We start from the raw sequence: 55,118 nt of genomic DNA on the forward strand, positions 1-55,118 counted from the left end.
GCGAGCCGCCGGCTCCATTGCCGGAGCGGCGGTGGCCATCGCGGTTTGCGCGCCGGCCGGCGCCGCGACGGCGAGCGCGGCCAGGCCGGCGATGCCGGCGAGCGCCTCGCGGCGATTCGGTCTGGCCTCTGCGCCGGGCGCGGGGAGTTCGGTTTTCATGGCAAAGCGACATAGCGCGGGCCGCCAGCGCTGGCGAGAGCACCCTGTGGGCGATAACCTTCGCAGAACCGTCGCATTTTTTTGCTGCATCCTCCGTCCGAAATGCGTATAGCACCGCGGCCCAATGATAGCGGCGCTGCGTTTGCTCGCACGCGGCGCATCGGGTCGGCGGGCGTGGCGGAACTGGTAGACGCAGCGGATTTAGGTTCCGCCGGCGCAAGTCGTGGGGGTTCGAGTCCCTCCGCCCGCACCAGGATTCGGATTTCGCGAGCGCGGCGGCGGTCACCCGGCGTCGCGCTTTGGACATTGAAGTAACGAGCTGTTGGCGGATCAGAACGATGAACGTGACCGAAACCCTGTCCCAGGGCCTCAAGCGCGAGTTCCAGGTGGTGCTGAACGCCGCCGACCTCAAGACGAGGCTCGATGACGAGCTGCAGAACCTGCAGGGCAAGGCCAAGATCAACGGCTTCCGCCCCGGCAAGGTCCCGGTCGGCCATCTGCGCCGGCTCTATGGCCGCTCGGTCATGGCCGATGTCGTCCAGAACGCCGTCAACGAGGCCAACCAGAAGATCGTCGCCGATAACGGCCTGAAGCTCGCCTTCGAGCCGCAGATCAAGTTCCCCGAGAACAAGGACGAGATCGAGGCCGCGATGGAAGCCAAGGGCGACCTCGCCTTCACGGTCGCCCTCGAGGTGCTGCCGAAGATCGAGCTCGCCGACCTCTCGGACGTGGCGCTGGTCAAGCCGGTCGCCGAGACCCCCGAGGCCGATGTCGACGCCGCTCTCGAGCGCATGGCCGGCCAGAACCGCCCCTTCGCCAGCAAGGGCGACGACGCCGTCGCCGCCAAGGGCGACCGCCTGCTGATCTCCTTCACCGGCACGCTCGAGGGCAAGCCCTTCGACGGCGGCACCGGCTCAGGCATCCCGCTCGATCTCGGTGCCGGCCAGTTCATCCCCGGCTTCGAGGACCAGCTCGAGGGCGCCAAGAAGGGCGAGCAGCGCACCGTCTCGGTGACCTTCCCCGAGAACTACACCGCCACCCATCTCGCCGGTAAGCCGGCCGAGTTCGCCGTCACCGTCGACGACGTGCAGGCGCCGGGCGAGCTCAAGATCGACGACGAGCTCGCCAAGGGCTTCGGCATGGAGTCGCTCGACGCGCTGAAGGCGGCGATCCGCGAGCAGCTCGGCCGCGAGCTCGGCACCCAGTCGCGCCGCAAGCTGAAGAAGAGCCTGCTCGACGCGCTCGACACCAAATACGCCTTCGAGCTGCCCCCGACCCTGGTCGACCAGGAGTTCGGCAGCGTCTGGAGCCAGGTCGAGGCCGACATGAAGGACGCGAAGAAGAGCTTCGCCGACGAGGACACCACCGAGGACGAGGCCCGCGCCGAGTACCGCAAGATCGCCGAGCGCCGCGTCCGGCTCGGCCTGGTGCTGGCCGAGATCGGCGAGCAGGCCAAGATCCAGATCGCCGATGACGAAGTGACGCAGGCGCTGATCGAGCGCGCCCGCCAGTTCCCCGGCCAGGAGAAGGAAGTCTGGGAGTTCTACCGCAAGAACCCGCAGGCGCTCGCCGAGATCCGCGCCCCGATCTTCGAGGAGAAGGTCGTCGACCATCTGCTCGGCCAGGTGAAAATCGAGGACAAGACGGTCTCCCGCGAGGAGCTCTATGCCGACGACGAGGCGGAAGGCGAGGCGAAGGCCAAGCCGGCCAAGGCCAAGAAGGCCAAGAAGGCCGCCGCCAGCGACGAGGCCTCGGCCTGAGCCGGGCTGGAAACCACGTTTTGATTTCGACGCCGCGCGGCTTCGGCCGGGCGGCGTTTCCCTTTGCAGGCGGGACCGGCATGCTTATGTGGGGCTCTTCGCCGATAGCGGCTGATTCCCGCCCCCTGCACCTCGAGGACTAGCCATGATGCGCGACCCAATCGAGACCTACAACAATCTCGTCCCGATGGTGGTCGAGCAGTCGAGCCGCGGCGAGCGCGCCTTCGACATCTATTCGCGCCTGCTGCGTGAGCGGATCATCTTCCTCACCGGCCCGGTCGAGGACTATTCCGCCTCGCTGATCGTGGCGCAGCTGCTCTTCCTCGAGGCCGAGAACCCCAAGAAGGAAATCTCCTTCTATATCAACTCGCCCGGCGGCGTGGTCACCTCCGGCCTGTCGATCTACGACACCATGCAGTTCATCCGCTGCCCGGTGACGACGCTCTGCGTCGGCCAGGCCGCCTCGATGGGCTCGCTCCTGCTCACCGCCGGCGCCAAGGACATGCGCTTTGCGCTGCCGAACGCCCGGATCATGGTGCACCAGCCCTCGGGCGGCTTCCAGGGCCAGGTCACCGACATCCTCATCCATGCCCGCGAGGTCGAGAGCCTGAAGCGGCGCCTGAACGAGATCTATGTCCGGCACACCGGCCGCTCCTATGAGGATATCGAGGGGGCGCTGGAGCGCGACAATTTCATGACCTCCGAGCAGGCGCGCGATTTCGGCCTGATCGACAAGGTCATCGACAGGCGGCCGGAAGAGGTCGCCTGAACGATCCCGTCCTTCCGGCGCGCCAAGGGTTGGCGTGCCGTGCAGGAGGGGCCATATTGCCTATCACTAGGCCTCATGTTTGCATGAGGGAATCGGAAGGGCGCATAGGGCGCTTGAGCGGTCCGGTTTTGGGTCAGTTTCGTCGCCGCCTGCGCCAGAGCGACGCGTTAACCTAATAATCGTGATCTGAGCGGCTACTATGACGGAGAGACGACATCGGCTTGCCGTTATTCGGTGGCTGGCTTCGTCTCCCGAGATGGAGATCGACAATGAGTAAGGTCAGCAGCGGCGATTCGAAGAGCACGCTCTACTGCTCCTTCTGCGGCAAGAGCCAGCACGAGGTCCGCAAGCTGATTGCGGGTCCGACCGTGTTCATCTGCGACGAATGCGTCGAGCTCTGCATGGACATCATCCGTGAGGAATCGAAGTCCGCGCTCGTCAAGTCGAAGGACGGCGTGCCGACTCCGCGCGAGATTCGCAAGGTGCTGGACGACTACGTCATCGGCCAGGACCACGCCAAGAAGGTGCTCTCGGTCGCTGTCCACAACCATTACAAGCGGCTTTCGCACGCCTCGAAGCACAATGACGTCGAGCTCGCCAAGTCGAACATCCTGCTGATCGGGCCGACCGGCTCGGGCAAGACGCTGCTCGCGCAGACGCTCGCCCGCATCCTCGACGTGCCCTTCACCATGGCCGATGCGACGACGCTGACCGAGGCCGGCTATGTCGGCGAGGATGTCGAGAACATCATCCTGAAGCTGCTCCAGGCCTCCGACTACAATGTCGAGCGGGCCCAGCGCGGCATCGTCTACATCGACGAGATCGACAAGATCAGCCGCAAGTCGGACAACCCCTCGATCACCCGCGACGTCTCGGGCGAGGGTGTCCAGCAGGCGCTGCTCAAGATCATGGAAGGCACCGTCGCCTCCGTGCCGCCGCAGGGCGGGCGCAAGCATCCGCAGCAGGAGTTCCTGCAGGTCGACACCACCAACATCCTGTTCATCTGCGGCGGCGCCTTCGCCGGGCTGGACAAGATCATCTCCAGCCGCGGCAAGGGCACCTCGATCGGCTTCGGCGCGACCGTGAAGGCGCCCGACGACCGCCGCACCGGCGCGATCTTCCGCGAGGTCGAGCCCGAGGATCTGCTCAAGTTCGGGCTGATCCCGGAGTTCGTCGGCCGTCTGCCCGTGCTGGCGACGCTGGAGGACCTCGACGAGGCGGCGCTCAAGACCATCCTGACCGAACCGAAGAACGCGCTGGTCAAGCAGTATCAGCGCCTGTTCGAGATGGAGGACACCGAGCTGACCTTCACCGAGGAGGCGGTCAGCCTGATCGCGCGCAAGGCGATCGAGCGCAAGACCGGCGCGCGCGGCCTGCGCTCGATCATGGAAGGCATCCTGCTCGAGACCATGTACGAGCTGCCCGGGCTGGAAGGCGTCGAGCAGATCGTCATCGGGCCGGAGGCCGTCGAGACCAAGTCGCGTCCTCTGTTCATCTACTCGGACAGGGAAGAAGAGGCCAAGTCGGCCTCGGCCTGAAATGACACCCGGCTGCGCCGGTTTGAGACGCGCGCCGCATGGCGCGCGTTTTGCTTTGTCGAGGCGGCGGGCGCGCTGCTCGTGAATTGCTTCAGCCACCTGCCGGGATCACGCTCTCGTGTCCGGGCATGCGGCGGAAGCTGCGGTGGACTTCGCCGGAGCGTCGCTTGAAAGCCGGCGGGGAAGCATCCACCTTAGCATCACCTGCGAGACTCGCGTGCCTGTTGAGGGCGCGATTCGCAGGGGCGGTTGGCGCGAATGGTCGCGCCGGCGCGGCACGTCCGGTTCGGTCGCCCATCCAGGGGATCGGTCGGGCGAAAACTTGAAGGACAAGACATGACTGGCTCGACGCCCCGCGTTCCGCTCGTCCCCGGCACGACCGGCACCTATCCGGTTCTGCCGCTGCGCGACATCGTCGTTTTCCCGCACATGATCGTGCCGCTCTTCGTCGGCCGCGAGAAATCCATTCGCGCGCTCGAGGAGGTGGTCAAGAACGACGGACTGATCCTGCTCGCCACTCAGAAGAATGCCGGCGACGACGATCCGGAGACCAAGGATATCTACGAGATCGGCACGCTCGCCCGCGTGCTGCAGCTGCTGAAGCTCCCCGACTCCACCGTCAAGGTGCTGGTCGAGGGCGTCGGCCGCGCCAAGGCGCTGGCCTACAGCGCCGATGACAGCTTCTACCAAGCCGAGGCGGTCGCGCTCGAAGAGGAGTCCGGCAAGAAGGTCGAGGTCGAGGCGCTCGGCCGTTCGGTGATCAGCGAGTTCGAGAGCTATGTGAAGCTCAACAAGAAGATCTCGCCCGAGATCGTCGCTGCCGTGTCGCAGATCGACGAGCCGGCCAAGCTCGCCGACACCGTCGCCTCGCATCTCGCGGTGAAGATCGCCGACCGCCAGGCCGTGCTCGAGGTGATGAACGTCGCGCACCGGCTGGAAAAGGTGCTCTCGCTGATGGAGAGCGAGATGTCGGTGCTCCAGGTCGAGAAGCGCATCCGCTCGCGCGTCAAGCGCCAGATGGAGAAGACCCAGCGCGAGTACTACCTCAACGAGCAGATGAAGGCGATCCAGAAGGAGCTCGGCGACGGCGAGGAAGGCCGTGACGAGCTGGCCGAGCTGGAAGAGCGCATCGCCAAGACCAAGCTGACCAAGGAGGCGCGCGACAAGGCGATCGCCGAGGTCAAGAAGCTGCGCCAGATGTCGCCGATGTCGGCGGAAGCCACCGTCGTGCGCAATTATCTCGACTGGCTGCTCGGTATCCCGTGGGGCAAGAAGTCGAAGATCAAGAAGGATCTCAAGGCCGCGCAGGACATGCTCGACGACGATCACTTCGGCCTCGACAAGGTCAAGGACCGGATCGTCGAGTACCTCGCCGTGCAGCAGCGCGCCAACCGGCTCGCCGGCCCGATCCTGTGCCTCGTCGGCCCTCCGGGCGTCGGCAAGACCTCGCTCGGCAAGTCGATCGCCAAGGCGACCGGCCGTGAGTTCGTGCGCATGTCGCTCGGCGGCGTGCGTGACGAGGCCGAGATCCGCGGCCACCGCCGCACCTATATCGGCTCGATGCCCGGCAAGATCATCCAGTCTATGAAGAAGGCCAAGACGGCGAACCCGCTGATCCTGCTCGACGAGATCGACAAGATGGGCCAGGACTTCCGCGGCGATCCGTCGGCGGCCCTGCTCGAGGTGCTCGATCCGGAGCAGAACTCGGCCTTCAACGACCACTATCTCGAGGTCGACTACGATCTCTCGAACGTGATGTTCGTCACCACGGCCAACACGCTCAACATCCCGCCGGCGCTGCTGGACCGGATGGAGGTGATCCGCATCGCCGGTTACACCGAGGACGAGAAGCTCGAGATCGCACGCCGGCACCTGATCCCGGGCACGATCAAGAAGCACGGCCTGGAATCGAAGGAATGGTCGATCGACGACGAGGCCCTGATGACGCTGATCCGGCGCTATACGCGCGAGGCCGGCGTCCGCAACCTCGAGCGCGAGCTCGCCAACACCGTCCGCAAGGCGGTGAAGGAGATCGTGCTGTCGAAGAAGAAGAAGATCGCCGTCACCACCCCGGTGCTCGAGGAGTATCTCGGCCCGCCGCGCTTCCGCTATGGCGAGGCGGAGACCGAGGATCAGGTCGGCGTCGTCACTGGGCTCGCCTGGACCGAGGTCGGCGGCGAGCTGCTGACGATCGAAGGCGTGATGATGCCCGGCAAGGGCAGGATGACCGTCACCGGCAACCTGCGCGACGTGATGAAGGAATCGATCTCGGCGGCGGCTTCTTACGTCCGCTCCCGCGCCATCGATTTCGGCGTCGAGCCGCCGCTGTTCGACCGGCGCGACATCCACGTCCACGTTCCCGAGGGTGCGACCCCGAAGGACGGCCCGTCTGCCGGCATCGCGATGGCGACAGCCATCGTCTCCGTGCTTACCGGCATCCCGACCCGTCGCGATCTCGCCATGACCGGCGAGGTGACGCTGCGGGGCAGGGTGCTGCCGATCGGCGGCCTGAAGGAGAAGCTGCTCGCGGCGCTCCGCGGCGGCATCAAGAAGGTGCTGATCCCGGAGGACAACGCCAAGGACCTGGTCGACCTGCCGAAGTCGGTGAAGAACGGCCTCGAGATCGTCCCGGTGTCGCGCATGGACCAGGTGCTCCAGCACGCGCTGGTGCGCCAGCCGACGCCGATCGTCTGGGAAGAGGACCTGAAGGCGACGACGCCGAAGGCCGCCGAGGACGACGCCGCGACGGGCCTGGTCGCCCACTAGAGCCCGCGCCGATCAGATTGCTGTGCAATCTGATCGGATCACGCGTTCTCTATCGCTAGTTCAGAGGCGGATTTACCGATCAGGTTGATTCAACCTGATCGGATCCGGCTCTGAGGCCAGAGCATTGCAAAGAGAGGAGGCCGCCGGCTCGCGCCGGCGGCCTTTTCTTTTGGCGTGGCGAAGCGGCCGGCACGTCGCGGCCGCGCCCTGCGAAGGCCGTGCGCCTCGGCATCGAGCCGGGGCATGGCTCAGCTCGGAAACTGCCTCTTGCCGCGCAGCCGCAGTGTCAGCCGGCGGCCGGCCTTCAGGAACGGGTAGAGCAGGCGCGCCGCGGCCCGGTTGGCGAAGATCGCCCGGTTGAGCCTGCTGAAGCGGCCAGCCGGGTCTGTCAGCTTCGCAAGCACATGCACCGCCTCCGCGCCGTGATGGACCTTCCCGGCCCAGACGAAGAGCATGCCCTCGTTGAGATCGTAGCCCTGCCGTCGATAGGCGGCGATGCGAGGGTCGCCGGAGCGCGAATCGATCAGCTCGACCTTGCCCACGGCCTCGCGCAGCCGGATCAGGCGGACATAGCTCCGGCAGAAGATGCAATCGCCATCATAGACGATCAGCGCGGCGTCATCGTTCAAGGCGTCCTCGCGAGCCAGCCATTGCGCCGCGACAGAATCGGGCGGCCCACCGCCCTTGTCGAGCGGCCTTATGCGTTCCCAGGGCATCGGGAAAAAACTGGCGGCGTTGCCGCGGCAGGGCGCATGCCGCGAACGAAGGCGGCTCGCAATTCCGAATAGTGCCGGAAGGGAATCCCGGACTGGCAACGGAATCGCAGCAGCGGCCTGATGTAAGCGATTGGGAATGTTTGGAAAACGTGGCGCGGGCGACGGGGCTCGAACCCGCGACCTCCGGCGTGACAGGCCGGCACTCTAACCAACTGAGCTACGCCCGCGCGGGCGGCTGAAGGCCTCGGCCTCAGCGGGGTTGGGATTATGGCGCCCGGCCGGAAGTGTCAAGCGCCAGCGGCCACCAAATCGAAGCTTCCACAGCAGGCAGCGCGATTGGCCCTGAAGACGGCGGTTTTCCGCATCTCCGTGGGGCCGGATTCCTGGCACAGGGAGGCGGCCGCGAGAAAAGCGGGGAGGATGCCTTCGGCGGATCGCGAATCTGCCCTCGGTCCGATCGCGCGCCGGCGCAAGCCTGGGCCGGTGAGACGTTTGGAATCTGTGTTCATGGAGAATGGATGCGTCCGGCCCGGCGTCAGGCGGCATTGCTGCGGCTTGGCCAGGCTGGAGCGGCTCGCATCGGAGCGCTGCGTGAAGACTGGTGGGCGGTGACGGGCTCGAACCGCCGACCCTCTCGGTGTAAACGAGATGCTCTACCGACTGAGCTAACCGCCCCGCAGCAGCCGTTTAAGGCCTCGCCATCCAGCCTTCAAGCCTTGCCCGCCCAAAACCTTGCCTGCACAAAACCTTGCCTGCACCAAAACCCTCGTATGCGAGGTCGGCGGCGCGGAGAATCAGCCTTCGGCCGGCGCCATCGCCGTCACCGCGGCGATCGCCCGCTCCAGCGCCTCGAAGGCATAGGGCTTCTTGAGCAGCACCGTGTACGGCTCATCCTCGAAACCGGGCACCTCGCCATGACCGGTGACGAATACGACAGGCTGATCCGGCCGGATCTGCCTCGCCCGGCGCGCCAGCTCGTCGCCTCGCAGGTCGGGCAGGCCGACATCGGTCATCAGGATGTCGATGTTGCGGTTCGCCAGCAGCGCCAGCGCCTGCAGGCCGTTCTCCGCCTCGACGGTGATATGTCCGAGCTCCTGCAGCAGGTCGACAGTGTCGAGCCGGATCAGCGCCTCGTCCTCGCAGACCAGCACGGTGTAGATCGTCTGCGCCGGACCAGCCGCCTCCGGTCTGGCCGCCTCGGATTTCGGCATCTTGCCGTCACGGGCCAGTACCTGCCGGATTTTCCGCGCCAGCGCATCGTGCGCATAGGGCTTGGAGAGCAGGTTGACGCCGGCGTCGAGCCTTCCGCCATGGACGATCGAGTTCTCGGTATAGCCGGAGGTGAACAGCACGCTGAGCTGCGGCAGCCTTTCCCGAGCCTTGCGCGCGAGCTCGGCGCTCTTCAGCGGGCCGGGCATCACCACGTCGGTGAAGAGCAGGTCGATCGCGACCCCGCTCTCGACGACGACGAGCGCGCTTTGCGCATCGGGCGCCTTCAGCACGTCGTAGCCGAGCCCGTCGAGCAGGGCGATGACCGTGTCTCGCACGGCGTCGTCGTCCTCCACGACGAGGATGGTCTCGCTGCCGCCGACGACCGGCCCCGTGTCGACCTCGACGGGGATGTCCTCCGCCTGCGCCGAGCGCGGCAGATAGAGCTTCAGCGTCGTGCCCTGGCCGGGCTCGCTATAGACCTTCACATGGCCGCCCGACTGCTTGACGAAGCCGTAGACCATGGAGAGCCCGAGGCCGGTGCCCTTGCCCTCGGGCTTGGTCGAGAAAAACGGCTCGAACACCTGTTCGATCACCTCTCGGGTCATGCCGCTGCCGGTGTCGCTTACCGCGATCTGGACATATTGGCCGGCATTCACATCGGCGTGGCCCGCGGCATAGGCATCGTCGAGAAAGGCGTTCCCGGCCTCGACCGTCAGCCGGCCGCCGCCAGCCATGGCGTCGCGCGAATTGATCGCCAGGTTGAGAATGGCGTTCTCGAGGTTGGCCGGGTCGACGAGCGTGTTCCAAAGCCCGCCGGCGATGATCGTCTCGATCTCGACCGCCTCGCCGAGCGTCCGGCGCAGCAGGTCGTCCATGCCGCGGATCAGGCGACCGACATTGACGACCTTCGGCTCCAGCGGCTGGCGCCGCCCGAAGGCGAGGAGCTGCGAGGCGAGGTGGGAGCCGCGCGCGACACCGGCCATCGCCTTTTCGATGCGCGCCTGCGCCTTGTCGTTGTCGGGGATTTCGCGCGCCAGCAGCTGGAGGTTGCCACCGATGACCTGCAGCAGATTGTTGAAGTCATGGGCGACGCCGCCGGTCAGGTTGCCGATCGCCTCCATCTTCTGGGCCTGGACCAGCATGGTCTCGATCTTGGCGCGCTGCCCGATTTCCGCGGCGAGCTGGGCATTGCTCTCCGCCAGCTCGCGCGTGCGCGCAGCGACGCGCTCCTCCAGCGCCGCGCTGTCGAGGCGGATCTGCTCCGAAGCGGCCGACAGCGAATCGCGCAGCGCGACGAATTCACGCAACCGCGTCGGCGCCGTGATCGGCGCCTCCAGCCGGCCGAGCCGGCCGCTCGCCTCGGTCAGGATCGCCAGGGGGCTGCCGATCAGGCGCCATAGCCACAGAGCGATCAGGGAGGCGATGACCAGCGCCGCGAGCCCGAAGGCGACGAGGGACAGCAGCGCCGTGCTGAGCGGCTGTGCAATGATGCTCTGGTGGATGCTCGCGGCGACGAGCCAGTCTGCCAGGTCGGACCGGACATAGCCGACCAGTACCGGCTCGCCCTTCGCGCTCCGGCCCTCGAAATTGCCGCTGGGGCCGACGGCCTTCTCGAGGAAGGCCGGCACGCCCGGCTTGCCGCTATAGGCGGCATGATCTTCCGAGCGCGTGACGAACTGGCCGCGCCTGTCGCCGACTGCAACGAGCCAGTTCGCGGGAATCACCGGCTTCAGCACGTCGTGCAGTCTTTGCGTGTCGGTGCTGATATGCAGCAGGAATTCCGGTCGGCCGTCGAATTCGAGCGGGATGATCATCGTGACCAGCGGCTCGTGCGTTTGCGCTCCGATGAAAACGTTCGAAATCACCGGCTTGCGGGCCGAGATCGCCTCGCCGTCGACGTCGAACTGATAGGTCGGCAGTTGCGCGCCGAACGGGAAGCGCGTGTTGACGATCTGCTCGCCGTCGAGGCGGCGCAGGCCGATTTCGGCGCCGGCGAAATGCTTGACGAGCGTGGCTTGGCGATAGAACGCCTCAAAATTGCGGGTGCGCAGATTCTCGGATGTCGCCAGCGTCTGCAGCGTGGTCTGCCAGCCACCGAGATATCGGTCGAGGATCGAGGCTGCGGCGCTCGCGACCTCGCGCGCCTCCTGGCGGTAGCGCTCGGTCTCCGACTGCGCGAAGCGCTGGAGCAGCAGGCCGGCGAAGGCGATGCCCGGAATGACGATCACCGCGACGAGCGACAGGATGACGAGGCGGGCCGGAATGCCGCTGGCTTTGCCCGGTTTCGTCATGCCCTCTTCAGCTCCCCAGCGCTTTGTCCAAGCTGTAGCATGCCGCGCGTGGTGCGCCAGCACGCCGCGTTTCGCGCCGCGGCGTTCTCACCAGGGCCGTCTTGGCCCGGTGTCGATGTGAATTAGCCCGTTCCAGTAGACCTTGTGGCCGCCGACCTCGGGCAGGGCGCGGGCATAGTCGAGAACGATGCGCGGCCTGACGCCCGGCACCCGGAAATCCATCGCCTCGCAGCGCTTGTGATAGGAGCCGCGCCGCGCCCGCCAGGGTGGGCGCCAGGAGGAGGTCACCTTCACCGCTCCGAACTTGGCGGCGATCTTGCCGAGGACCGACTTCAGCACCGGCGGCAGGCAGACGATCGACGTCCCGGGGTCGGTCGAGATGCCCGGCCGCTCCGGCTTCTCCTCCGGGTCGAAGGCCGGCTCCTCCTCGGCCTGCCCGGGCGTGCGCTGCGGCCATTCCGGCCCCTCGTCGTCATCGGGCTGCGCCAGTGTCGGGCCCGGCACGGCGGCTCCGGGCTCCGGCTGCGCCGATACGACGATGGCCGGTTGGCCGGGGCCTGTCGCGAGGTCGAGGTCGAAGGGGCGCTCCGGGGGCAGCGGCGCACGCATGGTCTGCGCCATCGCCGGCGCCGCCAGCACGAGCAAGGCGAGCGCCAGCGCGGTCAATCCGCGGCTCAGCCGCACCATGCCGGCTCCGCCACGCAGGCAGCCGATCTCGGGGCGGGATCTTCCTCCGCAGGCGGCATCGTCATCGCTGAAAAACATCCTCCGGCGTGGCCGATCGGCCGATGGCCGCGCGAATCGTGGAGGATCCGGTGGGCGCTGACGTTAGGGGCGGTCTGCCATGATTGCGTGCGGCGCGACAACCGCCGGCTTGCGTTTCCGACGGGCGCGCTTGAAAATCCGGCGACACGACGCGAATTGCCCCCTCCCGCCGCCATGCCGCAGCTGCATGCGGCGGCGGCATGGCGCTGGGCGCTTTGTGCGACGCGGCAAACCCTTGCGTGATTCTAAAGCAGGGTCTAATCGACTGGCGAGATTGGGCGCGCAGCCGGCGCGCCGGCTTTGCGGGGTGACAGATGCAAGCTCTTCCTGTGCAGTCCCTGCTGTCCGACTACCTGCCGCTGGCGATCTTTATCGGCCTGTCGCTGGTGATCGGGCTGGCCTTGCTGATTGCGCCCTTCGCCGTCGCTTATTCCAAGCCGGACCCGGAGAAGCTCTCGGCCTATGAGTGCGGCTTCAACGCCTTCGACGACGCACGCATGAAGTTCGACGTCCGCTTCTATCTGGTCGCCATCCTTTTCATCATCTTCGACCTCGAGGTCGCCTTCCTCTTCCCCTGGGCCGTCGCTTTCGGCGGGCTCGGCTGGTTCGGCTTCTGGTCGATGATGATCTTCCTCGGCGTGCTGACCGTCGGATTCGTCTATGAATGGCGCAAGGGTGCGCTCGAATGGGATTGATCATCTTGTCGCGTGAGCCTGCCTGCGTGCCGTCGGCATTGTTGGATTCGCCGAAACCCGGAAGGTCGAACTGATGGCCATGACAGCGATCGATCGCGGTGATCCGCTCGTCGCGCCCGCGCCCAGGGGCCTGCTCGGCCCGGACGGCAAGCCGGTCGGCGCGCGCGATCCCTTCTTCACCCAGATCAACAACGAGTTGGCCGACAAGGGCTTCCTCGTCACCGCCACGGACGACCTGATCAACTGGTCGCGCACCGGCTCGCTGATGTGGATGACCTTCGGCCTCGCCTGTTGCGCGGTCGAGATGATGCAGCTCTCGATGCCGCGCTACGACGTCGAGCGCTTCGGCTTCGCCCCGCGCGCCAGTCCGCGGCAGTCGGACGTGATGATCGTCGCCGGCACGCTGACCAACAAGATGGCTCCGGCGCTGCGCAAGGTCTACGACCAGATGCCGGAGCCGCGCTACGTCATCTCGATGGGCTCCTGCGCCAATGGCGGCGGCTATTACCACTACAGCTATTCGGTGGTGCGCGGCTGCGACCGCATCGTGCCGATCGACATCTACGTGCCGGGTTGCCCGCCGACGGCGGAGGCGCTGCTTTATGGCGTGCTGCTGCTGCAGAAGAAGATCCGGCGCACCGGGACGATCGAGCGGTAGTATGTATGCGCCATGGTCGGGCTTGGCCCGACCATCTCCTGACGGAGAGGCGCGGGTTGGACGGGACAAAGCCCAATCCTGCACGAGATGGCCGGGCCAAGCCCGACCATGACGCGGGTGGGGCGACCGAAGGTGAGATGATGAGCGAAGCGCTCGTGACATTGGGCGAAGAGATCAAGGCGGCGCTGCCCGGCGCGGTCACGAAGGCGCTCGTCGCCTTCGGCGAGCTGACTGTCGAGGCGCAGGCCAGCGCCATCGTGCAGGTGCTGCGGACGCTCTATGACGATCCGCGCTTCCGCTTCGTCAATTTCACCGACATCGCCGGTGCCGACTATCCCGGTCGCGAGAAGCGCTTCGACGTCGTCTACCACCTGCTTTCCCCGCGCCATAACCAGCGCGTCCGGGTCAAGGTCCAGACCGACGAGGCGACTCCCGTCCCCTCGGTGATCGAGGTCTTCCCGGCGGCCAACTGGTACGAGCGCGAGGCCTATGATTTCTACGGCATCCTGTTTTCGGGCCATCCGGACCTGCGCCGCATCCTCACCGATTACGGTTTCGAGGGCTATCCGCTGCGCAAGGACTTCCCGCTGACGGGCTTCGTCGAGGTCCGCTATGACGACGAGCAGAAGCGCGTCGTCTACGAGCCGGTGAAGCTGAACCAGGAGTTCCGCAACTTCGACTTTCTCTCGCCCTGGGAAGGGACGGAATACGTCCTGCCGGGCGACGAGAAGGCCAAGGCGGGCTGAGCGATGGGCGAAGCTGCGAGAGTCTCAGGGGGATGCCTGTGTGGCGCGGTGCGCTACACGGCGGTTCCCGAAAAGCCGGAGATGGACGTCTGCCATTGCCGCATGTGCCGGCGCTGGAGCGGCGGCGTCTTCATGTCGGTGCCGTGCCACGACCTCAAGGTCGCGGACGAGAAAGCGCTTGGCCGTTACGCTTCCTCCGAATGGGCCGAGCGGCTGTTCTGCAGGGACTGCGGCACCAGCCTGTTCTGGCGCTTCCAGGGTGGCGAGAGCGGCCATGTCGCCATCGCCTACCAGAGCTTCGACGATCTGCCCCCGGTGAGTTTCGCCGAGGAGATCTTCATCGACGAGAAGCCTGCTCTCTATGCCTTCGCAGGGGAGCGGCCGCGCAAGACCGGTGAGCAGGTGATCGCCGAATTCGCCGCGAAACAGGCGGGCTGAGAATGACCGAACACAACATCCGCAATTTCTCGATCAATTTCGGCCCGCAGCACCCGGCGGCGCACGGCGTGCTGCGCCTCGTGCTGGAGCTCGACGGCGAGATCGTCGAGCGCGTCGACCCGCATATCGGCCTGCTGCATCGCGGCACCGAGAAGCTGATCGAGGCCAAGACCTATCTGCAGGCGCTGCCCTATTTCGACCGGCTCGACTATGTCGCGCCGATGAACCAGGAGCATGCCTATTCGCTTGCCGTCGAGAAGCTGATGGGCGTCACCGTGCCGCGCCGCGGCCAGCTCATCCGCGTGCTCTATTCCGAGATCGGCCGCATCCTCTCGCACATCCTCAACGTCACCACGCAGGCCATGGACGTCGGCGCCCTGACCCCGCCGCTCTGGGGCTTCGAGGAGCGCGAGAAGCTGATGATCTTCTATGAGCGGGCCTGCGGCGCGCGCATGCACGCGGCCTATGTCCGGCCCGGCGGCGTCCATCAGGACCTGCCGACCTCGCTGATCCACGACATCGCCGAATGGTGCGACCCGTTCCTCAAGGTCTGTGACGATCTCGAGACCCTGCTCACCGACAACCGCATCTTCAAGCAGCGCAATGTCGACATCGGCGTCGTCGATCTCGAGACCTGCTGGAAATGGGGCTTTTCGGGCGTGATGGTGCGCGGCTCCGGCGCCGCCTGGGACCTGCGCAAGAGCCAACCCTATGAATGCTATGAGGAGATGGATTTCGACATCCCCATCGGCAAGAACGGCGACTGCTACGACCGTTACTGCATCCGCATGGAAGAGATGCGCCAGTCTGTCTCGATCATGAAGCAGTGCTGCGAGAAGCTCCTGGGCGCCGATGGCGGCGGGCCGGTCTCCTCGCTCGACGGCAAGATGGTGCCGCCCAAGCGCGGCGAGATGAAGCGCTCGATGGAAGCGCTGATCCACCACTTCAAGCTCTATACCGAGGGCTACAGGGTGCCCGAGGGCGAGGTCTATGCCGCGGTGGAGGCGCCCAAGGGCGAGTTCGGCGTCTATCTCGTCTCCGACGGCACCAACAAGCCCTATCGCTGCAAGATCAAGGCGCCGGGCTTCGCCCATCTCCAGGCCATGGATTTCATGTGCCGCAAGCACATGCTGGCGGACGTCTCCGCCATCCTCGGCTCTCTCGACATCGTCTTTGGTGAGGTGGACCGCTGATGTCCGTCCGTCGTCTCGCGCCCGATTCAGTCCAGCCCGCCGCCTTCGCCTTCGATCCGGCGAACGAGAACTGGGCCGACCAGCAGATCGCCAAGTATCCGGAAGGCCGCCAGGCCTCGGCCGTGATCCCGCTCCTCTGGAAGGCGCAGGAGCAGCATGATGGCTGGGTGCCGCGCGCCGCGATCGAGGCTGTCGCGAAGAAGCTCGCCATGGCGCCGATGCGCGTGCTGGAGATCGCGACCTTCTACACCATGTTCAACCTGCAGCCGGTCGGCGAGCATTATATCCAGCTCTGCGGCACGACGCCCTGCGCCCTGCGCGGCGCGGAGGCGCTGAAGAAGGTTTGCGAGGACGTCATCGGCCCGCAATCGACCGTGACGGCCGACGGCAAGCTCTCCTGGCTCGAGGTCGAGTGCCTCGGCGCCTGCTGCAACGCGCCGATGGCGCAGATCAATTTCGACTATTACGAAGACCTGACGCCGGATAATTTCCGCGCCTTGCTCGACGACCTGCGCCATGGCCGCCCGACCAAGCCCGGCCCGCAGATCGACCGCTCCTGCTCGGAGCCCGTCGGCGGCGGCGAGACGCTGAAGGACGCCGCGCTCTATGACGGCTCGGTGATCGGCGCCGGCGACTGGCAGAAGCGCATCGCCAAGCAGCGCGAAGAGACCGCGATCAAGATCGCCAGCGAGAAGGCGGCCGCCGAAGCCAAGGCGAAGGCCGAGGCCGAGGCTGCCGCAGCGACCGGCAAGGCCGGCCCGACCGATACCAAGACGGCGCCGGCCCCCGAGGCGGCGACGCCTGGCCGTCCGAAGCCTTCGGCTCCGGCCCAGCCGGCGAGCGCCGCGCAGGACACGCCTTCCGCCACCGGCAAGGCGATCAATGACGCTGAGCCCAAGGCGACGGAAGCTGCCAAGCCTGCGCAAGCCGCCAAGCCCGCGCGAGCCGTCAAGGCGGCTGCTCCTGCTGCGCCCAAGCCGGCCGAAGCCAGCTCTGTCGCGGAAACCAAGCCCGCGCTGCTTGTCGCGGCCCGCAATAGCAAGCCCGACGATCTCGAGCTGATCTGGGGCGTCGGGCCGAAGCTGGCGAAGATGCTGAACGCGATGGGCGTCTGGCACTTCGACCAGGTCGCCGCCTGGACCCCGGCCGAGCTGGCCTGGGTCGATGCGCGCCTGACCGGATTCAAGGGCAGGGCGGTTCGTGACGACTGGATCAGCCAGGCCAGGAAGCTCGCGACCGGCTGGCGGCCGGAATCGGCCCTCGGCGACAAGCCGGTGAAGTGAGGCAAGGACCATGCTCGCAGATCGCGACCGCATCTTCACCAATCTCTACGGCCGGCATGACCTGTCGCTGAAAGGCGCCATGCAGCGCGGTGCCTGGGACGGCACCAAGTTCCTGCTCGAGCAGGGCCGCGACTGGATCATCGACGAGATGAAGAAGTCGGGCCTGCGCGGCCGCGGCGGCGCCGGCTTCCCGACCGGGCTGAAATGGTCGTTCATGCCCAAGCAGAGCGACGGGCGCCCGCATTACCTCGTCGTCAACGCCGACGAATCGGAGCCCGGCACCTGCAAGGACCGCGAGATCATGCGCAACGACCCGCATACGCTGGTCGAGGGCTGCCTGATCGCCTCCTTCGCGATGGGCGCGCATGCGGCCTATATCTACATCCGCGGCGAATATATCCGCGAGCGCGAGGCGCTGCAGCGCGCCGTCGACGAGGCTTATGCGGCAAACCTCATCGGCAAGAACAACAAGCACGGCTATCCCTTTGATCTCTATGTGCATCACGGCGCCGGCGCCTATATCTGCGGCGAGGAGACGGCGCTGCTCGAGAGCCTCGAGGGCAAGAAGGGCATGCCGCGGCTGAAGCCGCCTTTCCCGGCCAATGTCGGCCTCTATGGCTGCCCGACCACCGTCAACAACGTCGAGTCGATCGCGGTGGCGCCGACCATCCTGCGCCGCGGCGCGAGCTGGTTCTCGTCGATCGGCACGCCGAACAATGTCGGCACCAAGCTGTTCTGCGTCTCGGGGCATGTGAACAAGCCCTGCAATGTCGAAGAGGCGATGGGCCTGACCTTTCGCGAGCTGATCGAGCGCCATTGCGGCGGCATCCGCGGCGGCTGGGACAATCTCAAGGCGGTCATCCCCGGCGGCTCCTCGGTGCGCATGGTGCCGGCCGAGCAGATCATCGACACGCCGATGGATTTCGACTCGCTCTCCAAGCTGAAGTCCGGCCTCGGCACCGCGGCGGTGATCGTGATGGACAAGTCCACCGACATCATCCGCGCCATCGCCCGCATCAGCTATTTCTACAAGCATGAGAGCTGCGGCCAGTGCACGCCCTGCCGCGAGGGCACCGGCTGGATGTGGCGCGTCGTCAGCCGCATGGCCGAGGGGCGGGCGCAGAAGCGCGAGATCGACATGCTGCTCGACGTTTCGAAGCAGATCGAGGGCCACACCATCTGCGCGCTGGGCGATGCTGCCGCCTGGCCGATCCAGGGCCTGATCAACCATTTCCGCCACGAGATCGAGCAGCGCATCGACGATTATGCCGCCAACCCGCATGGTGAGCCGGTCAGGCTCATGGCGGCGGAGTGAGACCATGACCAAACTCCTCATCGACGGCATCGAGGTCGACGTTCCGCCGGAGTACACGCTGCTCCAGGCCTGTGAGGCTGCGGGCGCCGAGGTGCCGCGCTTCTGCTTCCATGAGCGGCTCTCGATCGCCGGCAACTGCCGCATGTGCCTGGTCGAGGTGAAGGGCGGCCCGCCCAAGCCGCAGGCCTCCTGCGCCATCGGCGTGCGTGACCTGCGTCCCGGCCCCAATGGCGAGCCGCCGGTCGTCTCGACCCGCTCGCCCATGGTCAAGAAGGCGCGCGAGGGGGTGATGGAGTTCCTGCTCATCAACCACCCGCTCGACTGCCCGATCTGCGACCAGGGCGGCGAGTGCGACCTGCAGGACCAGGCGATGGCCTATGGCGTCGACAGTTCGCGCTATGCCGAGAACAAGCGCGCCGTCGAGGACAAGTATATCGGCCCGCTGGTGAAGACCGAGATGACGCGCTGCATCCATTGCACGCGCTGCGTCCGCTTCACCACCGAGGTCGCCGGCGCCACCGATCTCGGCGCCATCGGCCGCGGCGAGGACATGGAGATCACCACCTATCTCGAACAGGCGATGAGCTCCGAACTGCAGGGCAATGTCGTCGATCTCTGCCCCGTCGGCGCGCTGACCTCGCGGCCCTACCAGAACAAGGCCCGGCCCTGGGAACTGACCAAGACCGAATCCGTCGACGTGATGGACGCGGTCGGCTCGGCGATCCGCGTCGATTCCCGCGGCCGCGAGGTGATGCGCGTCCTGCCGCGCATCAACGAGGCGGTGAACGAGGAATGGATTTCGGACAAGACCCGCCACATCGCCGACGGCCTGAAGACGCAGCGGCTCGACCGCCCCTATATCCGTGAGAACGGGGCGCTTCGCGCCGCGAGCTGGAGCGAGGCGCTTGGCCTGGTCGCCGGCAAGCTCAAGGCGGCCAAGCCGGAGCGCATCGGCGCCATCGCCGGCGATCTCGCCGCGGTCGAGGAGATGTTCGCGCTGAAGGCGCTGATCGCGGGCCTGGGCTCGGCCAATCTCGACTGCCGCCAGGACGGCGCCAGGCTCGATCCGAAGTTCGGGCGCGCCAGCTACATCCTCAATGCCGGCATCGCCGGGATCGAGGACGCGACTTCGCTGCTGATCATCGGCGCCAATCCGCGCAAGGAAGCGGCGATCATCAATGCCCGCATCCGCAAGCGCTGGCTGCGTGGCGATTTCAAGGTCTCGGTCATCGGCGAGCCCGTCGACCTGACCTATGCCCATGACTATCTCGGCGCCGGCCCCGAGACGCTGGCCGATCTGGTCAAGCGCGCCCCTGGCGCCGGCGAGCGGCCGCTGGTCCTGGTCGGGCAGGGCGCTCTCGCCCGCGCCGACGGCGCGGCCGTGCTCTCGCTCGCCGCCAAGGCGGCCCAGGTGCTGGGCGCGGTCAAGGAGGGCTGGAACGGCTTTGGCGTGCTGCACACCGCGGCGGCGCGGGTCGGCGGGCTCGACCTCGGCTTTGTGCCGGGCGAGGGTGGCCAGGATGTCGGCGGCATGACCGCCGCTGGCGCGCTCGACGTGCTCTATCTGCTCGGCGCCGACGAGGTCGAGGTGCCGGCCGGCGCCTTCGTGATCTATCAGGGCAGCCATGGCGACAAGGGCGCCCACCGCGCCGACGTGATCCTGCCCGGCGCCACCTACACCGAGAAGTCCGGCACCTATGTCAACACCGAAGGGCGGGTGCAGATGGCGGCCCGCGCCACCTTCCCGCCCGGCGACGCCAAGGACGACTGGGCGATCCTGCGGGCGCTCTCGGCCGCCCTCGGCAAGGCGCTGCCCTTCGACTCGCTCGGCGCGCTGCGCCAGGCGCTCTATGCCGCGCATCCGCATCTTGCGGCGGTGGACGCGGTCAAAGCGGGCGATGTCGCCGGTCTTTCGCAGCTCGCCGGCCTCGGCGGAGCGACCGGGAAGGCGGGCTTCGTCTCCGCCGTGAGCGATTTCTATTCGACCAACCCGATCGCGCGCGCTTCGGCCGTGATGGCGGAATGCTCGGCGCTGGCCTCCGGCCGGCTCCGGCAGGCGGCGGAGTAAGCCTGAGATGAACTGGGACCTCGTCCTCGATCTTGCGATCATGGCCGGCAAGAGCCTGCTCCTGCTGGTCTGCCTGCTCGTCTTCATCGCCTTCATCCTGCTCGCCGACCGCAAGATCTGGGCGGCGGTGCAGCTTCGGCGCGGCCCCAACGTGGTCGGGCCGTTCGGCCTGTTCCAGAGCTTCGCCGACCTTTTGAAGTTCGTCTTCAAGGAGCCGATCATCCCCTCCGGCGCCAACAAGGGCGTCTTCCTGCTGGCGCCGCTGGTCTCCTGCGTGCTGGCGCTCGCGGCCTGGGCGGTGATCCCGATCGCCGAGGGCTGGGCCATCGCCGACATCAATGTCGGCGTGCTCTATATCCTCGCGATCTCCTCGCTCGGCATCTATGGCGTCATCATGGGTGGCTGGGCCTCGAACTCGAAATACCCGTTCATGGGCGCGCTGCGCTCGGCGGCGCAGATGGTCTCCTATGAGGTCTCGATCGGCTTCGTGATCATCACGGTGCTGCTCTGCGTCGGCTCGCTGAACCTCTCGGCCGTGGTCGAGGCGCAGAACTCCAGCGCCGGCCTGTTCGGCTGGTACTGGCTGCCGCTCTTCCCGATGTTCGTGGTCTTCTTCATCTCGGCGCTGGCCGAGACGAACCGCCCGCCCTTCGACCTGCCGGAGGCCGAATCGGAGCTCGTCGCCGGCTTCATGGTCGAATACGCCTCGACCCCGTATCTGCTGTTCATGCTCGGCGAATACGTGGCGATCATGACCATGTGCTCGCTGACCACGATCCTGTTCCTCGGGGGCTGGCTGCCGCCGTTCCCGGTGGCGCCCTTCACTTGGCTGCCGGGCGTGTTCTGGTTCGCGCTCAAGGTCTGCCTGGTCTTCTTCATGTTCGCGATGGTGAAGGCCTTCGTGCCGCGCTACCGCTACGACCAGCTGATGCGGCTGGGCTGGAAGGTCTTCCTGCCGCTGTCGCTGGCTTCGGTCGTGATCGTCGCCGCGGTGCTGCAGGTCACCGGCTGGGGGCCGGTGCGGTAGTGGGAAGCTGGGCCGGCCCGCTCGGAGCCCTGATCGGCTTCGGGCTCGGCTGGCTCGAATACAAGTTGATCTCGGGCGTCGTCACGGCAGGCCTGCGCCGGACGAACCCTTCGAAGACGCAGGCCGAGCACGATGACTACGAACGGCGCATCCGCTGGCTCGAAGCCATCCTGCTGGTGTTGATGGTCGGCGGCATGCCGATCTTTGGTTATGTGATCGGCCGGACGTTCTTCGGCTGAAGGGAATGAAGAGGGACGAGAGGCGATGACACTCGCGCAAGCCGCCAAGGGACTGCTCCTCAAGGAGTTCGTCGGCGCGTTCGTTCTGTCGATGCGCTATTTCTTCAAGCCCAAGGCGACGCTGAACTACCCCTTCGAAAAGGGGCAGCTCTCGCCGCGCTTCCGGGGCGAGCACGCGCTGCGCCGCTATCCCAACGGCGAGGAGCGCTGCATCGCCTGCAAGCTCTGCGAGGCGATCTGCCCGGCGCAGGCCATCACCATCGAGGCCGGCCCGCGCCGCAATGACGGCACGCGGCGCACGACGCGTTACGACATCGACATGACCAAGTGCATCTATTGCGGTTTCTGCCAGGAAGCCTGCCCGGTCGATGCCATCGTCGAGGGGCCGAATTTCGAATTCGCCACCGAGACGCGCGAGGAGCTGTTCTACGACAAGGACCGGCTGCTCGCGAACGGCGCCCGCTGGGAACGCGAGATCGCGCGCAACCTCGCGATGGACGCGCCTTATCGCTGAGGACGCAGACCGCGCGCGCGGTTGTCGCGCCCGGCAGGCCTGACTATAGACGCTCCAAACTGCATCGGGACTCACGTCCCGGCGCGCGACGAAAAACGAGGGCCGCCCGAGACGGGCGGAAAGGCTGGCGAAGATGAATGCCGCAGCGGCTTTCTTCTATCTGTTCTCCGGGATCACCATCGCCTCCGGGCTGATGGTGGTGGCGGCGCGCAATCCCGTCCATTCGGTGCTGTTCCTGATCCTCGCCTTCGTCAACGCCGCCGGCCTGTTCCTGCTGCTCGGGGCCGAGTTCCTGGCGATGCTGCTGGTGGTGGTCTATGTCGGCGCCGTCGCGGTGCTGTTCCTCTTCGTCGTGATGATGCTCGACGTCGATTTCGCCGAGTTCCGCCAGGGATTCGGGCAATACCTGCCGATCGGCGCGCTGATCGGCCTGATCTTCGCGGTCGAGTTGCTGCTCGTCGTCGGCACCTGGGCCATCGATCCGCAGATCGTGCGCGCCCCCGTCGCGGCGATTCCCAGCAATGTCAGCAACACCGAGGCGCTCGGCCAGGTGCTCTACACCCAGTATATCTACTACTTCCAGGCGGCGGGGCTCGTCCTGCTCGTCGCCATGATCGGCGCCATCGTGCTGACGCTGCGCGAGCGGCCGGGCGTCAAGCGCCAGGACATCATCGCGCAGAACGCCCGCACCAAGGCCACTGCGATGGACGTCAAGAAGGTGCCGTCGCGCGCCGGCGTTCCCGAGGAGCTCGCGTAATGATCGGCCTGGGCCATTATCTCGCGGTTGGCGCGATCCTGTTCACGCTCGGCGTGCTCGGCATCTTCATCAACCGCAAGAACGTCATCGTCATCCTGATGTCGATCGAGCTGATCCTGCTCGCGGTGAACATCAACTTCGTCGCGTTCTCGAGCTTCCTCGGCGACATCGTCGGCCAGGTCTTCGCGCTCCTGGTGCTGACGGTTGCGGCCGCCGAAGCCGCCATCGGCCTTGCCATCCTCGTCGTCTACTTCCGCAACCGCGGCACGATCGCGGTGGAAGACATCAACATGATGAAAGGCTGAGCGCCCGCCAGCGCCCGCATCCTGCCATGTATCACGCGATCGTCTTCCTCCCTCTGATCGGCTTCCTGATCGCCGGCCTGTTCGGCCGCCTGATCGGCGCGCGCGCCTCCGAGATCGTCACCACGGCCCTGCTGCTGGTCGCGGCGCTGCTCTCCTGGATCGCGCTGTTCCAGGTCGGCTTCGGCGCCGGCACCACCCGCATCCAGGTCGCGACCTGGATGGCCTCGGCCGATCTGCGCGCCGATTGGGCCTTCCGCATCGACACGCTGACCGTGGTGATGCTGGTCGTCGTCAACACCGTGTCGTCGCTCGTGCACCTCTACTCGATCGGCTACATGCACGAGGATCCGCATAGGCCGCGCTTCTTCGCCTATCTGTCGCTGTTCACCTTCGCCATGCTGATGCTGGTGACGGCCGACAACCTGGTCCAGATGTTCTTCGGCTGGGAAGGCGTCGGTCTCGCCTCCTATCTGCTGATTGGCTTCTGGTACCAGAAGCCCTCGGCCAATGCCGCGGCGATGAAGGCCTTCATCGTCAACCGCATCGGCGATTTCGGCTTCCTGCTCGGCATCTTCCTGGTCTTCGTGCTGTTCGGAGCGGTGACCTTCGACGCGATCTTCCCGCGGGCCGGCGAGCTCACCACGCAGACCTTCCGCTTCCTCGGCTATGAGTGGAACGCGCTGACCCTGACCTGCCTGCTGCTGTTCATGGGCGCGATGGGCAAGTCGGCGCAGTTCCTGCTGCACACCTGGCTGCCGGACGCGATGGAAGGGCCGACCCCGGTCTCGGCGCTGATCCATGCCGCGACCATGGTCACCGCCGGCGTCTTCATGGTGGCGCGCCTGTCGCCGATCTTCGAGTACGCCCCGGTGGCGCTCACCGTCGTGGTCGTGGTCGGCGCGACGACGGCCTTCTTCGCCGCGACGGTCGGCCTCGTCCAGAACGACATCAAGCGGGTCATCGCCTATTCGACCTGCTCGCAGCTCGGCTACATGTTCGTCGCGCTCGGCGTCGGCGCCTATTCGGCCGGCATCTTCCACCTCTTCACCCACGCCTTCTTCAAGGCGCTGCTGTTCCTGGGCGCCGGCTCGGTCATCCACGCGATGCATCACGAGCAGGACATGCGGAACATGGGCGGCCTGCGGAAGCACATCCCGCTGACGGCCGCAGCGATGACGATCGGCACCCTGGCGCTGACCGGCTTTCCCTTCTTCGCCGGCTACTTCTCCAAGGACGCGATCATCGAGAGCGCCTTTGCCTCGGTGCCGCATGGCGGTTTCGCCAGCTCCTATGCCTTCGTGCTGCTGGTGGTCGCCGCCTGCTTCACCTCCTTCTATTCCTGGCGGCTCTATTTCATGACCTTCGAGGGCAAGCCGCGCTGGGCCGGCCATGGTCATGACGCGCACGGCCATGACGATCATACGCACGCGGCCCACGGCCATCATGACGACCACGCGCATGCCTCGCATGGCGATGCCGCGCATGGCGATGACGCTCACGGGCATCACGAGCACACCCCGCATGAGAGCCCGCTCTCCATGCTGATCCCGCTCGCTTTGCTGTCGCTCGGCGCGGTCGCGGCCGGCTTCGCCTTCAAGGAGGCCTTCATCGGCCACGACTACGAGGCGTTCTGGAAGGGTGCGCTGTTCACGGGCAAGGACAACCACATCCTGCACGCCATGCACGAAGTGCCGAAATGGGTCGTCTGGTCGCCCTTCGTCGCCATGGTGCTCGGCTTCGTGCTGGCGCTCTACATGTACGTGCTGCGGCCGGACGTGCCGGGCAAGCTGGCGGCCGCCAACCCGGTCCTGTACCGCTTCCTGCTCAACAAGTGGTATTTCGACGAGATCTACGACTTCCTGTTCGTGAAGCCTTCGATGTGGCTCGGGAAGTTCCTCTGGAAGAAGGGCGACGGCTTCGTCATCGACGGCATGGGGCCGGATGGCATCTCCGCCCGGGTGGTCGACGTCACCAACCGCGTCGTCCGGCTGCAGACCGGATTCGTCTATCACTATGCCTTCGCCATGCTGATCGGCGTCGCCGGGCTGGTGACCTGGTATCTCCTGGCCCGCGGGTGAGATGATGTTCGGTTTCGGTATCCTCACCGGTCTTCTCGTCCTGCCGCTGGTCGGCGCCGCCTTCATCCTGGCGCAGCGCGGCGACGAGGCCTCGGTCAATTCGAATGCGCGCTATGCCGCGCTGATCGCGACGGTCGCGACCTTCATCCTGGCGCTGATCGCCTGGGGCCGGTTCGACTCGGCCAATCCCGGCTTCCAGATGGTCGAGACCCATGGCTGGGTCTCCGACGCCATCAAGTTCAAGCTCGGCGTCGACGGCTTTTCCTTCCCCTTCGTGGTCCTGACCGCCTTCCTGATGCCGTTCTGCATCCTGGCGTCGTGGACCTCGGTGGAGAAGCGGGTGCGCGAGTACATGGTCGCGTTCCTGATCCTCGAGACGCTGATGATCGGCGTCTTCGTCGCGCTCGACCTCGTGCTGTTCTACCTGTTCTTCGAGGCCGGCCTGATCCCGATGTTCCTGATCATCGGCATCTGGGGCGGCAAGCGCCGCGTCTATGCCAGCTACAAGTTCTTCCTCTACACGCTGCTCGGCTCGGTGCTGATGCTGCTGGCGCTGATGGCGATGTACTGGAACGCCGGCACCACCGACATTCCGACCTTACTGACGCACCACTTCCCGGTCTCGATGCAGCCTTGGCTCTGGCTCGCCTTCTTCGCCTCCTTCGCGGTGAAGATGCCGATGTGGCCGGTCCACACCTGGCTGCCGGATGCCCATGTCGAGGCGCCGACGGCCGGCTCCGTCATCCTTGCGGCGATCCTGCTGAAGATGGGCGGCTACGGCTTCATCCGCTTCTCGATCCCGATGTTCCCGGATGCCTCGGCGATGTTCGCGCCGCTGGTCTTCGCGCTCTCCGTCATCGCCATCGTCTACACCTCGCTGGTGGCGCTGATGCAGGAGGACATGAAGAAGCTGATCGCCTACTCCTCCGTCGCCCATATGGGCTTCGTGACGATGGGCCTGTTCACCCTGACGGCGCAGGGCATCCAGGGCGCGATGTTCCAGATGGTCAGCCACGGGCTGGTCTCGGGTGCGCTCTTCCTCTGCGTCGGCGTCATCTATGACCGCATGCACACCCGCGAGATCGCGGCCTATGGCGGGCTGGTCAACCGGATGCCGCTCTATGCGGTCGTCTTCATGATCTTCACCATGGCCAATGTCGGCCTGCCGGGCACCAGCGGCTTCGTCGGCGAGTTCCTGACGCTGCTCGGCGCCTTCAAGGCCAATCCCTGGGTCGCCTTCATCGCGACCTCCGGCGTCATCCTCTCGGCCGCCTATGCGCTCTGGCTCTATCGCCGCGTCGTCTTCGGAGAGCTGGTCAAGCCGGAGCTCAAGGCCATCACCGACCTGAACGGCCGCGAGATCGCGATCTTCGCGCCGCTCGTCCTGCTGACGATCTGGTATGGCATCGCGCCCGGCACGATCCTGGACGCGTTCGCGGCGCCGACCGAAGCGCTCATCAAGAACTATCAGGCCGCCATCGCCGCCGCCAAGACGGCCATGCTGGTCGCACAATAAGGCTGATCGAGATGACCTTGCCCGCTCTCGGCCCTGCGCTGCCGGAAATCGTCCTCGCGCTCGGCGCCATCGCCATGGTGCTCTACGGCGCCATTCGCGGCGAGAGCGCGACCCGCGCGCTCGAAGGCGCGGCGCTCGCTTTGTTCGCGCTGGTTCTGGTTCTGGTGCTGCGCGGGGAGGGCACGGTCGTGACCTTCAACGGCGCCTTCGTCGCCGATGGTTTCGCTCGTTTCATGAAGGTGCTGACGCTGCTCGGCGCCGCCGCGAGCGTGCTGCTCTCCGCCGATTTCCTGCGCCGCGACGGCGCCATGCGCTTCGAGTTCCCGATCCTGATCGTGCTCGCGACCGTCGGCATGATGATGATGATCTCGGCCAACGACCTGATCGGCCTCTATGTCGGGCTGGAGCTGCAGTCGCTCTCGCTCTATGTCGTCGCCGCCTTCAGCCGCGAGAATGAAAGGTCGACCGAGGCCGGCCTGAAATATTTCGTCCTCGGGGCGTTGTCCTCGGGCATGCTGCTCTACGGCGCCTCGCTGGTCTATGGCTTCACCGGCACGGTCAGCTATGCCGGTATCGCCGCGGCGGTGCAGGGCGGGCATCCCGGCCTCGGCCTCATCTTCGGCCTGGTCTTCATCGCCGCCGGCGTCGCCTTCAAGATCTCGGCCGTGCCCTTCCATATGTGGACGCCCGACGTCTATGAAGGCGCACCGACCCCGGTCGCCGCCTTCTTCGCCTCGGCCCCGAAGGTCGCGGCGATGGCGATGACGGTGCGTATCTTCGTCGGCGCCTTCCCCGGCGCGCTGCACGACTGGCAGCAGATCATCCTCTTCATCTCGATCGCCTCGATGGCGCTCGGCGCCTTCGCCGCCATCGGCCAGCGCAACGTCAAGCGCCTGCTCGCCTATTCCTCGATCGCCAACATGGGCTATGCGCTGGTCGGCCTCGCGCCGGGCACCGCCGCCGGCGTCCAGGGCGTGATGACCTATATGGCGATCTATCTCGCCACCACGCTCGGCGCCTTCGCCTGCATCCTGATGATGCGGCGCGATGGCAAGCCGGTCGAGTCGATCGACGAGCTCGCCGGCCTGTCGCGGACCAATCCGTGGATGGCCTTCGCCTTCTCGATGATGATGTTCTCGCTCGCCGGCATCCCGCCGCTGGCCGGCTTCTGGGCGAAGTTCTACGTCTTCCTCGCCGCGATCGACGCCAAGCTCTACACGCTCGCCGTCATCGGCGTCGTGACCAGCGTCGTCGGCGCCTATTACTATCTGCGCCTGGTCAAGGTCATGTATTTCGACGACGCCAAGCCGGCCTTCGACAAGGGCGATGCCAGCGTGCGCGGCGTGCTCCTGGTCTCGGCCCTGTTCGTGCTGGCGCTTTCGCTGATGCCGGCACCGCTGTTCAACTCGGCGGCCGCGGCGGCGAAGTCGCTATTCTGATGCTCTGCCGTCATTCTCGGGCGAAGCGAAGCGCAGACCCGAGACTCTCTGGATCAAGAGATGCTCGGGTCAAGCCCGAGCATGACGGCTGGTGAGCTCGGCATGTTGAGCGAGGGCGCGCGCGGAGCCGGCTACCGCCTGATCGTGCGCGACGAGGTCGCCTCCACCATGGAGGAGGCGCGCGGCGCGCTCGCCCAGGGCGACCCCGGCAAGCTCTGGATCGTGGCGCGGAGCCAGAAGGCCGGGCGCGGCCGGCATGGTCGGCAATGGGGCTCGCCGCCCGGCAATCTCTACGCCAGCCTGCTCCTCGTCGCGCCCTGCGAGCCGGCCCTGGCGCCGCAACTCGGCTTCGTCGCCGGGTTGGCGCTGCACGATGCAGCCGCGGCGGTGACCGGCCTGTCGGCACCCTGCCTCGCGCTGAAATGGCCGAACGACCTGCTGATCGACCGGGCCAAGGCCGCCGGCCTGCTGCTCGAGGGCGAGAGCCGGGCAGGGCGATTCAGCGTCATCATCGGCTTCGGCGTCAATGTCGGATCGGCACCGCAGGGCACGCCCTATCCGGCGGCGCATCTTTCCAGCCATGCGGCCGAGGTCACGGTCGAGCGGCTGCTGGCCGCGCTCAGCGAAGCCTGGCACCGCCGCTTCTCGGCCTGGATGCTTCCCGGCGGTTTCGGCCCGACGCGCGCCGCCTGGCTCGAGCGCGCCGCCTTCCTCGGCGAGACCGTCACCCTGCGCCTGCCGGAAGGGCCGGTCTCCGGCCGCTTCCTCAGCCTCGACCCGGGTGGGCGGCTGGAGCTGGAGACCGCGGCCGGACGGCGTGTCATCGATGCCGGCGATCTCTATTTCGGAACCGCGGCGCCGGCTGGCTCGAACGGGCCGTGACCGGAACGCTGCGCCGTCGTCCAGGAGATGACGTCGCATCCCGGTCCGGTCGGCCGCCTGCTATGGAGGCAGGCTCGTCAGCGTGCTAGGGCTGCCGCGCCCCATCCCGAAGGCGCTCCGCGCCATCACCACTTCCCAAGTCAGGATTGCCCGTGACCCGTTCCACCGACCAGCTCGTCTTCGTCCCGCTCGGAGGTCTCGGCGAGATCGGCATGAATGCCGCTCTCTACGGCTTCGGGCCGGAGGGCCGGCGCAAATGGATCCTGGTCGATTGCGGCCTTTCCTTCGCCGGGCCGGAGGCACCGGGCGTCGACATCGTCCTGCCCGACCTGCACTACATCATCGAGGACAAGGCGAACCTGCTGGGCATCGTCATCACCCACGCCCATGAGGACCATATCGGCGCGCTCGCCGCGCTCTGGCCCTCGCTGCGCGCGCCTGTCTACTGCACGCGCTTCGCCGCCGGCCTGCTGGCCACACGCCGGCTCTCGGAGCCCGGCGCCCCGAAGGTGCCGATGAATATCATCGCCCAGGGCGGGCGCTTCACGCTCGGCCCGTTCGACATCGAGTTCGTCCCGGTCGCGCATTCGATTCCCGAATCGAATGCGCTGGCGATCCGGACGCCGGTCGGCCTCGTCGTCCACACCGGCGACTGGAAGATCGACCCGACGCCCCAGGTCGGCCTGCCGACCGACGAGGCGAGGCTGCGCGAGCTCGGCGAGGAGGGGGTGCTGGCGCTGGTCTGCGATTCGACCAATGTCATGCGCGACGGCATCAGCCCGAGCGAGGCCGATGTCGCCGCCAAGCTGAAGGAGTTGATCCATTCGGCGCCGGCCCGCGTCGCGGTCACCACCTTCGCCTCCAATGTCGCGCGCCTGCGCGCCGTAGCCGAGGCGGCGATGGCCGACCAGCGCGAGGTCGTCGTCGTCGGCCGCGCCATGGACCGCGTCATCGATGTCGCGCGCGAATGCGGCTATCTCGACGGCATCCCGGCCTTCCGCTCGGTCGATACCTATGGCTACCTGCCGCGCGACAAGGTCGTCGCGCTGCTGACCGGCAGCCAGGGCGAGCCACGCGCCGCGCTCTCGCGCATCGCCGCCGACGACCATCCCGAGATCACGCTTGCCTCCGGCGACCGCGTCATCTTCTCGTCGCGCACCATTCCCGGCAACGAGAAGGCGGTCGGCAACATCCAGAACGCGCTCGCCCGCGACAATGTCGAGATCATCACCGACCGTACCCAGCTCGTCCACGTCTCCGGCCACCCGCGGCGCGAGGAGATGGCCAGGCTCTATGGCTGGCTGAAGCCGAAGATCGCGATCCCCGCCCATGGCGAGGACCTGCACCTCACCGAGCACGCGGCCTTTGCCCGCGGCGTCGGCGTCAAGCATGTGCTGCGCGCCGGCAATGGCGATGTCGTCGGCATCTCGGCCGAGGGCGTGCGCAAGCTCACCGAGGTCCGGCACGGCCGGCTCTATCAGGATGGCGCGCTGCTCGTCGGCGCCCAGGAGCGCACCCTCGCCGAGCGCCGCAAGCTCTCCTTCGCCGGCATCGTCTCGGTCGCGGTCGCGCTCGACGAGAAGGGCGAGCTCGCCGGCGATCCGGAAGTCGCCCTGCTCGGCCTGCCGCTCGCCGCCAAGGACGGCACGCCCTTCGACGATATCGTCGCCGACGCGGTCGAGGACCTGATCGAGGGCATGTCCAAGGCGAAGCGCCGCGACTCCGAAGCGGTGCGCAACACGCTCGAACGCGGCATCCGCAGCGCCGTCAACGTGGAGTGGGGCAAGAAGCCGCTGGTGAACGCGCTGGTGATCGAGGTCTAGCAAGTAGCGAGCTGCCGATCACGGGTGGTAGGAAGAGGGCGACGAGCGACCCGCGCTCTTCGCCATTCGCCCCCAGTTCCATTGCCGCGGAGCCCTGCATGATCGGACGCCTCAACCACGTCGCCATCGCCGTGAAGGACCTCGCCGCCTCGACATCGCTCTATCGCGACACGCTCGGTGCCCGGGTCTCGCAGCCGCTGCCGCAGCCGGAGCACGGCGTGACCGTGGTCTTCGTCGAACTGCCGAATACCAAGATCGAGCTGCTCGAGCCGCTCGGGGCGGATTCGCCGATCGCGAAATTCCTGGAGCGCAACGCCGATGGCGGCATCCACCATATCTGCTACGAGGTCGACGACATCCTGGCGGCGCGCGACCGGCTGAAGACGCAAGGCGCGCGGGTGCTCGGTTCCGGCGAGCCGCGCACCGGCGCGCATGGCAAGCCGGTGCTCTTCCTCCACCCCAAGGACTTCTGCGGCACGCTCGTCGAACTCGAGCAGGCTTGAATCATGACCGCTTCTGAAATCGAGTTCTTCGGCGAGCCGGAAACGGGTTCGCCACGCCCGTTCAGCCTGGCGACGCGCGCAGGCGGGTTGGTCTTCGTCTCCGGCCAGTCGGCGCCGCATGATCCGGCGCGCGGCGTCATCCGCGGCGAGACGCCGGCGCAGCAGGTGCGCGAGGCGCTGGCCTACATCGCCCGCATCCTGGACGAGGCCGGCAGCGGGCTCGACCGGATCGTCCAGGTCACCATGCTGATCACCGATCCGGCCGACTACGCCGCCTGCAATGCCGAATATGTGAAGCATTTCCCGGGCGGCTTGCCGGCCCGGCACACGGCCCGCTTCGGTGTACCGACCGAGGCGCGCGTCGCCTTCTCCTGTATCGCGCTCGCGAACGGAGAGGCAGGAGGGAGCCGGCCATGACGATCTCGGGCGGACTTGCAGTCTATTTCGTGATCTGGTGGACGGTGCTGTTCGCCGTCCTGCCTTTCGGCGTGCACAGCCAGGCCGAGGCCGGACCGGTCAGCGACGGGACGGATCCCGGTGCGCCGCAGGCGCCGGCGCTGCTGAAGAAGGCGCTGATCACCACGGTGGTCGCCGCGGTCGTCTTTGCCGGCGTCTGGTATATCTGGGCTGTAGTGGATCTCTAACGCCTGCTGGCTTTCGACGGAGCCGCTGCGTCTTTCCGGGGCAGACCGAAAGGCCTGAGCCCGGAACCCATGACCGAGCCGGTTCCCTTCATTGCGAGGAGCGCAGCGACGAAGCAATCCAGGGGGACGTCGAGCGAGCCCTCCTGGATTGCTTCGCTTACGCTCGCAATGACGGGGGAGTGGTGGAGGCGTCGTGTTTATGGGGTCCGGGCTCTTCGCTTTCGCGAAGCCCCGGAATGACGGCGCGCTTCCAGTAAAACACAGCATGCTCTGGAATATTGGCGCGAACGCCCAAAAACAAAAGGCAAGGCCTGAGCCTTGCCTTTCAAGTTTGTTTTTTACCGCAGTATCGGCGCGCGATTGCAGCAGGCGCGGCTCATATACTAGGCGGGCGTTTGTTCCTCCCAAGACCTGGTCCGCGGCGCCCGAAGCTTGCTCAGGCGCGGCCAGCGCCCGAGAATTAGCTGATCGGAATGGCGCTGTCACCCGTTTAGGCAGGCCTGGCCCGAATTTTCCGCAAAATTATTCCGGTTTTCTCTTGTGCGGTGCAACATTATTCCCAGTAGCCCGATTCTGCGCCTTGTTCCGGCCAAAGGATGCCGCTACCTGCCTGTTTCGCAGAGCCGTCGGGCGTGCCGCCGGCCAGGAGACGTCCCATGCTTCGCCCCATCCTCGCCGCTTTGGCGCTTTCCGCCTCCATCGGCCTCGCCCAGGCCCAGGCCCCCGATCCGCAGAACACCCTGGTGCTGGAAACCAAGGACGGCAAGGTCACCATCCGCCTGCGTCCGGATCTTGCGCCCAAGCATGTCGAGCGGATCAAGACGCTGACCAAGAGCGGCTTCTATGACGGCATCGTCTTCCATCGCGTCATCGACGGCTTCATGGCCCAGACCGGCGACCCCAAGGGCGACGGCACCGGCGGCTCCGACCTGCCGAACCTTCCGGCCGAGTTCACCCCGACGCCCTACAAGGTCGGTTCGCTCGGCATGGCCCGCTCGCAGAGCCCGAACTCGGCCAATTCGCAGTTCTTCATCTGCTTCGAGGGCTGCGGCTCGCTGACCGGGCAGTACACGCTGTTCGGCGAGGTCGTCTCCGGCATGGACGCCGTCCGCAAGATCAAGAAGGGCAGCTCCGCCAATAACGGCGCGGTGACTGGCCCGGACAAGATCGTCCGCATGCGCCTGCTCGCCGACGCCAAGTAGGCCCGCGATGCGCGCACGCCTGCCGGCCCTGGCGCTTCTGCTGCTGGCCTGCGCCAGCGGGCCGGCCATGGCGCAGGACACGCGCGATCTCGGCCTGCCGCCGCCCTCCGGCTCGCAGAACCCCGTGCTGCCGCCGCCTTCGGGCTCGCAGAACCCGGTCCTGCCGCCGCCCACCGGCCAGCGCTATCTGCCGGGCATCGGCGGCCGCTTCGGCGAGGGCGAGCGGCGCCGGACCGCGCCGCCGCCGATGCCGGGCGTCGGCGGCGGGGTCCTGGGCACGGTGACGCCGGAGACGGTCGCGCTCGGCGGCGAGGCCCTCGACCGGCTCGACCAGATCGGCCCGGCCCTGCGACGCTGCTGGCGCCCGCCGGCGCTGGAGGGGCCGGAATCCGCGGCGCGGGCGAGCATCCGCTTCAGCCTGCGCCGCGACGGCACGCTGTTCGGCCAGCCGCGCGTCACCTGGGAAATGCGGCGCGCGCCGCCGGGCCTGCGCGAGCGCTTCAGCAATTCGCTGATGGCCGCCGTTCGCGATTGCACGCCGATGAGGTTGTCGCCGTCGCTCGGAGGGAGTATCGCAGGCCGCCCGATCACCATTCGCTTCCACGGCCGCGCGCCGTCCAACCAGAGAGCCATCTGATGTCGCTCGACCCCGAGAACACCCTCGTCATGGAGACCACCAAGGGCCGCGTCGTCATCGCGCTGCGTCCCGACCTTGCGCCCGGCCATGTCGAGCGCCTGAAGCTGCTCGCCCGCGAGGGCTTCTATGACGGCATCGTCTTCCATCGCGTCATCGACGGCTTCATGGCGCAGGTCGGCTGCCCGCACGGCACCGGCACCGGCGGCTCGAGCCATCCGGACCTGAAGGCCGAGTTCAACGCCGAGCCGCATGTCCGCGGCATCTGCTCGATGGCCCGCGCCCAGAACCCGAACTCGGCCAACAGCCAGTTCTTCATCGTCTTCGACGACGCCCGTTTCCTCGACAAGCAGTACACCGCCTGGGGCCAGGTCGTTGAAGGCATGGACAATGTCGACAAGATCAAGCGCGGCGAGCCGGTGCGCGATCCCGACTCGATCATCTCGATGAAGGTGATGGCGGACGCCTGAGGCGCCCCTGACCCAGCGCGAGCCGCATCGTGGACGTCGGTCTCTTCGATTTCGACCTGCCGGAGGAGCGGATCGCGCTGCGGCCCGCCAGTCCCCGCGAGTCGGCTCGCCTGCTCGTGGTCCGGCCGGGAGCCGATCCTGCCTTCGAGGACCGCGGCGTGCGCGACCTCGTCGACCTGCTGCGGCCGGGCGATGCGCTCGTTCTCAACGACACGCGCGTCATCCCTTCGCGCCTCCATGGTCGCCGCTATCGCGGCGACGCCTCGGCCCGCGTCGAGGTCATGCTGCACAAGCGCGTCGATGCCGATCGCTGGCTCGCCTTCTCGCGCCCGGCCAAGAAGGTCGCCATCGGCGAGACCATTCTCTTCGGCGACGACACCGCCAGCAATATCTGCGAGCTCGGCCGGCTCCAGGCCGAGGTCGTCGGCAAGGGGGAGGGCGGCGAGGTCGAACTGCGCTTCGCCTTTTCCGGCCCGGCCCTCGACGAGGCGATCGAGCGGCTCGGCGAATTGCCGCTGCCGCCCTATATCGCCGGCAAGCGCCCGACCGATCTGGCCGATATGCGCGACTACCAGACCCTCCATGCCCGCGAGGACGGCGCCGTCGCGGCGCCGACGGCCGGGCTGCACTTCACGCCGGAACTCTTCGCCGCGCTCGACCGGCGCGGTGTCTCGCGCCATTTCGTCACGCTGCACGTCGGCGCCGGAACCTTCCTGCCGGTGAAGGCGGAGGATACCGACGAGCACCGCATGCATGCCGAATGGGGCACGGTGAGCGCCGCGACGGCCGAGGCGCTCAACGCGGCGCGCGCCGCCGGCGGACGCATCGTCGCGGTCGGCACCACCTCCTTGCGCCTGCTCGAAAGCGCGACCGGGGAGAACGGGGTCGTGCGCCCGTTCTCCGGCGATACCGCGATCTTCATCACGCCGGGCTATCGCTTCCGCGCCGTCGACATGCTGGTGACCAATTTCCATCTGCCGCGATCGACGCTGTTCATGCTGGTCTCGGCCTTCAGCGGGCTCGACGTGATGAAACGCGCCTACGCCCATGCGATCGCTGAGGAATATCGCTTCTACTCCTATGGCGACGGCAGCCTGCTGTTCCGGGCGGAGGCGGGCGTCGGCCTGTAGCGCGGGCTCGCGCTATAGGGGAGCCGCGGCGTCTTTCCGGGGCAGGCCAACGGCCTGAACCCGGAACCCATGAACATGATGGAGCCCAAACAGAACGCGGGCCCGCCAGCGTTTTCCTGACCGGCGTCGTGTTCATGGGTTCCGGGCTCATCGCTGCGCGATGCCCCGGAATGACACCGCGGTTACGCTCAGCCGACGGCGACGCGCCCGCGCACGACGCGCAGCGAGAGCGAGCCGTTCTTCAGCGCCAGCGCCTTCTCGCCGAAGACCTCGCGTCGCCAGCCCTGCAGGGCCGGCACGTCGGCTTCGTCGTCGAAGGCGATGGCTTCGAGGTCGTCGCTCGTGGCGATGATCTTCGGGGCGACGCGCTCGGTGTCGGCGGTCGCCTTCAGCAGGACCTTGAGCAGATCGAGCACGGCGCCGTTCGCGGGGCGCCCGCGCTCGCGCTCGAGCCGGGGCAGGCTCTGCGGGTCGAGGGCCTGGGCGCGCTCGATCGCGGCCAGCACCTCGCCGCCGGCGCGCGAGCGCTCGAAGCCGTTCGGCACCGAGCGCAGCTCCGCCAGCGCCTCGACCGAGCGCGGGGCCCGCTGGACGATGTCCATCAGCGCGTCGTCCTTGAGCACGCGCTGGCGCGGCACGTCGCGATGCTGGGCCTCGCGCTCGCGCCAGGCGGCGAGCTCGATCAGCACGGCCAGTTCCTTGGGCTTGCGGATGCGACCCTTCAGCCGCAGCCAGGCGTTCTCGGGCTTGACCTCATAGGTGCCGGGCGAGTTCAGCACCGCCATCTCCTCGGCGACCCAGTTCTCGCGGCCGCTGGCGGCAAGGTCGGCGGCGAGCGCGAGATAGACATCGCGCAGATGGGTCACGTCGGATTCGGCATAGGCGAGCTGGGCTTCGGTGAGCGGCCGGCGCGACCAGTCGGTGAAGCGCGAGGACTTGTCGATCCGCGCCTTGGCGAGGTCGTTGGCGAGCTGCTCGTAGCCGACCGAGTCGCCATAGCCGCAGACCATCGCGGCGACCTGCGTGTCGAAGAGCGGCACCGGGATCAGCTTGCCGATCATCCAGACGATCTCGAGATCCTGCCGGGCGGCATGGAAGACCTTGACCACCTTCGGATCGGCCATCAGCGCCAGGAACGGCTCGAGGCTGAGCTCGGGCGCCAGCGGGTCGACCAGCACCGCTTCGTCCGGCGAAGCGAGCTGGATCAGGCAGAGCTTCGGATAATAGGTCGTCTCGCGCAGGAACTCGGTGTCGACCGTGACGAAAGGATGCTGCGCCAGGCGCACGCAGGCGTCGGCCAGTTCCTGGGTGGTGGTGATCAGGCTCATGACAGGGGCTTAGCGGAGGAACGGGCCGCCCGTCGAGTCTGCGTTTCGCGGATTACCTGCTGATGCCGCATTCGCTCCAGAGCTCGCCTTTGAAGGCCGGGCCGGCTCTCGCGGCCCAGTAGTTCCGCTTGTCGACGTGATTGGTCCTGCGCGCATGGCGTGAAAACACGCGAGCATAGCAATCGGGATTGGCGTAGTGGCGGCTCTGCGCGAGCTTGAGGCCGACGCGATAGGCTTCCCGCGAAACCTGGGCTTGCGCCTCGCCGGCCGCCCCCCAGCCAAGGACGAACGTCAATGCGGCGGCCGCGATCGCGCCGCGCCATGGAGTGACACCTGTCATCGAAGCCCCCCCGCCGTGTCGTCCGCCTTCACCTGCGCGCCGAAACGTCCGGGCCCTCAGGAGCGAGCCTCTAAGGTTTCGCGGCGCAAGCTGGCGGAATGCTAACCTCGCCCATCGAGATTGTCGCCGCCATTCTTGACAATCCCCGCGCCTGCGTGTGCTTACGCCGGAGGTTTTGGCCGGCCGGATGCTGGCGCCTTCGCATTTCCGAGAGACCAGTCCCGTGACCCTGCACCGCTATCGTTCCCATACCTGTGGCGCGCTCCGCGAGAGCGATATCGGCTCGGCCGTGCGCCTGTCCGGCTGGTGCCACCGCATCCGCGACCATGGTGGCGTGCTCTTCATCGACCTGCGCGACCATTACGGCATGACCCAGGTCGTGATCGATCCGGATTCGCCCGCCTTCCGCGATGCCGAGGAGTTGCGCTCGGAATGGGTGGTGCGCTTCGATGGCAAGGTCAAGGCGCGCTTCGCCGGTACCGAGAACGCCAATCTCGCCACCGGCGCCGTCGAGGTCTTCGCGACGGGAATCGAGGTTCTGGGGCCTTCCGCCGAGCTGCCGCTACCGGTCTTCGGCGATCTCGAATATCCCGAGGACACGCGGCTGAAATATCGCTTCCTCGACCTGCGTCGCGAGAAGCTGCACAACAACATCGTGCTGCGCGGCAAGGTCATCGACTCGCTGCGCTCGCGCATGAAGCAGGTCGGCTTCTCCGAGTTCCAGACGCCGATCCTGACGGCGTCCTCACCGGAAGGCGCGCGCGACTTCCTGGTGCCGAGCCGGCTGCATCCCGGCCAGTTCTATGCGCTGCCGCAGGCTCCGCAGCAGTACAAGCAGCTGCTGATGATGGCGGGCTTCGACCGCTATTTCCAGATCGCGCCCTGCTTCCGCGACGAGGATCCGCGCGCCGACCGGCTGCCCGGCGAGTTCTACCAGCTCGACGTCGAGATGAGCTTCGTCGAGCAGGAGGACGTGTTCCGCACCATGGAACCGGTCATCGCCGGCGTCTTCGAGGAGTTCGGCGGCGGCAAGTCGGTCACCAAGAACTGGCCGCGCATCCCTTATGCCGAGGCGCTCCGCAAATACGGCTCCGACAAGCCGGACCTGCGCAACCCGCTGGTGATGCAGGACGTCTCGAAGCATTTCCGCGGCTCGGGTTTCAAGGTCTTCGCCCGCATCCTCGAGGACGCGAAGAACCAGGTCTGGGCGATTCCCGCGCCCGGCGGCGGCAGCAGAGCCTTCTGCGACCGGATGAACTCCTGGGCGCAAGGGGAAGGCCAGCCGGGGCTGGGCTACATCATGTGGCGCGAGGGCGCCGGTGCTGGTCCGATCGCCAACAATATCGGCGCTGAGCGGGTCGAGGCGATCCGCGCCGCGCTCGGCCTGAAGGACGGCGACGCCGCCTTCTTCGCCGCCGGCAACCCGGAGAAGTTCTACAAGTTCGCCGGAGCGGCGCGGAACAAGGTCGGCCAGGAGCTCGGGCTGATCGACGAGAACGCCTTCGCCTTCGCCTGGATCGTCGATTTCCCGATGTACGAGTACAACGAGGACGAGAAGAAGGTCGATTTCTCGCACAACCCCTTCTCGATGCCGCAGGGCGGGCTGAAGGCGCTGACCGAGGAGGACCCGCTCACCATCAAGGCCTTCCAGTACGACATCGCCTGCAACGGTTTCGAACTCGCCTCCGGCGGCATCCGCAACCACAGGCCGGAGGCGATGGTGAAGGCCTTCGAGATCGCCGGCTATGGCGAGGAGACCGTGGTCGAGCGCTTCGGCGGCATGTACCGCGCCTTCCAGTACGGCGCGCCGCCGCATGGCGGCATGGCGGCCGGTGTCGACCGCATCATCATGCTGCTCGCCGGCGCGACGAACCTGCGCGAGGTCGCCCTGTTCCCGATGAACCAGCAGGCTGTCGACCTGCTGATGGGCGCACCGTCGCCGGCGACGCCGAAGCAGCTGCGCGAGGCGCATCTGCGCCTCAACCTGCCCGAGAAGAACGGCTGACCCATGACCGCCCTGACTGCCGCGCGCCTGCTGGCGCCGGCTCTCGCGCTGCTGCCTGTTCTTTCGGCCTGCGTCTCGACATCCTCCAATCCGAGCGCGGCACGTGCCAGCGTACTCGCCGGCATCGTCTCGCGCGCCAGCGCCTGCAATGCCGGCAGCCCGCGGGCGACGACGCTGGAGCGCTTCCTGCAATCCGAGCGCGAGCGCGGCGCGACGCCTGAGCAGGTTTCAGGCGCGCGCTCTGCCTATATCGCGGTTTCGGAGGCGCAGACGATCAACCAGGGCGTCCGGCCGGAGCCCTGCACCGCCGAGGAACGGGTGACGCTGCGCGGCCAGATGAACACCGTCCGTGCCAACCGCTTCGAGACGCTCTGAGCCGCCATGCCCGCGATCAAGCCCAGCCTCGCGGCGCTGGCCGCCTGCGGCCTCGCCGGCTGCGTGGTCGCCCGCGCCGGCCCGATGCCGGGCACGCCCGAATTCGCCGCCGCCCGCGTCTCGCGCGCCTATGATTGCGGCGTCGGCGTCGATCGCGGCCGGATCATCGCCGGGTTCCCGAAGGAGGACCGCGCCCGCTTCATCGCCGCCAATGCGAGCTATGCGGTGAAGTCCTACAAGGCGCCGCGCCGCTGCGAGACCGGCGAGCGTGCCGAACTGCAGCGCGAGCTGCGTGCCGGCCCGCGGCGCTGATTTGCCCTTGCCCGCGCGCGACTTAACCCGCACATGCGCAGCATGACTTCCTCGCCGGCCGACATCACCGCCATCGTCGTCGCCTATGACAGTGCCGAGGTCCTGCCCGCCTGCCTTGCGGCGCTGGCCGGGGAGGGCGTCAGGGTGCTCGTCGTCGACAATGCCAGCGGCGACGATTCCGCGGCGGTCGCCGATCGTTGCGGCGCGCGCGTCCTGCGCAACGCCAGCAATCAGGGTTATGGCCGCGCCAACAACCGCGGAGCGCGGGCGGCCGAGACCGCCTTCATCCTGATCGTCAATCCCGATCTCGAACTGGGGCAGGGCGCCGTCGCTGCCCTGCTCTCCGCCGCCGAGGCCTATCCCGATGCCGCCGCCTTCGCGCCGCGCCTGATGGAGCCCTCCGGCCGGGTCTTCCTGCAGCCGCGCTCGCTGCTCTCGCCGCCTCATCTCAATCGTGCCCGCGAGGTCGTGCTGCCGGAAGGGGATGCCTGCCTGCCCTTCCTCTCCGGCGCCTGCCTGCTGCTGCGGCGCGAGGTCTTCCTCGCGCTCGGCGGCTTTGATCCGGGGATCTTCCTGTTCTACGAGGATGACGATCTCTGCCGCCGCCTGCGCGAGGCCGGCCACGCTTTGGTGCATGTCGACGGCGCCGAGGCCCGGCACGCCCGCGGGCGCTCGAGCGCGCCTTCGATGACCCGCCGCTTCACCGCGCGCTGGCACCTCGCCTGGTCGCAATACCATGTCGCGCGGAAATACGGCATGCCGCTTCCCGGCCTCGCGAGGATCGCAGAAAATGCTTTCAAGACAGTTGGTTACGGGCTGATCCTGAATCGAGACAAGATGATGGCCCATGCCGGCTCCGTGGCCGGCGCGCTGGCCGCCCGGGCCGGCAGGAGCGCCCTGGCACGACAGGGGCTGGATGAGGCGGAGGTCATGTCTTGAAACCCGCCGCACGCTTCGCCTCGGTCGCGGACGGGCTTTCCGCCCGGCACAATCATTTCGGGCTGCTGCGGCTGCTGCTGGCGCTCGCCGTCGTGGTCTCGCATGCGCTGAGCGTGACGACGGGCCGCGTCGAGGACGAGCCGCTGGCGCTTTCGACCGGCTTCACTCTGGGCGAGCATGCGGTCAACGGCTTCTTCGCCGTTTCCGGCTTCCTGGTCACGATGAGCTATGAACAGCGCGGCTGGCGCGACTATGTCATCGCCCGCTCCCTGCGCATCGCGCCCGGCCTGATCGCCGCGACGCTGGTCGTCTCGCTCCTGCTCGGCTCGGCGCTGACGCGGCTCGATCTTAGCGCCTATCTCTCCGATCCCCGGCTCTGGCGCTTCATCTCCGGCACGCTGACCAGCTTCAAGAGCGCCGCGCCGCTGCCCGGCGTCTTCGAGGACAACCCGCTGCCATTCCCGATGGGAACGGTCTGGACGCTGAAATACGAGACGCTCTGCTATCTCGGCGTGCTGGTCGCGGGCCTTTCCGGCCTGCTCCTGCAGCGCCGTCTGGCGCTGGCGATCTGGGTCGCGCTGGTCGTGGCGACGGTCGCGCGCGAGGTCGTCGCGCCGGATGGTCCCAAGGGCGTCGAGACCGCCCTGCGCCTGCCGCTGCTCTTCCTGACCGGTGGCCTGATCTATCTCTGGCGCGAGCGCGTGCCGCTTTCGCTGGCCGGCCTCGGCGTCGCCCTCGTCGTGACGGCACTGCTCCTGCCGACGCCGTTCTACAAGGCGGCGCTCTATCTCGTCACCGCCTGGGGCGTGCTCGTTCTGGCGCTGGCGCCGGCCCTGGCCCGCTGGCACAGCGACCCGCCGGCCGATCTGTCCTATGGCGTCTATCTCTATGGCTGGCCGGTACAGCAGGCCTTCGTCGCGGTCTTTCCGGCGGCCGGTGCATTCCTGCTGTTCTGGCCGGGACTGGCGGTGACCCTCACCGTCGCCGCGCTCTCCTGGTACTTCGTCGAGAAGCCGGCGCTCGGCCTCAAGCGCCGGCTGCTCGCCCGCCCCTAGAGCCCGTTCCGATCAGCTTGCACCGCAAGCTGATCGGCAAAACGGTCTCTCATCTCAAGTTTAGAGACGGATTCACCGATCAGATTGATTCAATCTGATCGGATCCGGCTCTAAGCGCGGCCGAAAGATCGTCGATCCTGTCCGACATCAGCAGAGGCAGCAGCCCCGCGACTTCTCGCTCCGGAAGCTCCCACCAGCGCGCGGCGAGCAAGGCCTCGACCTGCGCCTCCGGCAGCCGCAGCCGCACGATCCGAGCCGGGTTTCCGGCGACGATCGCATAGGGTGGCACGTCGCGGGTCACCACCGAGCGGGCGGCGACGACCGCGCCATGGCCGATCGTCACGCCCGAGAGGATCATCGCCTGCGAGCCGAGCCAGACATCGTGGCCGATGCGGACATCGCCGCGGGTCGCGTCATGGCCGGACATTTCGCGCGCCGCCGGCCAGAGGCGAGGCAGGGCCGGGAAGGGATAGGTCGTCGCCCAATCGGTGCGATGGTTGCCGCCGAGCAGGATCTCGACGCCGTCGGCGATCGAGCCATAGCGCCCGATCACCAGCCTTGCGCCGCTTTCCGGAAAGCGCACCTTGGGCCGGCCATAGGTGAAGGCGCCGACCGCGATCTGTCCCGGCCGGCGCGCGATCAGCCGGGCGAGGTGGATGCGCGTCTGGTTGTCGGGGTTGATGCGGCGGCGCAGCAGGCTGCGCGGGCCGGCGGGCAGGCCGGCCCACCAGCTCGCGAGCCGGCCCGGGCGCCAGTCCGCATCTTCCGGGCAAAGCATGATCGGCGGCTCGTGGCCGCCCGCCTCATTCGGCATTGGCCTTCACGTCGATCTTCTCGAAGATCTCCGTCGGGTCGCTGAGCGTGATCACATCGGCGAGGCCGAGGCCGGTCGGCGCCTTGGCCGCGGCCGAGACCGTCAGCTTGCCGGGCTTGGCGACGAAGCGCGCGATCGCCCCGGCAAGCGCCTTGGCGCCGTCCGACGGGCCGAGGATGGCGGCGAGGCCGAGGCTGGCGATGGTGCCGTATTCGCGGCGGACATCCTCGACCTTGCGCTTCGACTTGCGGGCCTCGTTCTCGATCAGCTTCTCGGCGAGGCCGAGATTCTGCAGCTTGATCTCGAGGTTCTTGGCCGTCGCGCCGAGCAGCGCCACCTGCGCCAGAGCGAGATCGGGCGCGAACACCTCCTTGCCGACATTGCCGAGCGTGCCGGTGGCATCGAGCTTCGCCATGCCGGCGCCACCGAGCGAGAGCGTGCGGATGGCGAATTCCTTGCTCGCCTCCTGCCAGGCGAGGTCGAGCTTCGCCGAGAGGTCGAGACTGCGATAGCCCATCGCCAGCAGGTCCTTGGCGGTGGGGTTCGCGCCCTCGACCACCGGGATCGTCAGCTTGTCGACGGTCAGCGCCAGATTCGTCGGGATGCCGTTGAGCTGTTCGCCCGCCTTGAGCTCGAAGGTGCCGAGGCCAATCTGGATCGGCGGCAGTGGCGACGCCCCGGACTTGCCCTGCTGGGGTGCGGTGATCTGGAGGCCGCTCAGCCGGACGGTGCCGAGCTTGGGGATGAAGCGGCGCAGATCGGCGTCGGCGAGATCGAAGCCCGGATCGGCCAATGCCTTGCCCAGTTCCTTGAAGGCGGCTTCGAGCGAGAAGCCGGAATAGCCGAACGAGGCGATCGAGCCCTTGCCGCCGCCGCCCGCGAACTGCAGCCCCTCCATCACGAAGCCGGATTTTTCGGGCGTGTCCTCGCCGAACGCGATGCGCGCGAAGCGCAGGTCGACCGGCTCAGGCTTGGCACCGGGCTTCGGCGGGGTCTTGACCGCCAGGGTGACGTCGCGGATCTCGCCGCTGCCATAGTCGACGGCCCCGAACAGGGCGAGCATCGCCGACAGCATCTGGCGCTCGCGCGCCTCGGTGACAGCCGGCTCCTCCTTGCTGTTCAGGTTGCGTGCCGCCTTTTCCGATTCCTCGCTGAGCACGACGATGCGCGCCATCAACTCGCCCAGCGGTTCGGCGCCGACGCGCGCCCTGAAGTTGCGCAGCGCCACCTTGCCGGCGGTCACCTTGCCGAGCTCGCCGAGATCGAGCGAATAGCCGTCCTGCTCGACGCGGGAGAAGACGGTCTGCATCGCCGGCTCGGAGCCTGCCGCCGCCTTCTCGCCGAAGACACGGGCGATATGGGTCAGGTCGAGCGCCTCGAAGCTGGTCCGCAGGAGCTCGCCGTTCATCGGCCCGGATGCGGCTCCCTCGATCTTGATGCTGCCGCTGCGCGCCTCGCCGTGCGCGATCCGGCCCTCGCGGATGTCGGAGAAGCGGATGTCGCGATAGGTCGTGGTCTGCTTCTGCGGGCCGAAGCTCTGTTCCATCACCAGCGCAGGAGCGCTGATCTCGGCCGCGTTGAGGCGGCTCATGCGGGCGACCGCGCTCTCGCCACCGCCTGGGGCCGTCTGGAAGATCGCCTGGAAGGCGGCCCGGTCGAGCGGCGCGCCCTTGACGTCGAGCTTCGGGATCGAGAGCACGAACCTGCCGAGATCGAGCCGGATGTTCTCGAGCTGGAAATCGTCGGCGGCTGCGGGGCCGGCCAGCAGCAGGAGCAGCAATCCCGCCGCCGGGAGCGGGCGGGCGCGCCCATGGCGCAGGCTTGGCAGAATGGTCATCGAGATCTCCTGGAGCATGGCATCGAGGCCCGCAAGGCGAAGGCGGGGCCAAGCCCCCATTGTCGAACCGAGAGGCAAAACCGCACTTCCGGCCGACAGATCATTTCGGTTCCGGCATGGGACTGGCGTTGAAATTGCCGCAAGGCGAAGACGAAGGGAAGATGCAAGGCGGGCGGGCCGGCGAAAAGCTTGACGACGCGCCGGCCTTGCGTGCCATTGGCCGCAGATTCGCCATCGCGTCCCGGCAACGCTCTGTGGGATTGGTGTCCTTTTTGGGGAAATGGATCATGCAGGCTTCGGGACGCTGGTTGCGGCTGGTCTTGTGCGGGACGCTCGCGCTCGTCGTCGCGGCGCTCATGCCGGCGAGCCCGCAGGCGCAGACCGTCCCGGCGGCAGGGCTGGAGCCGCTGACCATCGTCAGCGCGAGCGGTCGCCATGTCTTCCAGGTCGAGGTGATGCGCACGCCCGGGCAGCGGGCGCGCGGGCTGATGCACCGCCAGTTCATGCCGGCCGACCGCGGCATGCTGTTCGACTTCGAGCGCACCGAGCCGGTCGCGATGTGGATGCAGAACACCTACATCTCGCTCGACATGCTCTTCATCCGCGCCGACGGCACGGTGGCGCGGATCGCCCAGCGCACCGAGCCGCTCTCGACCCGCACCATCCCCTCCGGCGAGCCGGTGCTCTCCGTGCTCGAGGTCAATGGCGGCATCGCCGAGAAGCTCGGCATCAGGCCGGGCGACAAGGTCGAGCACCCGCTGTTCCGGCGCTGAGCTTCAGCCCGGCCCGGCTGCGATTTCCCGATAGGTGAGCGGTTCGGCCACGACCTCCTTGTGAGCGTGGCGCCGCGTCAGCCGACGGGCGACGGTGCCGTCGGCTGCGCCGCGTCAGGCGCTTGGTGTTTCATTAGCGAAGCTTGACTGCATATACGAAGTCGCTAGCGTTGCCTTTGCGTCAAGGGCAGGCCAGCGGGGTATTCGGGCGCGGATGGCGGTGGCGGACCAGTATCCCTGTCCGCCGAAGTCGCAGGACAGGCTGGTTCGCCGCCTTTTCGCGTGAGGAAGAGCAAGAACGACCAGGAACGATATCCTTGCTGCATCGGAAGCGGTGATTGGAACAGGGGAGGTCGATCATGAAGAAGGCGTTCAAGACGGCGGTTGCGGCATTGGGGTTCATCGCGGCAGGGCTTTTGGCCAGCGCCGAGGCGCAGGCCGACAAGCTTGCGGACATTCTTTCCAAGGGGGTGGTGCGCATCACCGTCTTCGCCGACGTGCCTCCGTTCGGTGTGCTCAACGCCAATCGCGAGCTCGAGGGCTTCGACATCGACATGGCCAAGCTCGTCGCCAAGTCGCTCGGCGTGAAGCTGGAGCTCCTGCCGGTGCCGGCGGCGAGCCGCATCCCCTTCCTGCTCACCGACAAATCCGACATGAACATCGCCGCGATGTCGATCACGGCGGAGCGCGCGCGCCAGGTGATGTACAGCGCCCCCTATGCCGACACCTCGCTGGCGGTCTATGGCGCCAAGGGCCTCGCGGTGAAATCGGCCGCCGATCTTGGGCGCAACCGCATCAGCGTCGCCAAGGGCACGACCGAGGATCTCGTGCTCTCCGCGCTGGCGCCAGGCGCCGACATCATGCGCACCGAGGATAACGCGACTGCGGTGCAGGCCTATCTCTCCGGCCACGCGCAGCTGCTGGCGGCGAACAGCGTCGTCGTCGTCGAACTGGCGAAGAAGAATCCGTCCAAGGAGTTCGACTTCAAGTTCGCCCTGCGCCGCGCGCCCGCCCATGTCACGGTCCGGCTCGGCGAGCACACCCTGCTGCGCTGGCTCGACACGCTGATCTTCCAGAGCACGCTGAACGGCGATCTCGACGAGCTTCACAAGAAGTGGCTCGGCGGCCCAATGCAGCCTCTGCCGGCGCTTTGAACACCGGCTGCGCCCGGCGAGCCGGTTTACAGAACGCTTGTCCCGGACGGGCTGTGCCTGGCCCGGCAGGGCGGTGCTACGAGAAGGAGCATCATGTCGAAGCATGATTTCTCGCGCGAGGAGTTCGCCGCCCGGCGCGAGGCCGTCAGCCGGGCGATGTCGGAGCAGGGGTTGGAGTGGCTGGTCCTGTTCCATCCGGTCTCGATCCGCTGGCTGACCGGCTCCGACGCCAAGAGCTATCAGGAGTTCCAGTGCCTCATCGTGCCGGCCTCCGGGCCGCTGACGATCATGGCGCGCGAGGGCGAGCGCAACGAATTGCAGGACGAGGCGCTGGTCGAGCGGATCGAGACCTTCGGCGGCGGCGAGAACGAGGATCCGATCCCGCGCTTCGAGCGCCTCGCCGACGAGCTCGGCCTGCTGCGCGGGCGCTGCAGTATCGAGGTGCCGGCCTATTACCTGCATCCGCACCACTATGTGCGTCTGCGCGAACTGCTCGGTTCCAACCTTGCGGCGGAGGCGACCAACCTCGTGCACGATCTCAGCCTGGTGAAGTCGCCGGCCGAAATCGACTATGTCCGCAAGGCTCACGCCATCGCCGACGCGGCGATGGCGGCCTTCGTTTCCGGCCTGCGCCCTGGCCGCAGCGAGCTCGCCCTCGCCGGCGACGTCTATGCCGCGCTGCTCGCCGGCGGCAGCGGCCTCTCGGCCAGCCCGATCAACCTCGTCGCCGGCGAGCGCTCCGGCTACAGCCATGGGGCGCCGACCGAGCGGCTGCTCAAGGCCGGCGATTTCGGCAGCGTCGAATACGGCGCGACCTGGCGCCGCTATACCGCGACCATCGGCCGGCAATTCTGCCTCGGCCCGCCGACACCGCGCATGCGCGAGCTTTACGACGTTGCCCGGCGCGCCTGCGACGCCTGCATCGCCGAGATCCGCGACGGCGCTCCGGCGACAGCGCCGCATGAGGCGGCAAAGCGCGTGATCGGCGCGGCCGGGCTGGAGCATGGCCGCGTCCACACTTCGGGATACGGCCTCGCGCCCGGCTTCCCGCCGAGCTGGGGCGAGCCCGTCCACATGATCGGCGGCAGCGACTATGTGCTGCGCGCGGGCATGGTGCTCAGCGTCGAGCCACCGGTCTTTCTCGGCGAGGAGCGCCTCGGCGCCCGCATCATCGACAATGTCCTGGTGACGCACGACGGCAGCGAGCTGCTCTCGCGGGCATCGCGCGATCTGATCGTCGCCGCCTGACCTGGAGAATGACCAGTCGCCGCGTGGCGGCACGTCAGCGCAAATAGGGACCTGCGTTGAAATCGGTGTGCGGGTTCCCCACCTGCCGTCCTCCATGACCCACCGGTTGGATAGCCCGTTGAATCAATCAGCACCGAGGCGCGCTTTGCTGCTGCGCAATCCAAAGGCGCGGCGCGGCCAGGAATCGATCGCGCCTCTTCTCCAGCGCCTGGAAGGCGGCGGCCTCAAGGTTGCCGTCGAGACGTTCGAGGCGTTGCCGGAGATCGCCCGCGATATCGTGCGGCTGCGCCACAGGGCCGATCTCGTCATCGTTTGCGGTGGCGATGGCTCGGTCTCTTCGGCGGCGCTCGCCGCGATGGAGAGCGGCCTGCCGTTGGGCATCATTCCGATGGGGACGGCAAACGACCTCGCCAGGACGCTCGACATACCGATGGACCTCGCGGCGGCGGCCGATGTGATCGCGCGTGGCGAAACACGCGCCGTCGACGTGGGTACCGTCAACGGGCACGCCTTCTTCAATGTCGCGAGCATCGGGCTGAGCAGCGAGCTCGCGCAAAGTCTCGACCCGATGCTGAAAAAGCGTTTCGGCAGGCTGGGTTACGCCCTGGCCGCCATGAAGGTCCTGACCCGCGCGTCGAGGTTCAGAGCGAAGATCACCGAGAAGGGGCGGGCGATCGACGTCGAGACCTACCAGATCGCAGTAGGCAACGGGCGACACTATGGCGGCGGCAATGTCGTGCAGGAGAACGCCGAGATCGATGACGGGCATCTCGATCTCTATAGCCTCGAGATGAAGAACCTCGGCAAGCTGGCGCTGATGCTACGCTCGTTCCGCTCTGGAACGCATGGCGCCTGGCGTGAGGTTCGCACGGCGAAATGCGTCGAGTTCGACATCGAGACCAAGAGGCCCATGCCGGTCAACACCGATGGCGAGATCGTCACCGCGACGCCGGCGCATTTCAAGGTCCACCCCAAAGCCATCTCGATTTTCGCGCCGGCCCTTCGTGAGCGCGCCGAAACAGCCTTTCCGCCCTTGTATCACCGTTAAGGTGGCGTCTTCGTGCGCGCCGACGCTTGGCGCTGCATCGAGATGTCCTGCGATCCGGGAAGGCCGCGGATCGGCGTCGCAGACCTCGCGCGATCTTATCGTCGCCGGCTGAGTTGGTCGCGACGAAGCGGCATGTTCCCAAATCGGTGCCGTGGTGCTATTGCGTTGCGCGTCGCGGCGTGCCTCGGGAAGCCGCAGCGACAGTTCGGCAAGCGTTTCCATGCACTTGCGGAGCTTCGGGGTATAGCGCAGCCCGGTAGCGCATCTGCTTTGGGAGCAGAGGGTCCCAGGTTCGAATCCTGGTGCCCCGACCATTCTCGCGAAGGCCCGGCCGGCAGGCGGTGAAGACGAGGAAGAGCATGACCGCACGCATCTATTGCCCCGCTCGGACGGCGATGCAGTCGGGCACGGCCAAGGCCAGCCGCTGGCTGCTCGAATACGAGCCGGAGCGGCCGCGCGAGGTCGAGCCGTTGATGGGCTGGACCTCGTCGGGAGACATGAAGAGCCAGCTCCAACTCTGGTTCGACAGCGCCGAGGAAGCGGTCGCCTATGCCGAGCGCAACGGCATCGCCTACCGTCTCGAGCAGCCGCACCAGGCCAAGCGGCGGCCGATGGCCTATTCGGACAATTTCAAGTTCAACCGCGTCGGCCAGTGGACGCACTGAAGCGTTTCAGGCGAAGGGCGCATGCCCGCCGCATCGCTACGGGCCCGTAGCTCAGCTGGATAGAGCAGCAGCCTTCTAAGCTGCTGGTCACAGGTTCGAATCCTGTCGGGCTCGCCATTTTTTGCTTTGAATTCAGCTACTTAAGTTGGCTGCTTTCCAGCGCGTTACCAGCTGCCTGAGCCGGGTAACACATGGGTAGCTGGGCTAGAGAACGCGCCGATCGGATTGCGATGCAATCTGATCGGATCACGCGTTCTCTATCCATAGCTTAGAGGCGGATTCACCGATCAGGTTGATTCAACCTGATCGGATCCGGCTCCAGGCATCTGCCCGGCAGATTGAAGACCTACTACTTGGCCTACCTGAGCGCCGTCTGGAGCTTCTCGGCCAGCCTCAGAGCCAAAGCGACGATGGTAATCGTGGGCGTGTCGCTCCCGCCGGTGGGGAAAACCGAACTCCCCGCCACGAACAGATTACTCATTCCATGAACCCTGCAGTCTGCATCGACGACGCCTCTCTTGGGGTCGAGGTGCATTCTGGTCGTTCCCATGTGATGCCAGCAGCCCTGAACCATTTCCGGCCAGCGGGCGGCAACATGCTCCTCCTTGTCGGTGACCATGACGGCGCCGCTATTCTCCAACTCGGATGTCACCAGATCGTGCGTAACCTTGAAATGACGCTTGTCGTCCTCGGTCAGCCGCCAGTCGACACGGACCCGCGGTACGCCCAGTCGGTCCCGCTTGTCTGAAAGCGTGACACGGCTCTCCGGGTTCGGAACCGGCTCGATAATGGTTTCGATCTGGAAATTTCGCGAGACGAAGTCGGGATTGAGTCGGTTGTCCAGAAGTGCCAGGGTCAGCTGCGGAACATTGAGCAGCAGCTTCGGTAGCGCTGCAACTGTCTGCCCCACCGCTTCCTTGATCTGAGGTCCGAACCGCTCGCCATTCCGAATGGTTTGGCGGATCGCCTTCAGAGTTATGTAGGACTCCGAGACCGAGTGGAAATATCGCGCCATCAAATAGCTGCGCGAATTTGCAAGCGACAATTCGCGTTGCGACCGCTCGGTTGGAGCAAGATGGGCCGCGACACGAATATGCGGCAGGTTGACCCGGCGGCGCGTCAACGCGAGGGAACTGTCGTAAAGCCTGCGGTGATGCCGCTGGTTCTGCAGGCGGACGACACCCATGCCGATGCTCGGATGGTCCATAAAGTAACGCCCGACCACGTCATGAGCGTTCCCGAGCCCGGCTTGCTGCACTCCATTGGAAGCCAACAGCAGACGGGCATTCTCGATCCCGCCAGAACACAGTGCCGCGACCCGAGGCGCAATGCTGAAGCGGCTGCCGGATAGCGCGGCAACGTCAATCGCCGTCACTGTCGAAGCCGTGGCATCGGTATGGATTTCAGTGACATTCGCATGCAGGAAAACATGGATATTGGCTGCGCGCTCGAGACGTTCCCGATAGAGACTCCCGAACCGGGTCGGCGGGCTCAACAAGCATACTTTGCTGTCGATGGAGCTGTCGGTCAGTGGAAAAAAATGCACCTGGCTTGAAGCCAGCTCTTCCATCCAGCTCGCCTGCGTGTAGTTGAACGACCCGAGTTGCAGGATTTCGTGTGTTCTTTCATAATACGGCTGGAGTTGCCGTCGCGTAATCGGCCAGCCGCTATTGGGAATCCACGCTCTCCCCAACATATCCATTTCGTCGAGCGGTCTGCACCAGCCGCCCCAGCAATTCGTGCTGCCGCCAAAAAAACGGCTTCGACTCAAATCCGGGCGAACGCAAGGCAGACCAACAACCTCCCCTGCGTAGAGGGACTGCGTAACGGCGTCTGGCTTGAGACCGCCAGCCTCCAGCACAATTACTTTGAACGGCTTGCCGATAAACTGCAGTGCGAGAGTTATGCCTGCTGCCCCAGCGCCAATTATACAAAGGTCCGCATCAATTATTTCTGAAGATGGAACGTCACGTGCATCGATTAGCATGAGCGCCCCGCGATATTACCTGGGAAGCTAAAAACAACGTGATAGATACATCGATATCATCAAATAATATATACTAACTTAGGATCTTCGCTGCGCGCCAGATCGAGTTCCGACCACCGCATTCCGGCGACCTCTTCGCGCCGGGCCGCGGTGATCATGAGGGCGCCTCCCTCCCGCAGCCGCAGGCCGAAGCCCTTGATCTCGTCGTCCCGGAACGTGACTTCTGCCTTGCCTTCTGGATTCGCGCGCGTGAGGAGCATTTCAAGCCTCCGGGTAGCAGATGGGTAACAGTATCGTCGTTTCTCATCATCACTTGCAAGCGCTCTGACACGGCCTCAGGTCCGGTTTCCGGAGGTCCGGCGGACGCGCAGTCACGATGGCAGCGCTGTTCGGTGTCGTACCGGATGCGCGGTTCAGGCCGGGCCGAAGATGCCGGCTGCATTCACGTTGCAGTGCCGGGCCTGTCATCGCGGCGTGGCTCGCATGCCTCCGCCGATTGATTTCTCCGCTCGCACACGGCTTCACTGGGCGGTCAGCCGATTCTCGCCTCCTGCCCGAAGCGGGCGGGCGAGGCCGCGAGCGACGAGAGGGTGGGCGATGATCAGCGAGCTCGAGCTCATCGGCAGGCTTCTGGCCGGCACGGCTGCGGGCGTTGCGGTCGGCTTCGAGCGGACGCGCAAGCAGAAGAGCGCGGGCATCCGCACATTCGGGCTCGTCGGCCTGGGAACGGCGGCGGCGACGTCGATCTTCGTCGAGCCCGGGCACGCCGACGCCGCCAGCCGGGTAATCCAGGGAATTCTGACCGGCATCGGCTTCCTGGGGGCCGGCACCATCGTCATGCGGCAACGGGAAATCCATCCGCGGGGGCTGACCACGGCCGCGGCGATCTGGGTGACCGCCGCCCTTGGCTGTGCGGCGGGGCGCGGCGACTGGGCGATTGTCGGCACGGCGGTGGTCGTGGCTCTCCTTCTGCTGGCGGTCGACCACTCGATCGAGCGCTGGGCCGGCGGTGACCGCTCCCCGGACGATGAGGAAGCCGGCGCCGTCAGCAAGGGGCAAGGCGCGCAGGAAGCTCCGGACGAGCGCTAGGCGACGCTCACTCCATCGCTTCGTTGCGCCGGAGTTCCCAGGCCAGCATGGCCTCGGCGAGCTCCTCCAGCTCGCGATCCTTCTCCGGGCTGTCGTCGGTCGCGCTCAGTTCGGCCACGCGCCGCTGCGCCTGTTCGTAGTCCTCGTCGGTATGGACGGCGATCGGTGTCTTCATGGTCCTGTCCTGGCTCCTGCCGTCGATAAGCTGCCGCGGCGCGCGGCGAGTACCCCTCACAACGTGGCAGGCGGATGGCGGGTTCCCTGGGATGGCGCCGGGTCGATGGCACGCACCGAGCCTTCCGTCACCGTGCCGGCTAGTCTTCCCGGCCCCAGTTGCGCAACTGCCGGATCGTCGGACGGACCCGCCACAGGCTGATCGCGAGACTGGCAGCGAAGAACAGCGCGAAGCTCGGCAGCGCCACCGCCACCGGAACCGTCACCAGCCCCATGGCGCAGCCGCCTGAATCGCCGACGCCGCATTTGGGGTCGAAGATCATCGCCGCGATCACGGCCAGGACCGCCAGCACAGGGCCGAGGACAAGGCCGAGGAGGCCGGTCTTGAGGGCGCGCCACAGCATCTCGACCAAGCCCTCGTTCGCAAGGCGCCTCGATCCGGCGCCCGATCACGATAGCGCGGCGGCGGCGAAACGTCGCCATCGCCGGCAGCGCGGAAGGCTGGCGCCGCCGCCATCTTGCCGCTGGCGGCGCGAGGCCGTAAACGCCCCGGTGCCGCGCCGCCATGATCACGCCCGAAAGCGGGGCCATGCGCTGCGCCCCGACGGCGGGAACTGCCCGCGACACCCCTTCGGCGTTCGGGTGGTCTCAATCCGCGGCCCCGCAAGCTGCGGCTGCAAGGAGTGTCGATGTCCTCGTTCGGCTCTGGGCTCGATCGGCTCGCTGGCTTCGCCTCGGCGAGCCATTGGCGGGCCTGTCTGCTGCTGGTCCTGCTCTCGCTCGGCGCCTTCCTGCCGGGCTTTGCCAGCCTGCAGCCCTTCGACCGCGACGAGCCGCGCTTCGCCCAGGCCAGCAAGCAGATGCTGGAGAGCCGCGACTTCGTCGACATCCGCTTCCAGGACGAGGCCAGGCACAAGAAGCCGGTCGGCATCTACTGGCTGCAGTCGGCCAGCGTCGCCGCCGGCGAGGCGCTTGGCGTGCCGCAGGCCCGCACGACGATCTGGCTCTACCGCCTGCCTTCGCTGATCGGCGCGATCGCGACCGTGCTGCTGACCTATTGGGCGCTGCTCGCCTTCGTCGGCGCGCGGCTGGCGCTGCTCGGCGGGGCGCTGATGGCGGCGGCCGTCTTGCTCGGCGTCGAGGCGCGGATCGCCAAGACCGATGCGGTGCTGGCCGCCTGCGCGGTCGCGACCATGGGCGCGCTCGCCCGGACCTGGCTCGACTGGACGCGCTCGCTCGCCTTCGTCCCGAGCCGCCATAACTGGCTGGTGTTCTGGTCGGCGACGGCGCTGGCGCTGCTGGTCAAGGGGCCGATCGTGCCGATGGTCTGGGGCCTGGCGGCGCTGGTGCTGAGCCTGCGCGAACGCTCGCTGCGCTGGCTCGCGCCGCTGCGGCCGCGTGCCGGCCTGCTGCTCTGCCTCGTCGTCGTCCTGCCCTGGTTCATCGCCATCGCGGTGAAGAGCGGCGGCGACTTCTTCACCGAGAGCGTCGGCAAGGACATGCTCGGCAAGGTCGGGGAGGGACAGGAGAAGCACTGGGGGCCGCCCGGCCTCTATCTGCTGCTGTTCTTCGGCACCTATTGGCCGGCTGCGGCGCTGGCCGCCATGGCGATCCCGTTTGCCTGGGTGCGGCGCCGCGAACCGCAGATCCTCTTCCTGCTCGCCTGGATCCTGCCGTCCTGGCTGATCTTCGAGGCGGTGCCGACCAAGCTGCCGCATTACGTCCTGCCGCTCTTTCCGGCGGTCACGGCGCTGCTGCTGCTGGCACTGGTCAATGGCGGCATCGACCGCTTCCGGCGCGGCGCGAGCCTGACCGCCTTCCTGGTCGTGCTCGTGCCGGCCGCGCTCGTCGGCGTCATCCTCTACGGCAACTGGACGCTCGACCGGACGCTGCCCTGGCTCGCCTTGCCGGTGCTGGCGCTGGCGCTGCTTGCCGCTTTCCTCAGCTTCCTGGCCTTCCGGCGCGGCGAGACCGAGGGCGCGCTCTGGCGCGGCGTGATCGCGAGCCTGCTGCTCAGCGCCGGCGTCTTCGGCCTCGCCGCGCCGAGCCTGCGGTCTCTGCAATTGTCGCCGCGGCTGGCCGAGACGGTGCGGGCGCTGAACTGCCCGGCGCCGAAGGTCATCACGGTCGGCTATCGCGAGCCGAGCCTCGTCTTCCTGGTCGGCACCGATCTGGCGATGGGCTATGACGGCGCCGCAGCCGCCGCCTTCCTGCGCGAACCGGGCTGCCGCGTCGCGCTCGTCGAGCAGCGTGCGGCGGAAGGGTTCGCCCAGGCGATCGCCGGAATGGACCCGGCGCCTCGTCTCGTCACCACGCTCCGGGGCTTCAACCTCAATGGCGGCAGGCGCCTTTCCATCAGCGTCCATGTCCGCGAATGATCGGCGCTTGCCCCGCCGCGTCGCTTGACGCAGTTTGCGCCCGTAACTGCAGAAAGACCCGT

Annotated in this window: 52 protein-coding genes and 5 tRNA genes; 44 read left to right on the forward strand and 13 right to left on the reverse strand. The window is 67.0% G+C overall.

The features are described 5' to 3' along the window. Positions 1 to 327 precede the first annotated feature (327 nt). The 5 genes from V6M56_RS06245 to lon all read left to right on the forward strand — a co-directional run bounded on the left by V6M56_RS06245 (position 328) and on the right by lon (position 6,992). A tRNA-Leu gene (locus V6M56_RS06245) sits at positions 328 to 412 on the forward strand. An 85-nt stretch (positions 413 to 497) separates the two neighbouring features. After that, entirely contained in the window at positions 498 to 1,919 is a 1,422-nt protein-coding gene (tig, locus tag V6M56_RS06250; RefSeq protein WP_332682178.1) for a trigger factor, read from the forward strand. A gap of 148 nt (positions 1,920 to 2,067) precedes the next feature. Continuing rightward, positions 2,068 to 2,688 (forward strand): ATP-dependent Clp protease proteolytic subunit, encoded by a 621-nt coding sequence (locus tag V6M56_RS06255; RefSeq protein ID WP_332682268.1) that lies wholly within the window; start codon positions 2,068 to 2,070, stop codon positions 2,686 to 2,688. A gap of 269 nt (positions 2,689 to 2,957) precedes the next feature. After that, a complete protein-coding gene (clpX, locus tag V6M56_RS06260) occupies positions 2,958 to 4,226 on the forward strand; it encodes an ATP-dependent Clp protease ATP-binding subunit ClpX (RefSeq protein ID WP_332682180.1) in 1,269 nt (422 codons plus the stop codon). A gap of 336 nt (positions 4,227 to 4,562) precedes the next feature. Further along, a complete protein-coding gene (lon, locus tag V6M56_RS06265) occupies positions 4,563 to 6,992 on the forward strand; it encodes an endopeptidase La (protein WP_332682182.1) in 2,430 nt (809 codons plus the stop codon). A gap of 248 nt (positions 6,993 to 7,240) precedes the next feature. On the opposite strand, the gene V6M56_RS06270 is transcribed toward lon, so the two are convergent. From V6M56_RS06270 to V6M56_RS06290, 5 genes are all read right to left on the reverse strand, one after another. Then, positions 7,241 to 7,621 (reverse strand): thiol-disulfide oxidoreductase DCC family protein, encoded by a 381-nt coding sequence (locus V6M56_RS06270; protein WP_332682183.1) that lies wholly within the window; start codon positions 7,619 to 7,621, stop codon positions 7,241 to 7,243. 237 nt (positions 7,622 to 7,858) lie between these two features. Further along, a tRNA-Asp gene (locus tag V6M56_RS06275) sits at positions 7,859 to 7,935 on the reverse strand. A 372-nt stretch (positions 7,936 to 8,307) separates the two neighbouring features. Continuing rightward, positions 8,308 to 8,383: transfer RNA gene (locus V6M56_RS06280), tRNA-Val, on the reverse strand. Positions 8,384 to 8,502: 119 nt separating this feature from the next. Continuing rightward, positions 8,503 to 11,211 carry a response regulator gene (locus tag V6M56_RS06285; protein WP_332682184.1) on the reverse strand — a complete coding sequence of 903 codons (2,709 nt, stop codon included), beginning with the start codon at positions 11,209 to 11,211 and terminating at the stop codon, positions 8,503 to 8,505. An 87-nt stretch (positions 11,212 to 11,298) separates the two neighbouring features. Next, the gene (locus V6M56_RS06290; protein ID WP_332682186.1) at positions 11,299 to 11,898 is read right to left on the reverse strand and encodes a YcbK family protein; all 600 of its coding nucleotides are present in this window, start codon (positions 11,896 to 11,898) and stop codon (positions 11,299 to 11,301) included. 407 nt (positions 11,899 to 12,305) lie between these two features. Here V6M56_RS06290 and V6M56_RS06295 point away from each other — a divergent pair, with 407 nt between their 5' ends. The 25 genes from V6M56_RS06295 to queA all read left to right on the forward strand — a co-directional run bounded on the left by V6M56_RS06295 (position 12,306) and on the right by queA (position 35,535). Further along, on the forward strand, positions 12,306 to 12,671 hold the full coding sequence (locus tag V6M56_RS06295) for an NADH-quinone oxidoreductase subunit A (RefSeq protein ID WP_332682269.1): 366 nt from the start codon (positions 12,306 to 12,308) through the stop codon (positions 12,669 to 12,671). Between the two features lie 79 nt (positions 12,672 to 12,750). Further along, a complete protein-coding gene (locus tag V6M56_RS06300) occupies positions 12,751 to 13,329 on the forward strand; it encodes a NuoB/complex I 20 kDa subunit family protein (protein ID WP_332682188.1) in 579 nt (192 codons plus the stop codon). 140 nt (positions 13,330 to 13,469) lie between these two features. After that, the gene (locus V6M56_RS06305; protein WP_332682189.1) at positions 13,470 to 14,075 is read left to right on the forward strand and encodes an NADH-quinone oxidoreductase subunit C; all 606 of its coding nucleotides are present in this window, start codon (positions 13,470 to 13,472) and stop codon (positions 14,073 to 14,075) included. 3 nt (positions 14,076 to 14,078) lie between these two features. After that, positions 14,079 to 14,513, forward strand: coding sequence for a GFA family protein (locus V6M56_RS06310; protein ID WP_442881091.1), 435 nt, complete (start codon positions 14,079 to 14,081; stop codon positions 14,511 to 14,513). A 2-nt stretch (positions 14,514 to 14,515) separates the two neighbouring features. Next, positions 14,516 to 15,706, forward strand: coding sequence for an NADH-quinone oxidoreductase subunit D (locus V6M56_RS06315; protein WP_332682192.1), 1,191 nt, complete (start codon positions 14,516 to 14,518; stop codon positions 15,704 to 15,706). Beyond that, positions 15,706 to 16,989 carry an NADH-quinone oxidoreductase subunit NuoE gene (gene nuoE / locus V6M56_RS06320; RefSeq protein ID WP_332682194.1) on the forward strand — a complete coding sequence of 428 codons (1,284 nt, stop codon included), beginning with the start codon at positions 15,706 to 15,708 and terminating at the stop codon, positions 16,987 to 16,989. Before V6M56_RS06315 ends, nuoE begins: the two co-directional genes overlap by 1 nt. 10 nt (positions 16,990 to 16,999) lie before the next feature. Continuing rightward, positions 17,000 to 18,304 carry an NADH-quinone oxidoreductase subunit NuoF gene (gene nuoF / locus V6M56_RS06325; RefSeq protein WP_332682196.1) on the forward strand — a complete coding sequence of 435 codons (1,305 nt, stop codon included), beginning with the start codon at positions 17,000 to 17,002 and terminating at the stop codon, positions 18,302 to 18,304. A 4-nt stretch (positions 18,305 to 18,308) separates the two neighbouring features. Then, complete coding sequence (gene nuoG, locus V6M56_RS06330) at positions 18,309 to 20,372, forward strand: NADH-quinone oxidoreductase subunit NuoG (protein ID WP_332682197.1); 2,064 nt, start codon at positions 18,309 to 18,311, stop codon at positions 20,370 to 20,372. A 7-nt stretch (positions 20,373 to 20,379) separates the two neighbouring features. Next, positions 20,380 to 21,399, forward strand: a complete 1,020-nt coding sequence (nuoH, locus tag V6M56_RS06335) for an NADH-quinone oxidoreductase subunit NuoH (RefSeq protein WP_332682198.1) — start codon at positions 20,380 to 20,382, stop codon at positions 21,397 to 21,399. After that, complete coding sequence (locus V6M56_RS06340; RefSeq protein ID WP_332682200.1) at positions 21,399 to 21,638, forward strand: hypothetical protein; 240 nt, start codon at positions 21,399 to 21,401, stop codon at positions 21,636 to 21,638. The genes nuoH and V6M56_RS06340 overlap by 1 nt, the downstream gene beginning before the upstream one ends. Positions 21,639 to 21,663: 25 nt before the next feature. Next, complete coding sequence (gene nuoI / locus V6M56_RS06345) at positions 21,664 to 22,152, forward strand: NADH-quinone oxidoreductase subunit NuoI (protein WP_332682202.1); 489 nt, start codon at positions 21,664 to 21,666, stop codon at positions 22,150 to 22,152. Between the two features lie 133 nt (positions 22,153 to 22,285). Further along, a complete protein-coding gene (locus V6M56_RS06350) occupies positions 22,286 to 22,909 on the forward strand; it encodes an NADH-quinone oxidoreductase subunit J (protein ID WP_332682203.1) in 624 nt (207 codons plus the stop codon). Continuing rightward, a complete protein-coding gene (gene nuoK, locus V6M56_RS06355) occupies positions 22,909 to 23,214 on the forward strand; it encodes an NADH-quinone oxidoreductase subunit NuoK (protein ID WP_332682205.1) in 306 nt (101 codons plus the stop codon). Before V6M56_RS06350 ends, nuoK begins: the two co-directional genes overlap by 1 nt. 26 nt (positions 23,215 to 23,240) lie before the next feature. Beyond that, entirely contained in the window at positions 23,241 to 25,292 is a 2,052-nt protein-coding gene (gene nuoL / locus V6M56_RS06360; protein ID WP_332682206.1) for an NADH-quinone oxidoreductase subunit L, read from the forward strand. 4 nt (positions 25,293 to 25,296) lie between these two features. Further along, positions 25,297 to 26,808 carry an NADH-quinone oxidoreductase subunit M gene (locus V6M56_RS06365; protein ID WP_332682271.1) on the forward strand — a complete coding sequence of 504 codons (1,512 nt, stop codon included), beginning with the start codon at positions 25,297 to 25,299 and terminating at the stop codon, positions 26,806 to 26,808. A gap of 11 nt (positions 26,809 to 26,819) precedes the next feature. Next, positions 26,820 to 28,247 (forward strand): NADH-quinone oxidoreductase subunit NuoN, encoded by a 1,428-nt coding sequence (nuoN, locus tag V6M56_RS06370; RefSeq protein WP_442881092.1) that lies wholly within the window; start codon positions 26,820 to 26,822, stop codon positions 28,245 to 28,247. 102 nt (positions 28,248 to 28,349) lie between these two features. Continuing rightward, positions 28,350 to 29,129, forward strand: a complete 780-nt coding sequence (locus V6M56_RS06375; RefSeq protein ID WP_332682207.1) for a biotin--[acetyl-CoA-carboxylase] ligase — start codon at positions 28,350 to 28,352, stop codon at positions 29,127 to 29,129. 152 nt (positions 29,130 to 29,281) lie between these two features. After that, the gene (locus V6M56_RS06380; protein WP_332682209.1) at positions 29,282 to 30,952 is read left to right on the forward strand and encodes a ribonuclease J; all 1,671 of its coding nucleotides are present in this window, start codon (positions 29,282 to 29,284) and stop codon (positions 30,950 to 30,952) included. 98 nt (positions 30,953 to 31,050) lie between these two features. Then, complete coding sequence (gene mce / locus V6M56_RS06385; protein WP_332682210.1) at positions 31,051 to 31,455, forward strand: methylmalonyl-CoA epimerase; 405 nt, start codon at positions 31,051 to 31,053, stop codon at positions 31,453 to 31,455. 3 nt (positions 31,456 to 31,458) lie between these two features. After that, positions 31,459 to 31,872 (forward strand): RidA family protein, encoded by a 414-nt coding sequence (locus V6M56_RS06390; protein WP_332682211.1) that lies wholly within the window; start codon positions 31,459 to 31,461, stop codon positions 31,870 to 31,872. Further along, the gene (locus tag V6M56_RS06395) at positions 31,869 to 32,099 is read left to right on the forward strand and encodes a DUF1467 family protein (protein ID WP_332682212.1); all 231 of its coding nucleotides are present in this window, start codon (positions 31,869 to 31,871) and stop codon (positions 32,097 to 32,099) included. The genes V6M56_RS06390 and V6M56_RS06395 overlap by 4 nt, the downstream gene beginning before the upstream one ends. Positions 32,100 to 32,755: 656 nt before the next feature. Further along, positions 32,756 to 33,301: a peptidylprolyl isomerase gene (locus V6M56_RS06400; protein WP_332682213.1), complete on the forward strand. Its 546-nt coding sequence runs from the start codon at positions 32,756 to 32,758 to the stop codon at positions 33,299 to 33,301. 7 nt (positions 33,302 to 33,308) lie between these two features. Then, a complete protein-coding gene (locus tag V6M56_RS06405; protein ID WP_332682214.1) occupies positions 33,309 to 33,938 on the forward strand; it encodes a hypothetical protein in 630 nt (209 codons plus the stop codon). Further along, positions 33,938 to 34,405 (forward strand): peptidylprolyl isomerase, encoded by a 468-nt coding sequence (locus tag V6M56_RS06410; RefSeq protein ID WP_332682216.1) that lies wholly within the window; start codon positions 33,938 to 33,940, stop codon positions 34,403 to 34,405. Before V6M56_RS06405 ends, V6M56_RS06410 begins: the two co-directional genes overlap by 1 nt. 29 nt (positions 34,406 to 34,434) lie before the next feature. Beyond that, on the forward strand, positions 34,435 to 35,535 hold the full coding sequence (gene queA, locus V6M56_RS06415) for a tRNA preQ1(34) S-adenosylmethionine ribosyltransferase-isomerase QueA (protein ID WP_332682217.1): 1,101 nt from the start codon (positions 34,435 to 34,437) through the stop codon (positions 35,533 to 35,535). 188 nt (positions 35,536 to 35,723) lie between these two features. Here queA and rnd read toward each other — a convergent pair whose 3' ends face one another. Together rnd and V6M56_RS06425 are read right to left on the reverse strand one after the other, a co-directional pair. Continuing rightward, positions 35,724 to 36,863: a ribonuclease D gene (gene rnd / locus V6M56_RS06420; protein ID WP_332682218.1), complete on the reverse strand. Its 1,140-nt coding sequence runs from the start codon at positions 36,861 to 36,863 to the stop codon at positions 35,724 to 35,726. 52 nt (positions 36,864 to 36,915) lie between these two features. Next, positions 36,916 to 37,203, reverse strand: a complete 288-nt coding sequence (locus V6M56_RS06425; protein WP_332682220.1) for a hypothetical protein — start codon at positions 37,201 to 37,203, stop codon at positions 36,916 to 36,918. Positions 37,204 to 37,432: 229 nt separating this feature from the next. On the opposite strand from V6M56_RS06425, the gene aspS reads away from it, so the two are divergent. From aspS to V6M56_RS06450, 5 genes are read left to right on the forward strand one after another with little or no spacing between them, the layout of a single operon-like run. Further along, positions 37,433 to 39,208: an aspartate--tRNA ligase gene (gene aspS / locus V6M56_RS06430; RefSeq protein WP_332682274.1), complete on the forward strand. Its 1,776-nt coding sequence runs from the start codon at positions 37,433 to 37,435 to the stop codon at positions 39,206 to 39,208. Positions 39,209 to 39,211: 3 nt separating this feature from the next. Then, positions 39,212 to 39,583, forward strand: coding sequence for a hypothetical protein (locus V6M56_RS06435; protein WP_332682222.1), 372 nt, complete (start codon positions 39,212 to 39,214; stop codon positions 39,581 to 39,583). Positions 39,584 to 39,589: 6 nt separating this feature from the next. Next, positions 39,590 to 39,895 (forward strand): hypothetical protein, encoded by a 306-nt coding sequence (locus V6M56_RS06440; protein ID WP_332682224.1) that lies wholly within the window; start codon positions 39,590 to 39,592, stop codon positions 39,893 to 39,895. A gap of 42 nt (positions 39,896 to 39,937) precedes the next feature. Beyond that, complete coding sequence (locus V6M56_RS06445) at positions 39,938 to 40,834, forward strand: glycosyltransferase family 2 protein (protein WP_332682275.1); 897 nt, start codon at positions 39,938 to 39,940, stop codon at positions 40,832 to 40,834. Then, positions 40,831 to 41,889 carry an acyltransferase family protein gene (locus V6M56_RS06450; protein ID WP_332682225.1) on the forward strand — a complete coding sequence of 353 codons (1,059 nt, stop codon included), beginning with the start codon at positions 40,831 to 40,833 and terminating at the stop codon, positions 41,887 to 41,889. The genes V6M56_RS06445 and V6M56_RS06450 overlap by 4 nt, the downstream gene beginning before the upstream one ends. A 79-nt stretch (positions 41,890 to 41,968) precedes the next feature. Here V6M56_RS06450 and V6M56_RS06455 read toward each other — a convergent pair whose 3' ends face one another. Both V6M56_RS06455 and V6M56_RS06460 read right to left on the reverse strand, forming a co-directional pair. After that, positions 41,969 to 42,703: a CatB-related O-acetyltransferase gene (locus V6M56_RS06455; protein ID WP_332682227.1), complete on the reverse strand. Its 735-nt coding sequence runs from the start codon at positions 42,701 to 42,703 to the stop codon at positions 41,969 to 41,971. Next, the gene (locus V6M56_RS06460; protein WP_332682228.1) at positions 42,693 to 44,540 is read right to left on the reverse strand and encodes a hypothetical protein; all 1,848 of its coding nucleotides are present in this window, start codon (positions 44,538 to 44,540) and stop codon (positions 42,693 to 42,695) included. Before V6M56_RS06460 ends, V6M56_RS06455 begins: the two co-directional genes overlap by 11 nt. 287 nt (positions 44,541 to 44,827) lie before the next feature. Here V6M56_RS06460 and V6M56_RS06465 point away from each other — a divergent pair, with 287 nt between their 5' ends. The 7 genes from V6M56_RS06465 (at position 44,828) to V6M56_RS06495 (ending at position 49,545) form a co-directional block, all read left to right on the forward strand. Continuing rightward, positions 44,828 to 45,313 (forward strand): DUF192 domain-containing protein, encoded by a 486-nt coding sequence (locus V6M56_RS06465; RefSeq protein WP_442881093.1) that lies wholly within the window; start codon positions 44,828 to 44,830, stop codon positions 45,311 to 45,313. Positions 45,314 to 45,672: 359 nt separating this feature from the next. Continuing rightward, complete coding sequence (locus tag V6M56_RS06470) at positions 45,673 to 46,467, forward strand: transporter substrate-binding domain-containing protein (protein WP_332682229.1); 795 nt, start codon at positions 45,673 to 45,675, stop codon at positions 46,465 to 46,467. Positions 46,468 to 46,560: 93 nt separating this feature from the next. Next, positions 46,561 to 47,715 (forward strand): M24 family metallopeptidase, encoded by a 1,155-nt coding sequence (locus V6M56_RS06475; protein ID WP_332682231.1) that lies wholly within the window; start codon positions 46,561 to 46,563, stop codon positions 47,713 to 47,715. A 94-nt stretch (positions 47,716 to 47,809) separates the two neighbouring features. Continuing rightward, positions 47,810 to 48,763 (forward strand): lipid kinase, encoded by a 954-nt coding sequence (locus V6M56_RS06480; RefSeq protein WP_442881094.1) that lies wholly within the window; start codon positions 47,810 to 47,812, stop codon positions 48,761 to 48,763. A gap of 237 nt (positions 48,764 to 49,000) precedes the next feature. After that, positions 49,001 to 49,077, forward strand: a tRNA-Pro gene (locus V6M56_RS06485). A 45-nt stretch (positions 49,078 to 49,122) separates the two neighbouring features. Then, complete coding sequence (locus tag V6M56_RS06490; RefSeq protein WP_332682233.1) at positions 49,123 to 49,428, forward strand: ETC complex I subunit; 306 nt, start codon at positions 49,123 to 49,125, stop codon at positions 49,426 to 49,428. Between the two features lie 40 nt (positions 49,429 to 49,468). Next, a tRNA-Arg gene (locus V6M56_RS06495) sits at positions 49,469 to 49,545 on the forward strand. Between the two features lie 241 nt (positions 49,546 to 49,786). Here the strand turns inward: V6M56_RS06495 and V6M56_RS06500 are convergent. Together V6M56_RS06500 and V6M56_RS06505 are read right to left on the reverse strand one after the other, a co-directional pair. Beyond that, complete coding sequence (locus V6M56_RS06500; RefSeq protein ID WP_332682235.1) at positions 49,787 to 51,415, reverse strand: GMC family oxidoreductase; 1,629 nt, start codon at positions 51,413 to 51,415, stop codon at positions 49,787 to 49,789. A gap of 59 nt (positions 51,416 to 51,474) precedes the next feature. Then, a complete protein-coding gene (locus V6M56_RS06505) occupies positions 51,475 to 51,675 on the reverse strand; it encodes a hypothetical protein (RefSeq protein ID WP_332682237.1) in 201 nt (66 codons plus the stop codon). 337 nt (positions 51,676 to 52,012) lie between these two features. Here V6M56_RS06505 and V6M56_RS06510 point away from each other — a divergent pair, with 337 nt between their 5' ends. After that, a complete protein-coding gene (locus V6M56_RS06510; RefSeq protein ID WP_332682238.1) occupies positions 52,013 to 52,504 on the forward strand; it encodes an MgtC/SapB family protein in 492 nt (163 codons plus the stop codon). Between the two features lie 7 nt (positions 52,505 to 52,511). Here the strand turns inward: V6M56_RS06510 and V6M56_RS06515 are convergent, their stop codons facing one another. Both V6M56_RS06515 and V6M56_RS06520 read right to left on the reverse strand, forming a co-directional pair. Next, positions 52,512 to 52,679: a hypothetical protein gene (locus V6M56_RS06515; RefSeq protein ID WP_332682239.1), complete on the reverse strand. Its 168-nt coding sequence runs from the start codon at positions 52,677 to 52,679 to the stop codon at positions 52,512 to 52,514. A gap of 139 nt (positions 52,680 to 52,818) precedes the next feature. Beyond that, positions 52,819 to 53,082: a hypothetical protein gene (locus V6M56_RS06520; protein ID WP_332682241.1), complete on the reverse strand. Its 264-nt coding sequence runs from the start codon at positions 53,080 to 53,082 to the stop codon at positions 52,819 to 52,821. 285 nt (positions 53,083 to 53,367) lie between these two features. On the opposite strand from V6M56_RS06520, the gene V6M56_RS06525 reads away from it, so the two are divergent. After that, positions 53,368 to 55,056, forward strand: a complete 1,689-nt coding sequence (locus V6M56_RS06525) for an ArnT family glycosyltransferase (RefSeq protein ID WP_332682243.1) — start codon at positions 53,368 to 53,370, stop codon at positions 55,054 to 55,056. Positions 55,057 to 55,118: the final 62 nt, after the last annotated feature.

The sequence above is a fragment of the Allobosea sp. genome, from assembly GCF_036675845.1.
In the GTDB taxonomy this organism is placed as follows: domain Bacteria; phylum Pseudomonadota; class Alphaproteobacteria; order Rhizobiales; family Beijerinckiaceae; genus Allobosea.

What these genes read in the sequence shown, in the direction of transcription:
- tig (WP_332682178.1), top strand. Translation starts at nt 498, where the DNA reads ATGAACGTGACCGAAACCCTGTCCCAGGGCCTCAAGCGCGAGTTCCAG.
- V6M56_RS06255 (WP_332682268.1), top strand. Translation starts at nt 2,068, where the DNA reads ATGCGCGACCCAATCGAGACCTACAACAATCTCGTCCCGATGGTGGTC.
- clpX (WP_332682180.1), top strand. Translation starts at nt 2,958, where the DNA reads ATGAGTAAGGTCAGCAGCGGCGATTCGAAGAGCACGCTCTACTGCTCC.
- lon (WP_332682182.1), top strand. Translation starts at nt 4,563, where the DNA reads ATGACTGGCTCGACGCCCCGCGTTCCGCTCGTCCCCGGCACGACCGGC.
- V6M56_RS06285 (WP_332682184.1), bottom strand. Translation starts at nt 11,211, where the DNA reads ATGACGAAACCGGGCAAAGCCAGCGGCATTCCGGCCCGCCTCGTCATC.
- V6M56_RS06290 (WP_332682186.1), bottom strand. Translation starts at nt 11,898, where the DNA reads ATGGTGCGGCTGAGCCGCGGATTGACCGCGCTGGCGCTCGCCTTGCTC.
- V6M56_RS06300 (WP_332682188.1), top strand. Translation starts at nt 12,751, where the DNA reads ATGACAGCGATCGATCGCGGTGATCCGCTCGTCGCGCCCGCGCCCAGG.
- V6M56_RS06305 (WP_332682189.1), top strand. Translation starts at nt 13,470, where the DNA reads ATGAGCGAAGCGCTCGTGACATTGGGCGAAGAGATCAAGGCGGCGCTG.
- V6M56_RS06310 (WP_442881091.1), top strand. Translation starts at nt 14,079, where the DNA reads ATGGGCGAAGCTGCGAGAGTCTCAGGGGGATGCCTGTGTGGCGCGGTG.
- V6M56_RS06315 (WP_332682192.1), top strand. Translation starts at nt 14,516, where the DNA reads ATGACCGAACACAACATCCGCAATTTCTCGATCAATTTCGGCCCGCAG.
- nuoE (WP_332682194.1), top strand. Translation starts at nt 15,706, where the DNA reads ATGTCCGTCCGTCGTCTCGCGCCCGATTCAGTCCAGCCCGCCGCCTTC.
- nuoF (WP_332682196.1), top strand. Translation starts at nt 17,000, where the DNA reads ATGCTCGCAGATCGCGACCGCATCTTCACCAATCTCTACGGCCGGCAT.
- nuoG (WP_332682197.1), top strand. Translation starts at nt 18,309, where the DNA reads ATGACCAAACTCCTCATCGACGGCATCGAGGTCGACGTTCCGCCGGAG.
- nuoH (WP_332682198.1), top strand. Translation starts at nt 20,380, where the DNA reads ATGAACTGGGACCTCGTCCTCGATCTTGCGATCATGGCCGGCAAGAGC.
- nuoI (WP_332682202.1), top strand. Translation starts at nt 21,664, where the DNA reads ATGACACTCGCGCAAGCCGCCAAGGGACTGCTCCTCAAGGAGTTCGTC.
- V6M56_RS06350 (WP_332682203.1), top strand. Translation starts at nt 22,286, where the DNA reads ATGAATGCCGCAGCGGCTTTCTTCTATCTGTTCTCCGGGATCACCATC.
- nuoK (WP_332682205.1), top strand. Translation starts at nt 22,909, where the DNA reads ATGATCGGCCTGGGCCATTATCTCGCGGTTGGCGCGATCCTGTTCACG.
- nuoL (WP_332682206.1), top strand. Translation starts at nt 23,241, where the DNA reads ATGTATCACGCGATCGTCTTCCTCCCTCTGATCGGCTTCCTGATCGCC.
- V6M56_RS06365 (WP_332682271.1), top strand. Translation starts at nt 25,297, where the DNA reads ATGTTCGGTTTCGGTATCCTCACCGGTCTTCTCGTCCTGCCGCTGGTC.
- nuoN (WP_442881092.1), top strand. Translation starts at nt 26,820, where the DNA reads ATGACCTTGCCCGCTCTCGGCCCTGCGCTGCCGGAAATCGTCCTCGCG.
- V6M56_RS06375 (WP_332682207.1), top strand. Translation starts at nt 28,350, where the DNA reads ATGTTGAGCGAGGGCGCGCGCGGAGCCGGCTACCGCCTGATCGTGCGC.
- mce (WP_332682210.1), top strand. Translation starts at nt 31,051, where the DNA reads ATGATCGGACGCCTCAACCACGTCGCCATCGCCGTGAAGGACCTCGCC.
- V6M56_RS06390 (WP_332682211.1), top strand. Translation starts at nt 31,459, where the DNA reads ATGACCGCTTCTGAAATCGAGTTCTTCGGCGAGCCGGAAACGGGTTCG.
- V6M56_RS06395 (WP_332682212.1), top strand. Translation starts at nt 31,869, where the DNA reads ATGACGATCTCGGGCGGACTTGCAGTCTATTTCGTGATCTGGTGGACG.
- V6M56_RS06400 (WP_332682213.1), top strand. Translation starts at nt 32,756, where the DNA reads ATGCTTCGCCCCATCCTCGCCGCTTTGGCGCTTTCCGCCTCCATCGGC.
- V6M56_RS06405 (WP_332682214.1), top strand. Translation starts at nt 33,309, where the DNA reads ATGCGCGCACGCCTGCCGGCCCTGGCGCTTCTGCTGCTGGCCTGCGCC.
- V6M56_RS06410 (WP_332682216.1), top strand. Translation starts at nt 33,938, where the DNA reads ATGTCGCTCGACCCCGAGAACACCCTCGTCATGGAGACCACCAAGGGC.
- rnd (WP_332682218.1), bottom strand. Translation starts at nt 36,863, where the DNA reads ATGAGCCTGATCACCACCACCCAGGAACTGGCCGACGCCTGCGTGCGC.
- V6M56_RS06425 (WP_332682220.1), bottom strand. Translation starts at nt 37,203, where the DNA reads ATGACAGGTGTCACTCCATGGCGCGGCGCGATCGCGGCCGCCGCATTG.
- V6M56_RS06435 (WP_332682222.1), top strand. Translation starts at nt 39,212, where the DNA reads ATGACCGCCCTGACTGCCGCGCGCCTGCTGGCGCCGGCTCTCGCGCTG.
- V6M56_RS06440 (WP_332682224.1), top strand. Translation starts at nt 39,590, where the DNA reads ATGCCCGCGATCAAGCCCAGCCTCGCGGCGCTGGCCGCCTGCGGCCTC.
- V6M56_RS06445 (WP_332682275.1), top strand. Translation starts at nt 39,938, where the DNA reads ATGACTTCCTCGCCGGCCGACATCACCGCCATCGTCGTCGCCTATGAC.
- V6M56_RS06455 (WP_332682227.1), bottom strand. Translation starts at nt 42,703, where the DNA reads ATGCCGAATGAGGCGGGCGGCCACGAGCCGCCGATCATGCTTTGCCCG.
- V6M56_RS06460 (WP_332682228.1), bottom strand. Translation starts at nt 44,540, where the DNA reads ATGACCATTCTGCCAAGCCTGCGCCATGGGCGCGCCCGCCCGCTCCCG.
- V6M56_RS06465 (WP_442881093.1), top strand. Translation starts at nt 44,828, where the DNA reads ATGCAGGCTTCGGGACGCTGGTTGCGGCTGGTCTTGTGCGGGACGCTC.
- V6M56_RS06470 (WP_332682229.1), top strand. Translation starts at nt 45,673, where the DNA reads ATGAAGAAGGCGTTCAAGACGGCGGTTGCGGCATTGGGGTTCATCGCG.
- V6M56_RS06475 (WP_332682231.1), top strand. Translation starts at nt 46,561, where the DNA reads ATGTCGAAGCATGATTTCTCGCGCGAGGAGTTCGCCGCCCGGCGCGAG.
- V6M56_RS06480 (WP_442881094.1), top strand. Translation starts at nt 47,810, where the DNA reads ATGACCCACCGGTTGGATAGCCCGTTGAATCAATCAGCACCGAGGCGC.
- V6M56_RS06490 (WP_332682233.1), top strand. Translation starts at nt 49,123, where the DNA reads ATGACCGCACGCATCTATTGCCCCGCTCGGACGGCGATGCAGTCGGGC.
- V6M56_RS06500 (WP_332682235.1), bottom strand. Translation starts at nt 51,415, where the DNA reads ATGCTAATCGATGCACGTGACGTTCCATCTTCAGAAATAATTGATGCG.
- V6M56_RS06505 (WP_332682237.1), bottom strand. Translation starts at nt 51,675, where the DNA reads ATGCTCCTCACGCGCGCGAATCCAGAAGGCAAGGCAGAAGTCACGTTC.
- V6M56_RS06510 (WP_332682238.1), top strand. Translation starts at nt 52,013, where the DNA reads ATGATCAGCGAGCTCGAGCTCATCGGCAGGCTTCTGGCCGGCACGGCT.
- V6M56_RS06515 (WP_332682239.1), bottom strand. Translation starts at nt 52,679, where the DNA reads ATGAAGACACCGATCGCCGTCCATACCGACGAGGACTACGAACAGGCG.
- V6M56_RS06520 (WP_332682241.1), bottom strand. Translation starts at nt 53,082, where the DNA reads ATGCTGTGGCGCGCCCTCAAGACCGGCCTCCTCGGCCTTGTCCTCGGC.
- V6M56_RS06525 (WP_332682243.1), top strand. Translation starts at nt 53,368, where the DNA reads ATGTCCTCGTTCGGCTCTGGGCTCGATCGGCTCGCTGGCTTCGCCTCG.